49 protein-coding genes (2 of these 49 cut by a window edge) are annotated in these 57,671 nt (G+C 69.4%); 22 read left to right on the forward strand and 27 right to left on the reverse strand.

Annotated features, from left to right (window positions below; all coding sequences use genetic code 11):
- The 12 genes from ACFP2T_RS19200 to ACFP2T_RS19255 all read left to right on the forward strand — a co-directional run.
- On the forward strand, positions 1 to 1,919 hold the 3' portion of the coding sequence (locus tag ACFP2T_RS19200) for a DUF2264 domain-containing protein (RefSeq protein WP_377423643.1). Its footprint begins 88 nt before the window's first position; 1,919 of the gene's 2,007 nt are visible here — the last part of the coding sequence; its start codon lies beyond the left edge, outside the window; the stop codon is at positions 1,917 to 1,919.
- A gap of 41 nt (positions 1,920 to 1,960) precedes the next feature.
- Positions 1,961 to 3,262 (forward strand): ABC transporter substrate-binding protein, encoded by a 1,302-nt coding sequence (locus ACFP2T_RS19205; protein WP_377423645.1) that lies wholly within the window; start codon positions 1,961 to 1,963, stop codon positions 3,260 to 3,262.
- 75 nt (positions 3,263 to 3,337) lie between these two features.
- Positions 3,338 to 4,243, forward strand: coding sequence for a carbohydrate ABC transporter permease (locus ACFP2T_RS19210; protein WP_377423647.1), 906 nt, complete (start codon positions 3,338 to 3,340; stop codon positions 4,241 to 4,243).
- On the forward strand, positions 4,243 to 5,139 hold the full coding sequence (locus ACFP2T_RS19215; protein ID WP_377423649.1) for a carbohydrate ABC transporter permease: 897 nt from the start codon (positions 4,243 to 4,245) through the stop codon (positions 5,137 to 5,139). The genes ACFP2T_RS19210 and ACFP2T_RS19215 overlap by 1 nt, the downstream gene beginning before the upstream one ends.
- Positions 5,140 to 5,141: 2 nt before the next feature.
- Positions 5,142 to 5,828: a hypothetical protein gene (locus tag ACFP2T_RS19220; protein WP_377423651.1), complete on the forward strand. Its 687-nt coding sequence runs from the start codon at positions 5,142 to 5,144 to the stop codon at positions 5,826 to 5,828.
- A gap of 88 nt (positions 5,829 to 5,916) precedes the next feature.
- Complete coding sequence (locus ACFP2T_RS19225) at positions 5,917 to 7,101, forward strand: glycoside hydrolase family 88 protein (protein ID WP_377423654.1); 1,185 nt, start codon at positions 5,917 to 5,919, stop codon at positions 7,099 to 7,101.
- Positions 7,102 to 7,143: 42 nt separating this feature from the next.
- On the forward strand, positions 7,144 to 7,968 hold the full coding sequence (gene iolB, locus ACFP2T_RS19230; protein WP_377423657.1) for a 5-deoxy-glucuronate isomerase: 825 nt from the start codon (positions 7,144 to 7,146) through the stop codon (positions 7,966 to 7,968).
- 2 nt (positions 7,969 to 7,970) lie between these two features.
- Positions 7,971 to 8,735 carry a 2-dehydro-3-deoxy-D-gluconate 5-dehydrogenase KduD gene (kduD, locus tag ACFP2T_RS19235; RefSeq protein WP_377423660.1) on the forward strand — a complete coding sequence of 255 codons (765 nt, stop codon included), beginning with the start codon at positions 7,971 to 7,973 and terminating at the stop codon, positions 8,733 to 8,735.
- Positions 8,736 to 8,912: 177 nt separating this feature from the next.
- Positions 8,913 to 10,010, forward strand: a complete 1,098-nt coding sequence (locus tag ACFP2T_RS19240; protein ID WP_377423663.1) for a LacI family DNA-binding transcriptional regulator — start codon at positions 8,913 to 8,915, stop codon at positions 10,008 to 10,010.
- Between the two features lie 209 nt (positions 10,011 to 10,219).
- Positions 10,220 to 11,524 carry an RICIN domain-containing protein gene (locus ACFP2T_RS19245; protein ID WP_377423666.1) on the forward strand — a complete coding sequence of 435 codons (1,305 nt, stop codon included), beginning with the start codon at positions 10,220 to 10,222 and terminating at the stop codon, positions 11,522 to 11,524.
- A gap of 98 nt (positions 11,525 to 11,622) precedes the next feature.
- Positions 11,623 to 11,751, forward strand: a complete 129-nt coding sequence (locus ACFP2T_RS19250; RefSeq protein WP_377423669.1) for a hypothetical protein — start codon at positions 11,623 to 11,625, stop codon at positions 11,749 to 11,751.
- 407 nt (positions 11,752 to 12,158) lie between these two features.
- Positions 12,159 to 13,160 carry a glycoside hydrolase family 5 protein gene (locus tag ACFP2T_RS19255; protein ID WP_377423672.1) on the forward strand — a complete coding sequence of 334 codons (1,002 nt, stop codon included), beginning with the start codon at positions 12,159 to 12,161 and terminating at the stop codon, positions 13,158 to 13,160.
- Between the two features lie 270 nt (positions 13,161 to 13,430).
- Here the strand turns inward: ACFP2T_RS19255 and ACFP2T_RS19260 are convergent, their stop codons facing one another.
- From ACFP2T_RS19260 to ACFP2T_RS19275, 4 genes are all read right to left on the reverse strand, one after another.
- Positions 13,431 to 13,913, reverse strand: a complete 483-nt coding sequence (locus tag ACFP2T_RS19260; protein WP_377423675.1) for a MarR family winged helix-turn-helix transcriptional regulator — start codon at positions 13,911 to 13,913, stop codon at positions 13,431 to 13,433.
- Between the two features lie 17 nt (positions 13,914 to 13,930).
- Positions 13,931 to 14,794: an MBL fold metallo-hydrolase gene (locus ACFP2T_RS19265; protein WP_377423678.1), complete on the reverse strand. Its 864-nt coding sequence runs from the start codon at positions 14,792 to 14,794 to the stop codon at positions 13,931 to 13,933.
- 142 nt (positions 14,795 to 14,936) lie between these two features.
- On the reverse strand, positions 14,937 to 17,681 hold the full coding sequence (locus tag ACFP2T_RS19270) for a glycoside hydrolase family 30 protein (protein ID WP_377423680.1): 2,745 nt from the start codon (positions 17,679 to 17,681) through the stop codon (positions 14,937 to 14,939).
- Between the two features lie 35 nt (positions 17,682 to 17,716).
- On the reverse strand, positions 17,717 to 18,607 hold the full coding sequence (locus ACFP2T_RS19275) for a family 43 glycosylhydrolase (RefSeq protein ID WP_377423682.1): 891 nt from the start codon (positions 18,605 to 18,607) through the stop codon (positions 17,717 to 17,719).
- A gap of 790 nt (positions 18,608 to 19,397) precedes the next feature.
- Between ACFP2T_RS19275 and ACFP2T_RS19280 the strand changes: the two genes are divergently transcribed.
- The 4 genes from ACFP2T_RS19280 (at position 19,398) to ACFP2T_RS19295 (ending at position 24,812) form a co-directional block, all read left to right on the forward strand.
- Positions 19,398 to 20,453: a family 43 glycosylhydrolase gene (locus tag ACFP2T_RS19280; protein ID WP_377423683.1), complete on the forward strand. Its 1,056-nt coding sequence runs from the start codon at positions 19,398 to 19,400 to the stop codon at positions 20,451 to 20,453.
- 116 nt (positions 20,454 to 20,569) lie between these two features.
- A complete protein-coding gene (locus ACFP2T_RS19285; protein ID WP_377423685.1) occupies positions 20,570 to 21,637 on the forward strand; it encodes a glycoside hydrolase family 43 protein in 1,068 nt (355 codons plus the stop codon).
- 233 nt (positions 21,638 to 21,870) lie between these two features.
- The gene (locus ACFP2T_RS19290) at positions 21,871 to 23,274 is read left to right on the forward strand and encodes a glycoside hydrolase family 43 protein (protein ID WP_377423687.1); all 1,404 of its coding nucleotides are present in this window, start codon (positions 21,871 to 21,873) and stop codon (positions 23,272 to 23,274) included.
- An 83-nt stretch (positions 23,275 to 23,357) separates the two neighbouring features.
- The gene (locus tag ACFP2T_RS19295) at positions 23,358 to 24,812 is read left to right on the forward strand and encodes a family 43 glycosylhydrolase (protein WP_377423689.1); all 1,455 of its coding nucleotides are present in this window, start codon (positions 23,358 to 23,360) and stop codon (positions 24,810 to 24,812) included.
- Between the two features lie 56 nt (positions 24,813 to 24,868).
- On the opposite strand, the gene ACFP2T_RS19300 is transcribed toward ACFP2T_RS19295, so the two are convergent.
- Positions 24,869 to 28,696, reverse strand: a complete 3,828-nt coding sequence (locus ACFP2T_RS19300) for a rhamnogalacturonan lyase family protein (RefSeq protein ID WP_377423692.1) — start codon at positions 28,694 to 28,696, stop codon at positions 24,869 to 24,871.
- Positions 28,697 to 29,337: 641 nt separating this feature from the next.
- On the opposite strand from ACFP2T_RS19300, the gene ACFP2T_RS19305 reads away from it, so the two are divergent.
- Complete coding sequence (locus ACFP2T_RS19305; protein WP_377423694.1) at positions 29,338 to 30,798, forward strand: SDR family NAD(P)-dependent oxidoreductase; 1,461 nt, start codon at positions 29,338 to 29,340, stop codon at positions 30,796 to 30,798.
- A 412-nt stretch (positions 30,799 to 31,210) separates the two neighbouring features.
- Positions 31,211 to 31,942: a lytic polysaccharide monooxygenase auxiliary activity family 9 protein gene (locus ACFP2T_RS19310; RefSeq protein ID WP_377423697.1), complete on the forward strand. Its 732-nt coding sequence runs from the start codon at positions 31,211 to 31,213 to the stop codon at positions 31,940 to 31,942.
- 79 nt (positions 31,943 to 32,021) lie between these two features.
- Here the strand turns inward: ACFP2T_RS19310 and ACFP2T_RS19315 are convergent, their stop codons facing one another.
- From ACFP2T_RS19315 to ACFP2T_RS19360, 10 genes are all read right to left on the reverse strand, one after another.
- On the reverse strand, positions 32,022 to 33,257 hold the full coding sequence (locus ACFP2T_RS19315) for an iron-containing alcohol dehydrogenase family protein (protein WP_377423699.1): 1,236 nt from the start codon (positions 33,255 to 33,257) through the stop codon (positions 32,022 to 32,024).
- The gene (locus ACFP2T_RS19320; protein WP_377423702.1) at positions 33,257 to 34,096 is read right to left on the reverse strand and encodes an ABC transporter ATP-binding protein; all 840 of its coding nucleotides are present in this window, start codon (positions 34,094 to 34,096) and stop codon (positions 33,257 to 33,259) included. The genes ACFP2T_RS19315 and ACFP2T_RS19320 overlap by 1 nt, the downstream gene beginning before the upstream one ends.
- Positions 34,096 to 34,875 carry an ABC transporter ATP-binding protein gene (locus tag ACFP2T_RS19325; protein WP_377423704.1) on the reverse strand — a complete coding sequence of 260 codons (780 nt, stop codon included), beginning with the start codon at positions 34,873 to 34,875 and terminating at the stop codon, positions 34,096 to 34,098. The genes ACFP2T_RS19320 and ACFP2T_RS19325 overlap by 1 nt, the downstream gene beginning before the upstream one ends.
- Positions 34,872 to 35,909, reverse strand: a complete 1,038-nt coding sequence (locus ACFP2T_RS19330; protein ID WP_377423706.1) for a branched-chain amino acid ABC transporter permease — start codon at positions 35,907 to 35,909, stop codon at positions 34,872 to 34,874. Before ACFP2T_RS19330 ends, ACFP2T_RS19325 begins: the two co-directional genes overlap by 4 nt.
- Complete coding sequence (locus ACFP2T_RS19335; RefSeq protein WP_377423709.1) at positions 35,909 to 36,793, reverse strand: branched-chain amino acid ABC transporter permease; 885 nt, start codon at positions 36,791 to 36,793, stop codon at positions 35,909 to 35,911. Before ACFP2T_RS19335 ends, ACFP2T_RS19330 begins: the two co-directional genes overlap by 1 nt.
- Before the next feature lie 12 nt (positions 36,794 to 36,805).
- Positions 36,806 to 37,975: an ABC transporter substrate-binding protein gene (locus ACFP2T_RS19340; RefSeq protein ID WP_377423711.1), complete on the reverse strand. Its 1,170-nt coding sequence runs from the start codon at positions 37,973 to 37,975 to the stop codon at positions 36,806 to 36,808.
- Positions 37,976 to 38,106: 131 nt separating this feature from the next.
- Positions 38,107 to 39,588 (reverse strand): NAD-dependent succinate-semialdehyde dehydrogenase, encoded by a 1,482-nt coding sequence (locus tag ACFP2T_RS19345; protein WP_377423713.1) that lies wholly within the window; start codon positions 39,586 to 39,588, stop codon positions 38,107 to 38,109.
- A 5-nt stretch (positions 39,589 to 39,593) separates the two neighbouring features.
- Complete coding sequence (locus ACFP2T_RS19350; RefSeq protein WP_377423716.1) at positions 39,594 to 40,556, reverse strand: FAS1-like dehydratase domain-containing protein; 963 nt, start codon at positions 40,554 to 40,556, stop codon at positions 39,594 to 39,596.
- Positions 40,549 to 41,379, reverse strand: coding sequence for a citryl-CoA lyase (locus tag ACFP2T_RS19355; protein ID WP_377423718.1), 831 nt, complete (start codon positions 41,377 to 41,379; stop codon positions 40,549 to 40,551). Before ACFP2T_RS19355 ends, ACFP2T_RS19350 begins: the two co-directional genes overlap by 8 nt.
- Positions 41,376 to 43,493 (reverse strand): acetate--CoA ligase family protein, encoded by a 2,118-nt coding sequence (locus ACFP2T_RS19360; protein ID WP_377423720.1) that lies wholly within the window; start codon positions 43,491 to 43,493, stop codon positions 41,376 to 41,378. Before ACFP2T_RS19360 ends, ACFP2T_RS19355 begins: the two co-directional genes overlap by 4 nt.
- A 289-nt stretch (positions 43,494 to 43,782) precedes the next feature.
- On the opposite strand from ACFP2T_RS19360, the gene ACFP2T_RS19365 reads away from it, so the two are divergent.
- The gene (locus ACFP2T_RS19365; protein ID WP_377423722.1) at positions 43,783 to 44,298 is read left to right on the forward strand and encodes a MarR family winged helix-turn-helix transcriptional regulator; all 516 of its coding nucleotides are present in this window, start codon (positions 43,783 to 43,785) and stop codon (positions 44,296 to 44,298) included.
- Positions 44,299 to 44,433: 135 nt separating this feature from the next.
- Here the strand turns inward: ACFP2T_RS19365 and ACFP2T_RS19370 are convergent, their stop codons facing one another.
- Entirely contained in the window at positions 44,434 to 45,486 is a 1,053-nt protein-coding gene (locus ACFP2T_RS19370) for a right-handed parallel beta-helix repeat-containing protein (RefSeq protein WP_377423725.1), read from the reverse strand.
- A 227-nt stretch (positions 45,487 to 45,713) separates the two neighbouring features.
- On the opposite strand from ACFP2T_RS19370, the gene ACFP2T_RS19375 reads away from it, so the two are divergent.
- A complete protein-coding gene (locus tag ACFP2T_RS19375) occupies positions 45,714 to 46,547 on the forward strand; it encodes a patatin-like phospholipase family protein (protein ID WP_377423727.1) in 834 nt (277 codons plus the stop codon).
- Between the two features lie 173 nt (positions 46,548 to 46,720).
- Here the strand turns inward: ACFP2T_RS19375 and ACFP2T_RS19380 are convergent, their stop codons facing one another.
- Complete coding sequence (locus ACFP2T_RS19380) at positions 46,721 to 47,503, reverse strand: SDR family NAD(P)-dependent oxidoreductase (protein ID WP_377423729.1); 783 nt, start codon at positions 47,501 to 47,503, stop codon at positions 46,721 to 46,723.
- Positions 47,504 to 47,589: 86 nt separating this feature from the next.
- Between ACFP2T_RS19380 and ACFP2T_RS19385 the strand changes: the two genes are divergently transcribed.
- Complete coding sequence (locus ACFP2T_RS19385) at positions 47,590 to 48,441, forward strand: helix-turn-helix transcriptional regulator (protein WP_377423732.1); 852 nt, start codon at positions 47,590 to 47,592, stop codon at positions 48,439 to 48,441.
- 144 nt (positions 48,442 to 48,585) lie between these two features.
- Here the strand turns inward: ACFP2T_RS19385 and ACFP2T_RS19390 are convergent, their stop codons facing one another.
- The 10 genes from ACFP2T_RS19390 to ACFP2T_RS19435 all read right to left on the reverse strand — a co-directional run bounded on the left by ACFP2T_RS19390 (position 48,586) and on the right by ACFP2T_RS19435 (position 57,096).
- Complete coding sequence (locus tag ACFP2T_RS19390) at positions 48,586 to 49,275, reverse strand: TetR/AcrR family transcriptional regulator (protein ID WP_377423735.1); 690 nt, start codon at positions 49,273 to 49,275, stop codon at positions 48,586 to 48,588.
- 137 nt (positions 49,276 to 49,412) lie between these two features.
- Positions 49,413 to 50,552 (reverse strand): PQQ-dependent sugar dehydrogenase, encoded by a 1,140-nt coding sequence (locus ACFP2T_RS19395; protein ID WP_377423736.1) that lies wholly within the window; start codon positions 50,550 to 50,552, stop codon positions 49,413 to 49,415.
- 194 nt (positions 50,553 to 50,746) lie between these two features.
- Positions 50,747 to 51,292: a DUF1097 domain-containing protein gene (locus tag ACFP2T_RS19400; protein ID WP_377423738.1), complete on the reverse strand. Its 546-nt coding sequence runs from the start codon at positions 51,290 to 51,292 to the stop codon at positions 50,747 to 50,749.
- 54 nt (positions 51,293 to 51,346) lie between these two features.
- Positions 51,347 to 52,090, reverse strand: a complete 744-nt coding sequence (locus ACFP2T_RS19405; RefSeq protein WP_377423826.1) for an SDR family oxidoreductase — start codon at positions 52,088 to 52,090, stop codon at positions 51,347 to 51,349.
- 22 nt (positions 52,091 to 52,112) lie between these two features.
- Positions 52,113 to 53,000 carry an SDR family NAD(P)-dependent oxidoreductase gene (locus ACFP2T_RS19410; RefSeq protein ID WP_377423741.1) on the reverse strand — a complete coding sequence of 296 codons (888 nt, stop codon included), beginning with the start codon at positions 52,998 to 53,000 and terminating at the stop codon, positions 52,113 to 52,115.
- 309 nt (positions 53,001 to 53,309) lie between these two features.
- Positions 53,310 to 53,585 carry a hypothetical protein gene (locus tag ACFP2T_RS19415; protein WP_377423743.1) on the reverse strand — a complete coding sequence of 92 codons (276 nt, stop codon included), beginning with the start codon at positions 53,583 to 53,585 and terminating at the stop codon, positions 53,310 to 53,312.
- 136 nt (positions 53,586 to 53,721) lie between these two features.
- Positions 53,722 to 54,339, reverse strand: coding sequence for a DUF642 domain-containing protein (locus ACFP2T_RS19420; RefSeq protein ID WP_377423746.1), 618 nt, complete (start codon positions 54,337 to 54,339; stop codon positions 53,722 to 53,724).
- A gap of 371 nt (positions 54,340 to 54,710) precedes the next feature.
- Complete coding sequence (locus ACFP2T_RS19425) at positions 54,711 to 55,583, reverse strand: hypothetical protein (protein ID WP_377423749.1); 873 nt, start codon at positions 55,581 to 55,583, stop codon at positions 54,711 to 54,713.
- The gene (locus tag ACFP2T_RS19430) at positions 55,580 to 56,362 is read right to left on the reverse strand and encodes a hypothetical protein (protein ID WP_377423752.1); all 783 of its coding nucleotides are present in this window, start codon (positions 56,360 to 56,362) and stop codon (positions 55,580 to 55,582) included. The genes ACFP2T_RS19425 and ACFP2T_RS19430 overlap by 4 nt, the downstream gene beginning before the upstream one ends.
- A gap of 293 nt (positions 56,363 to 56,655) precedes the next feature.
- The gene (locus ACFP2T_RS19435; protein ID WP_377423755.1) at positions 56,656 to 57,096 is read right to left on the reverse strand and encodes a hypothetical protein; all 441 of its coding nucleotides are present in this window, start codon (positions 57,094 to 57,096) and stop codon (positions 56,656 to 56,658) included.
- A gap of 352 nt (positions 57,097 to 57,448) precedes the next feature.
- Between ACFP2T_RS19435 and ACFP2T_RS19440 the strand changes: the two genes are divergently transcribed.
- A protein-coding gene (locus tag ACFP2T_RS19440) for a GrpB family protein (protein ID WP_377423757.1) crosses the window boundary here: on the forward strand, positions 57,449 to 57,671 show its 5' end (the start). Its footprint extends 341 nt past the window's final position; only the first 223 of its 564 coding nucleotides appear in the window; the start codon lies at positions 57,449 to 57,451; its stop codon lies off the right edge, out of view.

Here is a 57,671-nt window from a genome sequence, read left to right on the forward strand (position 1 = left end):
CCCTCGCCGACCGGATACTCGCCGCCGCCCGGCCGTTCGCGTCCCCCGGGCACGCCCTCGTCACCTTTCCCGGACCGGAGGGCGGTTACGGGCGGGCCGTCGACGGCCTGGAGGGGTTCGCCCGCACGTTTCTGCTGGCCGGTTTCCGCATCGCGGGCGCGCGGGGAGTGGGCCTGGACGAGCTCGTCGACCGGTACGCGGCCGGCGTCGCCGCCGGCACCGACCCGAGCTCGCCGGACCGATGGGTGCGGTTGGACGAGCACCCCCAGGCGAAGGTGGAGGCCGCCTCCATCGCGCTGGTCCTGGACATGACCCGCCCGTGGATCTGGGACCGGCTGCCGTCCGCGGTGCGGGAGCGGGTGGTGGAGTACCTGCGCCCGGCGGTCGGCGACGACACGTACCCACGAATCAACTGGGTCTGGTTCCGGCTGGTCGTCCAGACGTTCCTGCGCTCGGTGGGCGGGCCACACTCGCTCGACGAGATGGCCGAGGACCTGGCCACGCACGACGGCTTCGCCCGCGCGGACGGCTGGATGTCCGACGGGCCGGAACGCGCCTACGACCACTATGTGGGCTGGGCGCTGCACGTGTACCCGACCCTGTGGGGCCGGATGGCGGGCGCCGCGGACCTGGCCACAGAGCGCCGCGCGCGGGACGTGGCCGGCCTCGACCGGTTCCTGCGTGACGCGGTCGCGCTCGTGGGCGCCGACGGATCGCCGCTGATCCAGGGGCGGAGCCTGGTCTACCGCTTCGCCGCGGCGGCGCCGTTCTGGGTCGGCGCCATCGCCGGCGTGCCCTCGGTCAGCCTCGGCCAGTTGCGCCGCGCGGCCACCCGCGTCGTGCGCCACTTCGTCACCCGCGGCGCCCCCGACGACCGGGGGCTGCTCACCCTCGGCTGGCACGGGCCGTGGCCGCGACTGGCGCAGGCGTACTCCGGACCGGGCTCGCCGTACTGGGCCAGCAAGGGCCTGCTCGGCGTCGCGCTGCCCGCCGACCACCCGGTCTGGGCGGCGCCGGAGGAGCCGCTGCCGGTCGAGGAGCGCGATGCGGTGCGGGCGGTACGCGCACCGGGGTGGCTGGTCTCGGGCACCCGTGCCGACGGCATCGTCCGCGTCGTCAACCACGGCACCGACCACGCCGTCGAGGGAGCCACCGTCGGCGACTCTCCGCTCTACGCCCGACTCGGTTACTCCACCGTCACCAGCCCCGTCCTCGACGAGAGCGGATGGCGGGATCCGCTGGACCAGTCGGTCGCCCTCGTCGACGACGCGGGCCGGGCCACTCACCGCGCCGGCATGCGCCTACTGACCGTGCACGTCGACACCGACGGCGTGGGCGTGGCCGGATCACGCACCCTGGCCCACTGGGTCGACCCGGAGCCGGGCCAGCGCGATCACGGCGGCGGCCGCGTGGGCCGGTACCGACCGGCCGGGCACCTCACCGTGTACTCGCTGGTCCGGGGCCCCTGGGAGCTACGCCTGACCCGCGTCGACGGCCTCGCCGACGGCGTCGAGGCGGCCGCGCTGCGGCTGAGGATCGGCGGCTGGGCCCTTGCCGGGGAAGCGACGGCGGCCTTCGGCGGCAGTGTGGCGGCCGTTACCGGAGCCGGCCTGACCAGCTGGCTCGAAAGCGTCCACGGCGAGGCAACGGCCGGCGCCACCGGCGTTCCCCACGGCGGGCCCCTGGCGGGCGGGCTGGTCGTGCCCTGGCTGCATTACGCGGTCCAGCCAGGCACCTGGATCGCCACCTTCACCGAGCTGTCCAGAGAGCCCGCAGCCACGTCCGGGCACGCGTGCCACGTCGTGGCGGACGAGGACGCCGACGGCCTCCACGTGGCGGTCGACTGGCCCGACCGGGTCAGCACGGCGACCCGGCTGGACACCAAGCATGCCGGGCTCCGCCGCCAGGCGGCCCGGTAGCAGTGCGGGCCCGCCCGGGCCCCTGACCTAAGGAGAAAGGGATGAAGCGTGTAATACCAGCCGTCATCGGCGCCGCGACGGCGCTGACACTGGTCCTTGCCGGTTGCGGCGGCGACGACGAGCCAGCCGACCCCAACGCCCCTGTGACGATCACCCTGGCCGGCTGGAGCCTGTCGTCCACGCCGGAGTTCAAGACGCTCGCCGACGGCTTCAAGACGACCCACCCGAACGTGACGGTGGAACTCAAGGAGTACGACACGGCCAACTACGACACGCAGATGACCGCGGACCTGGCCGCCGGCACCGCCCCGGACGTCTACGTGATGAAGAACCTCAAGAACTTCTATACATACCAGAGCGGCGGCCAACTGCTCGACGTCTCCGACGCCACCTCCGGCCTCGGCTCGGTCGCGGCACTTCCGTCGTACCAGGTCGACGGTAAGGCGTACGCGGTGCCGTACCGGCAGGACTCGTGGGTGCTGTTCTACAACAAGGACCTGTTCGCGAAGGCGAAGGTGACGCCGCCGGACGGGACCTGGACCTGGGACGACTACGTCGCCACCGCGAAGCAGCTCAGCACCGGGTTGAAGGCTGCGGGGTCCAATGCCACCGGCACCTACCAGCACATCTTCCAGTCGACCGTGCAGGGACTCGCGCTCGCCCAGACCCCGAACGCGGACCTGCTCAGTGGTGACTTCTCGTACCTGAAGCCGTACTACGAGCGGTCGCTGGACCTGCAGGCGGCCGGTGCGCAGCCGACCTTCGGCACCGCCAACACCAACAAGCTCACCTACCAGGCGCAGTTCGGCAAGCAGCAGTCGGCGATGCTGGTGATGGGCACCTGGTACGTGGCCACGCTGCTCAACCAGCGAAAGACCGGGGATGCCGACACGTTCCAGTGGGGGCTCGCGCCGGCGCCGCAGTTCGACAAGTCCACCACCGGAACCTCCGCCACACCGGTCACGTTCGGTGACCCGACCGGGCTGGGGATCAACCCGAAGATCGACAAGTCGAAGGTCGCCGCGGCCAAGGCGTTCCTCGGGTACGTCGCCGGTCAGGACGCCGGCAAGGCGCTGGCCGGGATCGGCACCACCCCGGCCCAGGTCACCGACGCGGTCACCGCGACGCTGTTCGGACTGGACGGCGTGCCGCAGGACGACCTGTCGAAGTTCGCGTACGCCAAGCACACCATCAAGCCGGAGAACCCGGTGTCGAAGCACACCGCCGGCCTGCAGAACATCCTCAACGAGACGCACTCCGTGATCCTGTCCAACAGCAAGGGTGTCGACGCGGCGCTGACCGAGGCACAGACCCGCGCCAAGAACGAGGTCCTCAACCAGTGAACTCGTGGCGGGTCCGGCACGTCCTCTGCCGTACGCCGGGCCCGCTTCCGAGCCGAACGCTTCCGGAGAGTCTCTATGGCAACGATGCCGCGTACGCGGCCCAGGTACCGGCCGCTGGTGTGGCGCAACACGCTCGCCGGATGGTCGTTCATCCTGCCGAACTTCGCCGGCTTCACCGTGCTCACCCTCGTACCCGTCGTGGTGCTGTTCTACCTCGCCTTCACGAACTGGAACGTCTTCGGGGTGGCCGAATGGACCGGCACCGCAAACTTCCGGCGGTTGTGGAGCGACGCGAGCTTCTGGACCGCACTCCGGAACACCGTCTACTACACGGTCTTCCACATCCCGCTGACCCTGGCCGCGTCGCTCGGGTTGGCGCTGCTACTCAACCGCAGGCTGCGCGGCGTGCGGTTCTTCCGCACCGTCGCGTTCTTCCCCTACGTCACCTCGATCGTGGCGATCGCGATGGTCTGGAACCAGCTGTTCAGCCCGGAGTACGGACCGGTCAACGCCTTCCTGAGCGCCATCGGGGTGGACAACCCGCCGGGCTGGACCACGTCGGCGGAATGGTCGATGCCGGCGGTCATCATCGTCGGCACCTGGCGGTACATGGGCTACTACATGCTGCTGTTCCTGGCCGGCCTGCAGACCATCCCGGCCCAGCTCTACGAGGCCGCCCAGATCGACGGCGCCACACCCTGGCAGCGGTTCGTGAACGTGACCATCCCCGGACTGCGGCACACCACCTTCTTCGTCACCGTGATGCTCACCATCGAAAGCTTCAAGGTCTTCGACCTCATCCTCGTGATGACCGACGGCGGCCCCGGTCAGTCCACTCTGGTCCTCTCGCAGTACATCTACCAGAAGGGCTTCGAGGAGAACCAGTTCGGCTACGCCTCTGCGGTCTCCGTCGTCCTGTTCGCCATCTGCTTCGGCATCACGGTCATCCAGTTCATGGTCAACAAGCGGAGGAACAGCTGATGACCGCGACCGACCTCGCCCCGCTCGCCCCGACCATCACCGTGCCCGGCAACCGCAGGCCGCCCGCCCGACGTGTCGCGTCCCGGGGCTGGCGGATCGTCGGGTACGCCGCCCTCGTGCTCGCGGCGGCCGGGCTGCTGCTGCCGTTCTACTGGATGGTGGTGGCGTCGTTGAAGACCAACAACGACGTGTTCACCATCCCGATCACGTGGCTCCCCGATCCGGTGGTGTGGCGCAACTACGTCGACATCTGGCAGCGCTCGGACATGACGACGTGGCTGTGGAACACGCTGCTGCTGTCGGTCGTCGTCACCTTCCTACAGGTGTTCACCGGCAGCTTCGCCGCGTACGGCTTCGCCCGGGTCCGCTTCCCCGGCCGCAACCTGCTGTTCCTGGCCTACGTCGGCACCATCGCGGTGCCCTGGCAGTCGTACATGATTCCGCAGTTCATCCTCTTTTCGAAGCTGCAGCTGTCGAACACGCTGTGGTCGATCGTCGCGCTGCAGGCGTTCGGCGCGTTCGGTGTGTTCCTGATGAAGCAGTTCTACGAGACGATCCCCGAGGAACTCAGCGAATCGGCGCGGGTCGACGGGCTCACCGAGTTCGGCATCTACCGACGGATCATGCTGCCGCTGTCCCGGCCGGCGCTCGCCAGCCTGACCCTGCTGACGTTCGTGACCACCTGGAACGACTACCTCGGCCCGCTGATCTACCTGCGCAGTCCGGAGCTGCGCACCATCCAGCTGGGGCTGAACACCTTCATCTCCCAGTACAACGCCGAGTACGCGCTGATCATGACGGGCTCCGTGCTGTCCGTGCTACCGGTCGCGGTCATCTTCCTACTCGGCCAGCGGTACTTCATCGAGGGCATCGCCACCACCGGACTGAAGGGCTGACGATGACCTCCGTGCGCCCGCGCCACGACACCATCAACGCCGTCTTCGACGGCGTATACCTCGCGCTCGCCAGCAACATGCTGCTGGTGGTCGGTTGCCTGCCGCTGGTGCTGCTCGCGTTCACCACCGACGCCACGCAGTCCTGGCCGCTGTACGCGATTGCCGCACCGCTGTGCGCACCCGGGCTGTGCGGCGTGTTCGGGGTCATGTCCGCATACTCGGCCGGACGGTCCACCACCGGGCTGCGCACCTTCGGCCGCACCTGGCTAGCCACCGCCCGACCGGCGATGCTCTGGGCCGCCGCGGCGACCGCCCTCCTGGTCGTCCTCGGTGTCGACGCCCGCGCCCTCTGGGGCCACCGGGCCGGCGCCCTCGCCCTGCCGGTACTGGCCACGCTGACCGTCCTGACCGTCGCCACCGCGCTGCTCGGACTGGTGGCCATCGCCGAGCGACCCGCCGCGCCGCTGCGCGACGTGGCCCGCGCGTGCCTGTACCTCGCGGTGCGCCGGTGGTACCTCACCGCCGGATCACTGCTGGTGCTCGCGCTGCTCGCCCAGCTCGTCACCGCCCGCCCCGCGCTCGGCCTCGGCCTCGCCGCCGCACCACTGCTGTACGTCGTGTGGGCCAACAGCCACTTCGCCCTGCGCCCCGCGCTGGACCCACCGACCGTGGCGCCCCAGACCACCTGACGTCGCCCCGGTCGTGCCCTGACGGCCCGCATCGGAGCGAACAGACCTGCCCGGCACCCGCCTGGACACACGAGGGAGAACACCGACCATGACGGCGATCGACGTCCGTCCCAGCACCGACGCCGAGGCGATGGCGGCCGCGGTGGCCGCCGCACTTCGCACCGTCGCGGCGAACATCGACACCTTCGGCGACCGGTATCCCGCGGACACCACCGCCGGCAACCGCTATCCGCTCAGGCCGCCGACCGACGGGCAGATGCGTGGCGCGAACGTGGGCTGGACCACCAGCTTCTGGCCCGGGATGCTGTGGCTCGCACACGACCTGACCGGCGACGAACGCTACCGGCGGCACGCCCTGTCCCACGTGGACAGCTTTGCCACCCGCGTCGCCGACGGCGTCGACCTGGACACCCACGACCTCGGTTTCCTCTACACCCTCGCCTGCGTCACCCCGGCCCGACGCACCGGCGACGCCCGCGCCCGGCAGACGGCCCTGGCCGCCGCCGACCACCTGATGACCCGCTTCCTGGAACCAGCGGGAATCATCCAGGCCTGGGGAAACCTCGAAGACCCCGGCCAGCGGGGCCGCACCATCATCGACAGCCTCATGAACACGCCGCTGCTGTTCTGGGCCAGCCACGCCACCGGCGACGAGCGCTACACCGCCGCAGCCCGCCGGCACACCGCTTCGCTGAGAGAACACATCCTGCGCCCGGACGGCACCACCTTCCACACCTTCTACTGGGACCCGGCCACCGGTGCCCCGCTGCGCGGCGAGACCGAGCAGGGCCGCGCGGACGACTCCTGCTGGGCCCGTGGGCAGGCCTGGGGCATCTACGGGTTCGGCATCAACTACCGGTACACCGGGGACGCATCGCTGCTCGCGGCGGCACAGACCTGCGCCGACTACTTCCTGACCCACCTGCCCGACGACCACGTCCCGTACTGGGACCTGGAATTCGCCGACGGCAGCGGCCAGGAGCGGGACAGCTCGGCCGCGGCCATCGCCGCCTGCGGCCTGGCCGAGCTGGCCGACCACCTCACCGACCCGGCACACGCCGACCGTTACCGCCAGGCCGCGACCCTGATCCTGCGTTCGCTCATCGACAACTACTCCACGGCCGGCCACCCGGTCTCGAACTCGCTGATCCTGCACGGCGTCTACGACAAGCCCAAGGGCATCGGCGTCGACGAGGGCAACCTGTGGGGCGACTACTTCTATCTGGAAGCCCTCACCCGAGCGACCACCCCCGGCTGGACCAACCCCTGGTAAGCCCGACCACATCCGTTCCGCGGCAGCACTCGAGAGGCGATCATGGACTACCGGTACCACTGCTACATCCCGGCCCGCGAGGGCCGGAACAAGCTGCCCTTCAACCCGTGCCGCCTGCTGGACCTCACACTGCTGAACCTGCCGGCGGGCCAGTCCTGGACAGGGGAGTCCGGCGACCGGGAGATCCTCGCGGTCGTCCTGGGCGGCACGGCGAGCTTCACCGTCGCCGGGCACCGCTTCGCCGAGGTCGGTGGACGCGCGGACGTGTTCTCCGGCAAGCCGCACTCGGTGTACATCCCGGCCGGGGCCACCGTCACCGTCGAGGCGCTCACCGCCGTGGCGATCGCGCTGCCCAGCGCCCCCAGCGACCTGGCCACCGACCCCTACGACATCCCCCCGGTACGGGTGGCCAGCGGTCGCTGGGGTGCGGCCAACTTCGGCCGCACCTACCACCAGATCCTCACCGAGATCGCCCAGCCGGACCTGCCGGCCCACCGGCTCGTCGTCGGCGAGACCTACACGCCGTCCGGCAACTGGAGCACCTATCCCCCGCACCGGCACAAGGTCGACGACCTGCCCGCAGAGGCCGCACACGAGGAGATGTACTACTTCCGGGTCGACCGGCCCGGCGGCTTCGGCATCTCCCGCGTCTACACCGACGAGGGGTACGAGGAGAACTTCACCGCCCGCGACCACGGTGTGCAGATGATGCCCGAGGGCTATCACACCGTGGTCAGCGCGCCCGGGTACACCACCTACTACCTGTGGGTGCTCGCCGGCAGCCAGCGTACCCAGGGCGCTCGCGAGGACGCCGACCTCGCCTGGGTCGGTCGGACCGTCCCGACCCTGCGTAGCGTGGGCCTGTAGCGATGGTGCTCGACAGCTTCCGGCTCGACGGCCGCGTCGCACTGGTCACCGGCGGCAGCCGCGGCATCGGCAGGGCGTTCGCGACCGCGCTGGCCCAGGCCGGCGCCGACGTCGCGCTGCTGGGCCGCACCAGTCCGGCCGAGACCGTTGCCCGGATCGAGGCGCTGGGCCGGCGCGCGTACGTCGTACCCGCCGACCTCGACAAGGCCGGGCCGGACGAGATCGCCGGCAGCGTCGAGTCCGTGGTCGCCGGGCTCGGCCGCCTCGACATCCTGGTCAACAACGCCGGCATCATCCGCCGGGCCGCCGCCGTCACGCACTCTCCCCAGGACTGGGACGCCGTGCTGCGCGTCGATCTCGACGCGGTCTTCCACCTGTGCCAGGCGGCTGGCCGGGTGATGCTCGGCCAGGGCCACGGGAAGATCGTCAACGTGGCGTCGATGCTGTCCTACCAGGGCGGCATCCAGGTGCCGTCGTACACCGCCGCCAAACACGCCGTCGTGGGCCTCACCCGCGCCCTGGCCAACGAATGGGCCGGCGGCGGCGTCAACGTCAACGCGATCGCCCCCGGCTACATCGCCACCGACAACACCGCGCCCCTGCGCGCCGACCCGGACCGGGAACGCGCCATCCGCGAGCGGATCCCGGCCGGCCGGTGGGGTCGGCCGGAGGATCTCGCGGGCGCCGTGGTGTTCCTCGCCTCCGACGCCGCCCGCTACGTACACGGCACCGTCCTACCGGTGGACGGAGGCTGGCTGGCGCGGTAGCCGCGACGCCACGGGACGACCATGCGCGTAGCCGGTCCGGCCCGATCGACCATGCAGACGGAATGAACGGACAAGGTCATGTGACATCAGCGAACCGGCGTCTTGGTCCGGATCCGGCCTCCCGGCCCGGTCGGGACCGCCGCCGGGTGTCGCGCAACAGCCCAGGTGAGGCAACTCGTGACGACACAGCGGCTGTTCGGCCCGCAGCGACAGGAACGACTGCTGGCCGAACTTCGAGGACATGGGGCCGTACGGGTACGCGACCTCGCACGCGAACTCGGCGTGAGCGAACTGACCATCCGCCGCGACATCACCGCACTGGCCGAACGTGGCCTCGTGTCGCGGGTGCACGGCGGCGCGACGTTACCCGCACACGGCACCGCCAGCGGTCAGCCCCGTAGGGCGGCGACCCGCTTCACCGTTGGCATGGTCGTACCGTCGCTCGACTTCTACTGGCCGCCGGTCACGGCCGGTGCCCGGGCCGCCGCGGCGGCGCTCGGGGTCAACCTCCAACTGCGCGGCTCGAGCTACGACCCGGACGAGGACCGCCGGCAGATCAGCCTCCTCGTCGAGTCCGGGCAGGTGCAGGGCCTGCTTCTGGCCCCGGCCCTGCACGGCGACCATGCCCACGAAACACTCGACTGGATCGGGCAGCTACCGCTCCCCGCCATCCTTGTCGAACGGCAGCCGCGCGGATGGACGCCGGCCAGCGGACAGATCGAATGGGTGCGCAGCGACCACTACCTGGGAATCCAGATCGCCGTGCACCACCTTCGACAGCAGGGGCACCGACGTATCGGGCTGGTCGTCGCTCCCGGCAGCCCCACCTCGGCGCATCTTCGGCGCGCCTGGCAGACGGCCGCGGCCGACCCCGGCATGCGCGACACCCTGGTCATGCCGGAAGCGGTCACCCTCGGCACCACCGGCGAGCGGGACACGATGCACCGGCTGCTGGGCGGATGCCTGCGCGCCGGGACCACCGCACTGGTGGTCCACAGCGACCCCGAGGCGATCGCCATCGCCCAGTTCTGTACCGAGCAGGGCGTCACGATCCCTGACGACCTGGCCATCGTGTCCTACGACGACGAGATCGCCCACCTGGGCGACCCCCCGCTCACCGCGGTTCGGCCGCCCAAGGGGCACGTCGGGCGCCTCGCCGTCGAACTCATGGTCTCCCGGCTGCTCGACGGGGGTCGCCGGCCGACGTACCGGGTCCTGCTCGCCCCCGAACTGGTGGTGCGCGGGTCGTCGATGTCGGTGTCGTCGTTGCGCTGACTGCCCGCCCTCGAAGGCCCGGGCTCTGAGCTGCGGCGGAGCGATTCCGACGGACGGCCTGTCGCGCATATTCCAATGATGTTCATATATGAATGCTTCTGGACGAGTCGGTTCGAAATGTGGCCCACCATGGCGAATGCGCCACGCCGGACGCAGCGGACGTCCAACGTTCGCCGCGACGGGTTTCCGCCTGACGAAAGGACGACGACGTGAGAACCAACCGAAGGCTTCTCTCGCTGGGCCTGTCGCTGGTGGTGACCGCAGCCGGGGTCCTGGCCACCGTGACGGTGGCGGCCCCGGCCGCGCATGCGGCCCCGGTCACCATCACCAACGGCACCCAGTTCACCGACACCAGCGGCAACGTGCTGCACGCCCACGGCGGCGGTGTCCTGAAGGTCGGCAACTACTACTACTGGTTCGGCGAGAACCGCAACCCGAACAACACGTTCCGGGCGGTCTCCGTCTACCGCTCCACCGACCTGCGCAACTGGGAGTTCCGCAACAACGTGCTGACCCAGTCGTCGGCCACCGAGCTCCAGGTCGCCAACATCGAACGACCGAAGGTCATCTACAACGCCAGCACCGGCCGGTACGTGATGTGGATGCACAAGGAGAACGGGTCCAACTACAGCGAGGCCCGCGCCGCGGTCGCCTCGTCTGCCACCGTGGACGGCAACTACACCTGGCACGGCAGCTTCCGGCCGCTCGGCCACATGTCCCGGGACATCACGCTCTACAACGACAACGGCACCGCGTACATGATCTCCGCTGCGGACGAGAACTACGACCTGCACATCTACCGGCTCACCTCGGACTATCGCGACGTGGCCAGCCTCGTCGGCAACTTCTGGAACGACGCGCACCGTGAGGCGCCCGCGCTGTTCAAGCGGGGCAGCACCTACTTCATGTTGACCTCGGCAGCGACCGGCTGGAGCCCGAACCAGGCAAAGTACGCCACCGCGGCGAGCATCTCCGGCCCGTGGAGCGGATGGACGAACGTCGGCGATTCGACGACCTTCCGCTCGCAGCCGACGTACGTGCTGCCGATCCAGGGCAGCTCCACCACGAGCTATCTCTACATGGGCGACCGCTGGGCCGGTGCCTGGGACGGACCGGTCGGCGACTCGCAGTACGTCTGGCTGCCGATCAGCTTCCCGTCGAGCACCAGCATGAGCCTGACCTGGTACCCCTCGATCACCATCGACACCGCCACGGGCACCGTCACCGGTAGCTCGCCCACCTACTACCGGATCACCAACCGCAACAGCGGCAACTGCCTCGACGTCGCCTCCGCCTCCACCGCCGACGGCGCCAACGTCATCCAGTACTCCTGCGGCAGCGCCCAGAACCAGCAGTGGCAGTGGGCCGCCACCGGCAGCTACTTCCAGATCCGGGGCCGCCACAGCGGCAAGTGCCTCGACATCGTCGGCTCCGGCACCGGCGACGGCGCCGACATCCAGCAGTACACCTGCGGAAGCGGCACCAACCAACAGTGGACCCGCACCCAGTCCTGAACACCTGGGTACCCACCGGCAGCGCGGCTCCCGGCTGCTGCCCGAGCTCGCGCGTCGGTGGCTCAGACTCGACCATCGACACTCCTCGGAGTGAGGTCATGACCATCAGCAGCCGAAACCTCCTGATCGCCGGCGGAGCCGGCCTCGCCGGCGTGACGCTCGGCGCGAGCCCGGCGGCCGCTGACGCATCACCCCTGGCCTGGGAGACCTACCGCGCCGACCGGTGACACCTATCACCACGCCCGCAACATCTACGTCGGCCGAAGCAACAACGGCTAGAAGTCGGTCGGCAGGGCCAGTGACCTGTCCTCGTCGAACGAGACGGTCGAGCTCGTGTCTGTTCGGTTCTGAACGTTCTTGCCCACTTCTGATCGACTCGTGGACATGTTTCGGGCCGTTAACCATATTGGGTTGAACATGTTAAGTCGCCTGGCGGCGAATGTTCATCCTTGCCGCCGTCAGGCATCCCGATCGAGGATCGCCGCGCACCAGACACAGTGGCGCGGCCCTCGAGCCAGGCTCAGGAGAGGCAAAAAACATGAAGGGAAGACCGCACAGGTCTCTCACCGCGGCGATCATGTCGTCTGATGGTCGGGTATCAGGACCATCGCGGAGCGCTCGGCCGGTGCACCGGTTGCTGACCGCCCTTGTGGTGACCGCGCTCAGCACGCTGGCCGGCGTCGTCGCCACCTCGGCACCCGCTCATGCCGCCACCAACCAGTTCCGGGGCATGAACTGGGCCGTGCTGGGGGACAACTTCAGCACGGGCCCGCTCGTCGTCCAGGGCCTGAGCCAGTCCGACAGCAACGCGACTGTGCGGGCCAAGGCCAATGCCCTCTATGACGACATGGCAGCCGTGGGGGTCAACACCGTCCGGCTGCCGATCAACACCCACACCGTCGGCACGACGTGGTGGAACAACTACCGGGGCGCCATCGACGCCGCCACCGCCCGCGGATTCAAGGTCATCCTTGCCTACTGGGAGGACGGCGCCGCCTCCGGCGGCAGGATCACGAACCTCGCCGCGTGGAACACGATGTGGTCCCGCGTGACCAGCACCTACGGCTCGAACACCAATGTCTACTTCGAGCCGATGAACGAGCCCCACGGCTACAGCTCGGCGGACTGGCGCAACGTCGCAGCGAACTGGCTCAGCTACCACTACTCGGCGGTGCCCGGCCGGGTGCTCATCGGCGGCACCGGCTACAGCCAGGACCTGCGGGACGTCTGCAACGACAGCCGCTTCAGTGGAACGTTGCTGTCCTTCCACCACTACGCCTTCTTCTACAGCGCGATGACGTACGACGCCTTCCGAAGCCACATTCAGACCCGCCTCGGGAACTGCGCCTCCCGCGCGGTCGTGACCGAGTACGGCGCACCGATGTCCACCGGCCTCAACTACGGCGACGCGAACAGCACCGACAACTTCGTACGTCACATTCGCGCCGTCACACAGGTCATGCGGGACAACCAGATGGGCGGCACCTACTGGCCCGCCCTCGGCGGCAAGCCCACCGGAAGCCTCGGCTACGACCACTACTCGATGTTCGCCTTCAGCGGGAGCGGCACCAATCTCAACCTGACCGCCCGCAATGCCTCCGGCCGCGACCGTGTTCGGTATGGCTGGGGCCTGTAGATCGGCTCCACGTCGTACGGTCGTCTCCACCTGATCGTGGATCCCCGGCGGGACGCGCCCCCGGCACCGAGCCTCGTGCTCGGGGCCGGGGGCTTCGTCGTTCCGACACGAGCGCGGCTTCCGAACACCGCGGCCGTCGGTGAACGAAGAGAGGTCGCCGGACTGCATCTGGCCCAGTTCCGGGACGGCTGACTCCTGATCACGGACCACTGCCACCGCCCGGACCGAGGCATGGCCCTCGTCAGGGGCTGCGGTGTTTCTCCTGGTGGGTCATAGGCACGATCCCCGGTCCTCGGCGTCGCCGATGATCGTGAAGAGCATCCGGCGCAGGGCCTGGACCTGGTCCTGGCCGAAGCTGTTCAGGACCGAGGCCTCCACGGCGGCGCAGGCGTCGGCCACTCTCGCGCGCACGGCCTCGCCGTCCTCGGTGATCACGGGGATGCGCAGGCGGCGGTCGCTGGGGTCGCTGTGCCGCACGACGAGGCCCCTGCGCTCGAGCCGGTCCAGCTGGCTCATCAAAGTGGTCTTGTCCAGCCCGAGGGATTTGCCGAGTTCGCCCTGGGTGAGGCCGGGCATCTTATCGAGGGCGCTCAGCACGATGTAGTCGCGCAGCGCGAGTCCGTGCTGCTCGGCCACTTCACCGGTCGCGACGCGCAGGCGCTGAGCCGCCCGGTGTAGCAGCCAGGTGATCTCGGATTCGATGGAGGGGCCCGGGCCGACGACCTCGGGCGCCGACGATGGCAGGCTCTGCATCCGGGAACCGTACGTCTTCAGCGGAGCCGCGCCGCGGCCTCGGGCGTCAGCCGAGGGATGCCGTCGTAGGAGCTGAGGTCATGCGCGGGGACGATCCGCATCAGGCCGTCCAGAGCGATCATGCGGAGCAGGTCCTGACGCAGCTGGTCGGGATCGCTGTCGGCGAGTTTACTCAGCAGCCTCGGCCGTTCGACCCGCCGACGGATGCCGTCGATCTGCCAGGTCAGGTCGCCGATGAAGGCGTACCGCTCGCCCGACGGCACGGTCACGAAGACGATCACCGAGCCAGCCGTGTGGCCTCCCGCGAGGACGACGACCACCGAGCCGTCGCCGTACGCGTCGTGGCTCGACGGGAACCCGAGGTACGACCGGCTGTCGAACCCGTACTCGTGTATCTCGTGCCCCGGGGACACGTGGCGGAAGACCTTCCCGTCGGAGTCCTCGGCGGCGTACCGCCGCTCGTCCGCGTTCAACCAGACCCGCGTGCCCCACAGGCTGTCGAGGCCGCTCGCGTGGTCCCAGTGCGAGTGGGTCAGCAGCACGCCGAGCAGTCTGCTGCGGTCGTAGCCGGCGGCGTCGAGTTGCTCGCCGGCCGTCCGGCCCACCCGATAGGGAGCGCGCATGAACCGGGGAAGCATCGCGACGTGCGCCGCGACGTCGGCGCCGAAGCCCGCGTCGATCAGCAGATCTCCGTCCGGGTGCCGCACCAGGACCGCGGACGCGGCGAAGTGGCGCTTGTCCCGGAACGATCCGCCGCGGAAGGCGAGGGCCGCCCGGGTTTCGTACGTGCCGGTGGGCAGGTGGTAGATGGCCATGTCCGCGGGCGGACGAGCCTCGGGCAGAGGTTCCGTCCAGCCCGCGGGCTTGGCGAGAGGTGACATGTCGAGATCGTATGAGCCGAGAAAGTCTGAGACAAGACTTTCTTCGTGCTTGACTTCCTCGTCGGGACGACCACGGCAAGCGTCGATGCCAAGACCGGCACGCTGGGAGGACCGGCTCCTCGTCAACTACCTGGGCACGTGCTCAACGGGCCGTCAGGACATCGATGCCATCGAGCGTGAACGTTCCGCTGACGACGCGCACCGTGACGTTGTGGTGGCGTTGCGGCAGGCCCCGCAGCCAGTACGAGGTCTGCCTCGTGCCGACTGTCCCGACCTGCTCGGTGCGGGGCGTCCGGTCGTCGACACGCACCTCCAGCGTCGCCGGCCCGGTCGCCCCGAACAGGTTCAGCCCGGTGCCGGTGAAATCGAGCGCCAGCGACTGGCCGGAAGCCAGCACGTGCTGCGTGCGGTTGAAGTGCGCGAATCCGGCCTGGACGAAGGAAAAGCCGTCAGGGTAGGCGACGCGGGGGTCGGAGTCGTCGATTGTCGTCGACTTCCAGGCCCGGCCCTTGATCGGCGTAACCGCGAGATTGTCGTACTGGGTGTTGTAGTACCCGCTCACCAGGGCCACCCGGCCGGCCAGCACCGGGTTGACCGACGTGTCGGCGTACGAGGCGAGCCGGGCACCGTCGAGCGTCGCCGTGATGACGTTCTCGCGAGCCGCGACGGACAACGTGTGCCACGCTCCGGTGTCCATCCCGGCCACGGTGCCCGATGCGACTACGGCGTCGAGCTTGCGCAGCTCCCATCGGCCATCTTCGTGGACGCGGACGGCGTAGGTGGCCTGGTCGCCGCCGCGGGCGTAGAGCTGCCGGACCCCCAGGCCGGCGAAGTTCGCCAGCGTCGGATCCCGGTCGACGGGGTCGAGCCGGAAGTCGACGGTCGCGGTGTAGTCGGCCCACCGATGGTCGCCGAGCACGGTCGACGGTGCGGCCGTGGACGGCACGTTCTGCCGGCCGTCGCCCCACACGTTCCACACGTAGCCCCGGTTGTCGGCGTGGTTCTGCTGCTGCAACACGCGGCGGCGACGGCGCTCGTCGGTCGCGACCACCTCGAACGCGCCGTCCTGGTCGGCCGTGTACCGCGGGGTGCCGCCGCGGCGCTCGAGGTACGTCATCTCGCGGCCGCCGACGACGGTGACCGGGTAGTCGTCGTACTCGAAGTTGTCCCGGTACGGCAAGCCGAGGATCTCGTCCTGCGCCTGCGGCGCAAAGTCGCCGGGCCGGTACTCCACCGTGCTGCCATGGACGCCATGCGGAAGCGTGGACAGGGTGACGATCGCGTACGCCGGCACCCGCACCCGGTACACGTCGTACTCGACGCCGTCGATCACCTCACTGCGTACGGGCGCGTAGTAGCCGATGTTCTGGAAGTAGTTGGCGTCGTACGACTCCCCCGCGTCCGGGCCGCGCGTCTGCCAGGCGTGCAGCGGACGGCCCCGCTCGCCCAGGCCCGCCACCTTGACCTCGAAGTACCGATCCGTCCGGGTGTTGTTGGCGTGTACCTGCGTCCACTCCGGAGAGCCGCCGGCATTCGCGGGCGTACGCGCCGTGAGAACGGTACGGGTGGAGGTGTCGACGTTGGTGCCGCCGTCGCCCTTGGTGCCGTCGCCGCCGGTGGCGCCTTCGATGTACTCCCAGCCGTCGGCGACGAACTGGTGGAAGTGGCGCACGGTGACGATCCCGACATCGCCCTCCCAGTACCCTGACCACGGGTCGGAGGCGCGGACGAGGTGCTTGGGGGAGTACTGGGTGCCTTCGTACATGGCGCTGACGGCGGGCTGGAAGAGGAAGGTCGTCATGTGCGCCGGGTTGCTCTCCGCCCCACTCCAGCGGTAGGCGTTGATGAACCGGTCGGCGATGTCGGCGGCCGACACGGTGCCGCCGACGCCACCCCGGGCCGGATCGGCGGCGAGGCGGTACTGTGGGTCGATCATCGGGGCGACACCCTCGGAGTACAGGATCGGCAGACCGTACTCCTTGTTCAGCCGGGTGACGTTCGGGCCACCCTCGATGTCGTAGTGGAAGCCGAGGGCGTCGACGTTCGCCAGTGCTTCCGGATTGGCGAGGATCCGCCCGGCGACATTGTTGCCGTCCCGGTAGGAGTCGAGCGCGACGATCCTGGTCCGTGAGTAGTCGTAACGCGCATCCGGCGCGGCAGCGTCACGCGCGAGCCACTTGGCGAACTGGATCGTCCAGTTGAGCTCGGACACCTGGTAGTCGACGTGCCGGACCTCGTTCTGAGCCGGGCTGATCCAGTCGAACTCGACGCCGAACATGTCGTAGGCGGCGTCGATCGTCTCCTTGTACCACTGGTACCGCTTGGTCCAGTCGTTGCCAGTCCACGAGGGCTCGCCCCAGCGCAGGGCCTCCACCTCGATGTCGGGATTGATCGTCAGGGCGTCGGCGATGACGTGGAACCCGGCGCCACGCAGCACGTTCGCCGGTTCGTCGGCGCTGCGCTTCGTCGCCGGCTCGGCACCGGACGAGCTGTTGCTGTCCGAGCCGAGCTCGACCTTGATGTGCGTGAGCCCTGCGCCGCCTACCGGGTCGAAGAGCATCCGCATGATCTCCCAGTAGGCGTCCGGGTTTTCCTCCTTGTAGTCGAGGAGCAGGTTGGACGTGTTGTTGCACGAAACCGAACCGAATCCGCCAAACACGTTGTACGCCGCGCCGTCCGGTCGGCGCTCGACATCGCCGCCGTCGACGACGATCTCCCGCCAGTTGATCGACGGGTCGTCCAGCCGCAGCTCGGGCAGCCCAGCTTCCGGCGTCGTCGCCCAGACCGTCTGCTCCGCGGGCCGCACCGCCGCGGCGGACGGCGCCAGCAGCCCGACGGTCGCGAGGGACAGCACCGCGACGGTCGAGGCATGTCTTACCAGATGCATCAGATCAGGGGCGTGCGATGCCACGTCACGCCGAGTCATCTGCGGGCGACCGTGCCGTGCCGGCACCCGGAACAGGCCGCTCTGGTGATGCCGGACCAGGTGTTCAGGTCCCGGCTCGTCGCGGTCCAGATCCCGCCGTTGGTGTAGCGGTCGATGTAGATCCGCCACGTGCCATCGTCCATCCGGATCACGGACGGCCCCTCGTGTCCTGCGGTCCACAGCCCGGCCCGCTGCACCCACCCACTGGTCAGGCTCGCAGTGGTCGTCCAGTGTTCGATGTACTTGGACGTCTCGTCCTTGACGAACGCGTGATAGGTGCCACCGTCCCGGACCACGAACGTATCGATGTGATTCGTGCCGAGACCCCACATCTGCGCCGGGCCGCTCCACGCGGTCAGCGCACTGTTCTGAGCCGTGTAGACGTACGGCCGGAAGCAGGCCGAGCAGGTCGTCTGCGCGACGCTGGCGATGATCCGGACAGTGCCACCCTCGACGAAGAACTCCGGCGCCCAGACGAATCTGGTGTTGGAAATACCCGAAGCCACGCTCGCGACGTGTGTCCAGGACGTCAGGTTGGTGCTCGTCGCGATATTGAAGTGGGTCGAGTTCGTGGTCCACGACTGGACCGTGTAGGCGATGTAGTACCGGCCGTTGTGCGCGATGATGCTCGGGTCACGCAGCACACCGCTCGGCCCGCGGTAGTTGGTGTCCGCGAGGACGCTGAAGTTCGTGCCGTCCGTCGACTGGTAGACCCACAGCTCCTGATCGGCGGCACCGTCGCCCTTGAACGTCGTGTACACGTACGTGCTGGCGGCACTGGCCGGCCCGGCCGGGACGGCGAGGACGCCGGCCACGATCACAAGCAGACCGGCCAGACCGGCCCGCCATCGATCGCGCCTGGATACGGCGATTGCGCTGGCTGCCATGTCGGGCTACCTCCTAGGGTTTTCGTCGACAGCTGGGATCGCTGAAGGCGGCGAGTCGGCCCAGGTTTGTCGTCGCTGCCTGGCCTGTTCGAGATGCGAACCAGCAATGTGAGCGCTCACCGTCCCCGGCCCCGTTTCCGGGACGTTCGACCGAGAGGTGGCATGGGACGGATACGCGCAGAGGCCACCCTGAGCTACTTCAACCGCTTGGGGCTGGGCCTGTCGGCGTCGCCACGTGCTGGTCGCCTGTCTACAACGTGTTACGGATGAGTGTTAGCGATAACATCAGCGACTGTCAACCCTCGAGATCCGCCGAACTTGTTCGTTTCGGATCGTTCACGAACGATTCGGATCGGACTGTGGCGTCGGGCTGTACGTCGGCCTATAGATGTAACCCAAGTGACACGTCGCGGTGCTTGACCGCAAGCACACCGAGATGAACCCGGCCGGCCAAGATGACGTGTCCGCACCGGGTGGCACGACTACGCGCAGGGACGCACGCTCCGGGAGCGCCGCGACCCGCGCGCCGGTCAGCACGCCGCCGAGCCATGGCCAGCAGGAAGGTCGCAGACATCGATAGTCTTGACATCATCCATGTTAGCGTTAACATCTATCTCCGACACACCTGGATACGGGGCGGTCTCTGCCGACCGCGGGTTTGCGATGTGAGCTGGATCCTCGGCCTCTCGGGCGTCGGCGGTACGGGCATCTGTCCGGACGTTCCGACGGCGGGTCGCCGCGAGGTTCCGCCCCCAGGTGACCACTCCCCCATCCCAGAGGAGGCCATGTCATGAGCAGTGAATCACCCACTGCCTCGGGCCTGTCGACGCACGGCGGGACCAGTGCCGGATCCGTCCGAACAGCCGCGTCCGCACCACCCCGGGCCCCGCGTCGCCTGCCCATCACGCGTCGGCGCGCCGGCGCGTACCTGCTGACGACGACTCTCGCGGCGACGGTCGCACTCGTCGCCGGGCCGGTGGCGCCGGCACTGGCCGCGAACCCGATCGTGAACAGGTTCGCCGCCGACCCGTCGGTGCTCGTCGCCAACAACCGCATGTACATCTATGCCACCGACGACCAGAGCAACAGCGGCACCTACTGGGACTCCAACGCCTGGCGGGTGTACTCGTCCAGCAACCTGGTGTCCTGGACCGACCACGGCGCACCGTTCTCGGTACAGGGATTCTCCTGGGCGACGCAGTACGCGTGGGCACCGTCCGCGGTGCAACGCAACGGCTACTACTACCTGTACCTCCCGGTCGACCGCACGAAGATCGGCGTCGCCCGGAGCACGTCCCCCACCGGCGGGTTCAGCGATCCGCGCGGCAACCCGCTGATCGAGCGGGGGCGCGACGCCAACACCGGCAACGAGCCCATCGACCCGGCGGCTTTCGTCGACGACAACGGCCAGGCATACCTGTACTTCGGCGGCGCCCGTGCCCCGAAGGTGGTCCGGCTCAACGCGAACATGACCGCGACGTCGGGCGCCATCCAGAACGTGACCATCAACGGCGGCAGCGCCTTCGCCGAGGCCGGCTACCTGCACAAGCGTAACGGCACCTACTACTTCTCGTACTCCACCGGCTGGCCCGGCCAGATCGCCTACGCCACCGCCAGCAGCCCACTCGGGCCGTTCACCTACCGCGGCGTCATCCTCGACGCCGTCAACGTCAACACCAACCACCACTCGATCGCCCAGTACAACGGCCGTTGGTACATCGCCTACCACCGCAACGCCCGCTCCGGCGGCGGCAACTACAAACGGTCGCTGGCGATGGAGTACCTGGACTACAACTCCGACGGCACGATCCGCCGAGTCACCCAGACCAGCACCGGAGTTGGCTGACACGTGTCCATCCGGCACCGATGTCCCCTTGCTCGGTGCCGGGTCACCCCTACCCGGACCGATCCCCGACCGGCGGCGCAGTCGTCCCACGGCGCGGCCCCAAGGAAGGAATCCCGATGTTCGTGCAACAGAGACTGACAACGGCGCGGCGGCTGCTCACCGTCACCGTCGCTGTCGTGCTCGCCTCGGTCCTGGGCGCAACCACTCCCGCCCCGCCCGCGCTCGCGGCGCCCGGACCGTCGTTCACCAACCCCCTCGTCGGCACGCCCAACAGCGCGGACCCCTCGATCGCCTACTACAACGGCAACTGGTACTACGTGGCCACGACGTGGTCCTCGAGAATCGTCATGCGCACGTCGTCCACGATGGCCGGCCTGAAGACCGCGGCGGAGCGGACGGTGTTCACCCTGGGCGCCGGCCCCGGCTGCTGCACCATGTGGGCACCGGACATCCAGTTCATCAACAACCGGTGGTACCTCTACTTCTCCGCGGCGGCGTCGCCGGGCCAGGGTGAGCGCCGGACCGGCGTGCTGGAGAGTTCCGGCACGGACCCGCTCGGGCCGTACACCTACCGGGGCATCCTCAACCTGCAGCCCAACGGCGGGTGGGCGATCGACGGCAGCGTGGTCCGGCTGAGCGGTCGGGGGAACTACTTCGCGTACTCCGCGTTCGGCAGCGATGGGTTGCAGTCCTTGTTCATCGCCCCGATGTCGTCGCCGACCCAGGTCTCGCGGAACGGTGTGCGGATCTCGTCGCCGACGCTGTCGTGGGAGCGGCAGGGCCAGCCGGTCAACGAGGGCCCGTACGCCGTATACAACGGTGGGCAGACGTACCTGACGTACTCGGCGAGTTTCTGCGGCACGCCCGACTACAAGCTCGGCATGTTGACCTGGACCGGTGGCGACCCGCTGCTGGCCAGCTCGTGGACGAAGAAGTCCACGCCCATCTTCCAGCGCAGTGACGCCAACGGCGTCTACGGGCCGGGTCACGCCTCCTTCGTCAGATCGCCCGACAACGCCGAAACGTGGGTCGTCTACCACGCGAACTCGTCCGCCAGCCAGGGCTGCGGCACCACCCGCACCACGCGGGCACAGAAGATCAGCTGGAACTCGGACGGTTCGCCCAATCTCGGCGTGCCGGTCCGGACCGGGACCTCGATCGCGGGTCCCTCCGGCGACTCGTAGCCACCCCATGGTCCGGTGGGACGCCTGCTTCACAGGCGTCCGGCCGACCCGCCCCGGCCGCGCTGCGACCTGTCGACACGTCGTTCGGCCGCCGCAGCCACGCGGACAGACTCGGATCGTTGGCCCGGTCCGCCGGTCCACCGGTCCGCCTCCCGGCCCAACCCCTGTCCCCGAAGGGAATGATCGTGTTCCTACGTCGACCAGCACTCAGCCTCCTCACGGTCCTGGCTGTCGTGACGGGTACCTGCGCGATCAGCGTGGCGCCCGCGGCAGCGGCGGATCCGACCACCGCATACCTGATGGCGCATTTCACCGGAGAAAGCGCCAATGGTGAGCAGATCTACTTCGCGACCAGTACCGATGGGTTGCGGTGGACCGATCTCAACAACTCCCAGCCGGCGCTCACGTCCACCGTCGGTGAACGCGGCGTGCGGGATCCGAGCATCGTCCGGTCACCGAACGGGGACCGGTTCTGGCTGATCGCCACCGACCTGCGCATCGCCAGCGGCAAGGGCTGGGACACGGCCCAGAACGCCGGCAGCAAGTCCCTGGTCGTATGGGAATCCACGGACCTGGTGAACTGGTCCGCACCCCGGCTGGTCAACGTCGCCGGAAGCATCTCCGGCGCCGGCAACGCCTGGGCACCCGAGGCCATCTACGACCCGGCATCCGGCGACTATGTCGTGTACTGGGCGACGAAGGCGCCCCTCGACGGCGTCACGAAGCATCGGATCTACTACACCCGGACCCGCGACTTCCGCACCTTCAGCGCCGCGCGGGTGTACATCGACCGCCCCGGCACACAGGGCATCATCGACACCCAGATCATCGAGGTCGCCGGCAACGTCGGTGGCTACCGCTACGTCCGGGCCTCCGGCGACGGGCAGATCAGCATCGAGGGCAGCAACTCCATCCTGGGTTCCTGGACCCGGTTGGGTAACCTGTCCGGCCAGGGCCTACCCGGCTCCCAGGTCGAAGGCCCCATGTGGCAGAAGTTCAACGACCGCAACGAGTGGGGCCTCTGGGTCGACCAGTACGCTACCGGCCGCGGCTACCTGCCCCTGACCACCACCAACCTGGCCAACCCCAGCGGTTATCGGATCCGATCCAGCTCGGAGTACTCACTGGGCTCCAGCCGCAAGCGACACGGGTTCATCCTGCCCATCACCGCGGCCCAGCACACCGCGCTGCGCAACAGGTGGGGCGGATCGACCTCCACCGGGCCAGTCAACCGGTTGCAGTCGTACAACTTCTCCGACCGGTACGTGCGGCACGTCGACTACGACGTACGGATCGACCCCAACGTGAGCCCGGCACAGGACGCACAATGGCGGCTGGTAGCCGGGCTGTCGAACTCGGCCAGCGGCTACGTGTCGATCGAGTCGGTCAACCACCCCGGCTACTACCTCCGGCACTTCGACTACGACCTCTCGCTGGTGCAGAACGACGGCAGCACCCAATTCGCCGCCGACGCGACGTTCCGCCGGGTGGCCGGCTTGGCGGACCCGTCCGCGGCGTCGTTCCAGTCGGTCAACTTCACCGACCGGTACATCCGCCACTCCGACTACCTACTCCGACTGGACCCCATCAGCGCAGATACCGACCGGGCCGACGCCACCTTCCGAGTCACCGGCTGAGCTGCCCCCACAACGTGTCCAGACCGCTCGCCATGGAATCGACCCACGCCGACCATCACCGTCCGTTCCGGAAGTGAAGGCAGATGACACCATTCCCCCGCACCGGTCGGCACGACCGCGACCACCGCGTCCCCATCGTTCGTATCCGGTCGGTAGCCGACCGCAGGTTCGTCACCTGCCTGGCTCTAGTCACCTTGGGCGCTTCTCTGCTGACTGTCGCCGCAGCGCAGCCCGCGTTCGCCGCGGAGATCCCCGCCGGTGCGCAATCCCTGCAATCGGTGAACGTGTCCGGGTCGTACCTGCGGCACGCCGATTATCTCGGCAGTATCGCCGCGGTCAGCTCAGCCAGCTCCGCGCAGGCGAAAAGTGACGCCACCTTCACCGTCACCCCCGGCCTCGCCGGCGGCACCGGCTGCGTTTCCTTCCAGGCCGCCAACGGCATGTGGCTACGCCACCGCGACAACCGCATCCGGCTGGAATCCAACGCCGGCACCGCCCTGTTCCTCGCCGACGCCACCTTCTGCGTCCGCGACGGCTCGGTCAGCGGATCGGTACGCCTGGAATCGTCCAATCTCCCCGGCCGGTTCATCCGACACCGCAACAGTGAGCTGTGGCTCGACCCCTCCACCACCAACGCCAGCACGTTCGCCGCGGACAGCTCCTTCCGCGTCACCGCCCCGTGGGTAGCGGGCCGCCGCAGCCCGGTCGTCAAGGGCCTGTACGGCGACCCGAACATCGCCTACCTCAACGGCCGTTACTACATCTACCCCACCACCGACGGCTACAGCGGCTGGGCCGGTAGCCGGTTCAAGGCGTTCTCCTCCACCGACCTGGTCAACTGGACCGACCACGGCACTATCCTCGATCTCGCCACCCAGGTCTCCTGGGCCGACGACCGGGCCTGGGCGCCGACCATCGCCTTCAGGAACAACCGCTACTACTTCTACTTCAGCGGTGACACGAACATCGGCGTCGTCACCTCGAGCAGCCCCACCGGCCCGTTCACCGATCCACTGGGCCGGCCCCTGATCGCCGCCGGGTTCCGCAGCGGCCAGATGATCGACCCGGCCGCTTTCACCGACACCGACGGCACGTCCTATCTGTACTGGGGCAACGGGTCGGCCTACGCCGTCCGGCTGAACTCCGACATGATCTCGTTCGACTCGGCCCAGGTCCGCACCTTCAGCCTGCCCAACTTCCGCGAGGCCCCGTTCGTGTTCAAGCGCAACAACACGTACTACCTGACGTACTCCGTCGACGACACCCGCTCGGAGAACTACCACGTCGAGTACGCCACCAGCACCGACCCCCTCGGCCCGTGGACCCACCGCGGCACCATCCTGTCGAAGAACCTGAACCTCGGCATCAAGGGACCCGCACACCAATCCGTGGTCAAGGCACCTAACAGCGACACCTGGTACATCGCCTACCACCGGTTCGCGATTCCCGCCGGCAACGGCACCAACCGCGAGGTCACCATCGACCAGCTGCGCTTCAACGCCGACGGCACGATCCAACCCGTCACCCCTACCCTCTGACTGGACACACGGGGAGGGCCGGCCCTTGCGGACCGACCCTCCCCTGGCGCCAGTTGTCAGTACGTGCCGAGGTCCTGCCACGGGCCGTTGGGATCGCCCGGCTGCTGGTTCCGGGTCCACCACTTGGCCTTCCAGGTGTGGCCGTCGTGCGCCACCGTCTCGCCGCCGGTGTAGATCCAGGACGCCGTCCAGGCCCGAACACCGGCCCCGGCCGCCGGGACGAGGACGCCCTGCTCTATCCACGAGCCGGTCGTAGTGCTACCCGGCTTCTCGTTCTGCGTCCACCACTGGGCGATGTAGATCGCCCCGTTGTAGGACACCTGGTCCCCGTTCTTGTACGCCTTCTTCGAGTCCCAGGCCGGAACGGCTGGCTTCGGCTCGACCAGCGTGAAGGTCACGGTCGTGACGTTGCCCGCCACGTCGTACACCTTCAGTTCGTTCGCCCCGAGCACCGCCCCGAACACACCGGGCTTCACCCCGTTGAGATCGGAGTAGGCGTTGTCGGCCAGGTCCTTCCCGACCCCGTTCAGGGTGAGCTTGTCGACCTTGCCGGCGTCGAACAGCTTGAACGACACCAGCTCGTACCCGGCTGCGGCCGAGCCGACCGTCTCGGTGGCGCCGTCCTTCACCGTCACCGTCGGGCCCGTGACATCCAGCACGAAGGTCAGCGTCGTGACATTGCCTGCCACGTCGTACACCTTCAGCTCGTTGCTACCGACCTTGCCGCCGAACACACCGGGCTTCACCCCGTTGAGATCGGAGTAGGCGTTGTCAACCAGGTCCTTCCCGACCCCGTTCAGGGTGAGCTTGTCGACCTTGCCGGCGTCGAACAGCTTGAAGGAGACATTGCTGTAGACCCCGTCCCTACCCTTCGACTCCGGCTTCACCGTGACCGTCGGAGCGGTCCTGTCGGGCGCGGCCGGGACAGCGATGTCGGTCCGCATCGCCGGCAGCTTGGCCTCGTCCCCGAGGTAGAAGCTGGCGAAGCCGATCTGGTCGTAGCCGGTGTTCTTGTTGGCCACGCCGTTGCGGTACATCGGGTCGTGCATCAGCGTACGGATGCCGTACTGGGTCGGCGACAGGGTCGTGACGATGGCCAGGCGGTTGTCGGAGGCGCGGAGAACGAGTTCCTCGCGCCAGTCGCCCAACAGGTCGGCCTTGAGCGTGGGAGTGCTCTTGTTGCCGGTCGACGTGAGGCCGGTCGAAAGGTACGGGGAGGCCGCGAAGGTCAGGTCGTCGATGCTGTTGATCGTGGCGCCGTTGACCCCCATGTGCGTCAGGCCGCCACCGAACCAGATCGCGTTCTGGCCCTGTGCGATGCCGCGAGCGCTGGCCGTGGTCGCCAGCACCTCGCCGGTGACCATGCTCCGGACATCTCTCGACGCGCCCGCCGAGCCGCCCTGCGCGCCCGGCCAGCGGTTGGAGTAGTTGCCGGCCACGCTTCCCTCGTCGTCGCTGCCGGCGTAGACGCCGTAGATGAGCGAGTTCTCGTAGACGACCTGGCCCTGCTCGTTGCGGCGCTTGCCCTTCATCGGGTCGTAGCCCGCCGGACCGGGGATCCAGCCGCTGTGCACGCCGGTACGAATGTCGTCCAGCAGGTGCTCCTCCATGCCGGACCACTCGCGGATGTTGTTGTCCTTGTCGACCGGAAGCAGCGCGCTGCGGTCGCCGTGACGGAACGGAGCCCAGACGTTCTTCGGGTTGTTCCGGATCGCCTCGGTCGCGAACTCGAAGGTGCCGGCCACCGGCGGGACGCTGTTCTGCCCCTCGATCGTGGGCATGACGTCGCCGTTGAGGACCTTCGGCAGGATCTTGGTCTTGTCGGCGTTCAGGCCGAGGACCATGGCCTTCAGCACCACCTCGTCCCAGCCGTCGCCGTCGAGGTCGGCGGACGTGGTGAAGTGGTTGCCGCGGTTCTGGTAGTCGTAGGCGCTGCCGCCGAGCGACCAGTACTGCGGGTCGGCCGAGTCGAAGTTGGCCTGGAGGTGCACCTGGCCGTCCACGATGTTGAAGGCGGCCAGGGTCGTCCGGTGGTAGTAGCCACGCTGGGAGACGGCGTACTTGTTGACTCCGTCGAGGGCTGCCACGACACCGACGTAGCGGTTGGGGCGGTTGCCCTGCGCGTCACCGTACGAGGCCGCCTTCCAGGGGTGCTCGAGCCAGTAGACCTCCGACTGGGCCATGATCTGCGCCTTGTAGTCGTCCGTCGAGGTTCCGGCACCGGGCCCGGGGAAGGCCAGGTACGAGTAGTTGCCGCGCTGGGACGCGGGCGTCATGGCCCAGTTCTCCCCGTCGACGCTGGCCTCGTACGGGAACGGATACCGCTCGCTGTCCAACAGCTCGCCCTTGCCCGCGTCGGCGTTCCACTCGAAGGCCGAGAAGAACTCCTGGTCGTCCTTTGCGGGGCCGATCGGGCCGACGTGGTAGGTCTTGATCCACCGCTTCACGGCCGGATCGTTCGGTCCGTCGTTGCCGCCGCCGACCGTCGGGCTGCGGTAGGAGATGCTGAAGCTGTTCAGCAGCGACCAGTAGGTGTCGAGGGCCTGCTCGTTGCCGGTGGCGAAGTACTCCTTGAACTTGTCCGTGGTCGCCTTCAGGCCGTCCTCGCCGCCCACGACGGTACCGAGGGTGTCGGGGTACACAACGGACTGCGACGCTTCGTCCCAGTTGCCGATGCGGGTTCCCAGCGCGGTCTTGAGCATCAGCTCGGCCTTACCGTCACCGTCGAAGTCCTCGGCGAACAGGGTGGTCTCGTGGTCGTTGGCCGCCCTGACGTTGTAGCCCATGTCGACCCGGAACAGCATGGTGCCGTCGAGCTTGTACACGTCGATGTACTCCGGGGCGGTAGTGGTGTTGCTGCCACCGAAGATCGGCTCGGAATACATGGGGTCCTGCTGGTTGCTGCGCCATTTGACGACGATCTCGTACTCGCCGTCGCCGTCGAAATCGCCCACCGTCATGTCATGCGTGGAGTAGGCGCTGCTCTGCGACGTGTGAATCGCGCCGGTGCTGGTCTTCGCGTAGGGAAGCGTCGTGCCGGCGTCCAGATTCTCTACGTACTTGATGAACTCGGCTTCCAGCTCGTCGTACAGCGCCTTCGTGATCTTGCCGTTCACGAGAGCGTTCGTCAGCGGCCGAGGGGTGGTGTAGGTCGCGACGCCCAGAGCGTTGGGGGTCATGTTGCGCTCGTTGAGCCTGGCGACCCAACCGTCGAGCTGCTCCTGGGTCACGGTCGCCTGATCGTCGTACGCCACACGGAAGCCGCGCAGCAGATCCATGTCGACGACGTACCAGTTCTGGTTTCCGGTACCCGGAACGACCATGTCGGCCGCGTTCATATTGGTGCCCGGGCCGAACCGCTGGCCGCGGTAGGTGAAGTGCACGAGCGGCACGGGAGCCGGCGCGGGCTTGAGCGGGATGTACGTCGCCGCACCCCGGCCTGCCTGGCCTGCCTGGCCGGCCAGGGCTGACAGCATCGGCACGCTCATGCCCTGCCGCTCACCCTCGACGCCGCCGACGACCGGCGCGACCTCATAGATGGAGGTGAGGACGCCGTCCGGGTCGGTGTAGTTGGACGGGGTAACATCTTCCTTCACGATGCCGGGATTCGTGTCGTAGTCGCTCTCGGGCTGGACGTCCCTGGGCGCGATCGTGCTGATCTTCAGGAAGTCCGCATCGCCGTCTTTGCGGTAGACGTTCCAGGAGATGCCGTCAGGTTCGTTGCCCAGAAAACGCCAACTCAGGAATATGCCGTCCGGGGTCTGGGCGGCGACCAGGCCGCGGGTCAGGTACTCCATCTGCCGCAAACTGGACGCGGGGACAGCGCTCGCAGCCGGAGAGCCGACGCCGAACAGGGACAGGCTCACGGCCAGCGACAGGGGCAAGGGTACGAGTTTACGTAGTGTATTTCGCACTTTTTGTTCTCCATCTCGCATCGCCCTCCATTGGGCAAGCGCTTTCCAGCATCCTCCCGCCTCCCGCTCCGTGGCGCAAGATCCAAGATTCACTTCGCGATCAGCACCTCGCCTCCGCCGCCCAGCAGGTCAACGCGCTCCTCGCCAAGCCCGTACCGAAGCCGAGCACCAGCCGACGGGACTCAGGGCTGTGACGATGAGCGGCCACCGGAGGTGCCCGCGCCAAAGAACTCGTCGGGATGGGTGATCCTGTGTGGATCGGCGATCGGCGCGGGTAGCGAGCGGAGCGGACGGGCGTCCGCCACACCCTCGTGAGGCCGGTGTCCGTTGTAGAGCTGATCGATCTCGCGCAGGGCGTGGAGCAGGTGACGCTGGGGCGCCCAGGATCCGGATCCGGCGACCGCCGTGCTAGATCATCGCGAGCGCGGGCCCCCTCGGCGGGCCGCCACACCACATCGGCGTAGACCTGGCCGAAGGCGGCCGGGGCGGTCCTCGGACCAGCGAACAGACGCGGGATGCCTCGGAGGCCGCGCGGTGCGTACAGTTCCGGGTCGGAGTTGGGGTGGGCCGGGTAGATCCGGCACAGGAGAACGGGACGAGACAGCGACCGCATGACGGCAGACAACATTACGGAAACCGGTCATCAGGGCATTGACCGGAGCCAGCTAGAGACCTGTCTCAGCGTCTTTGAGGCGTTGGAGAACCTACCTCCCGATCACCCCGACGTGGTGCGGGTGCAGCGGGCCACCGCGAAGCTCTACAAGGTGATCAAGCAGCGACGACGCGAGGAACGGCGTGAGGCCATCGCCGCGGCCGACCGCGCGGTGACGGCGGCCACCGCAACCGGCGCCCCGGGCCGGATCGACGACGAGACCCAGGGCATCCCGCTCGCCTCCCCCACCATGAGCGCCACGGCCGGCTTCCTGCACAATCCGCGCGGCTGCTACGTCTGCAAGCAGCGCTACCGCGAGGTGGACGCCTTCTACCATCAGCTCTGCCCGCCCTGTGCCACGCTCAACCGGGAGCGCCGGAACGCCCGCACCGACCTGACCGGCCGGCGCGCGCTGCTCACCGGTGGCCGGGCGAAGATCGGCATGTACATCGCGCTGCGGCTGCTGCGCGACGGCGCGCACACCACCGTGACCACGCGGTTTCCCCACGACGCGGTCCGCCGCTTCGCGGCGATGCCGGACAGCGGGGACTGGCTGCACCGCCTGCGGATCGTCGGGATCGACCTGCGCGACCCCGCCCAGGTGATCGCTCTCGCTGACTCGGTCCGCGCCCAGGGGCCACTCGACATCCTGATCAACAACGCGGCGCAGACCGTCCGCCGTACGCCCGGCGCGTACGCGCAGCTCGTCGCCGCGGAGGCGGCGGCCCTGCCGGACGGCCCGCTGCCGGAGATGATCACGTTCGCCAAACCGGACGGCTGGGGCGTCCCGGCGGGCAGCCTGACCACCTCGCCGACGGCACCCGCGATCGCCCCGCACGCGCTCACCGCGCTGGCGCTGACCAGCGGCTCCGCCTCACCAGAACGGATCGCGGCAGCCACCGCCATCGACGCCGGTGGTCTGGTGCCGGACCTCGACCCGGTCAACAGCTGGGTGCAACGGGTACACGAGGTGAACCCGGTCGAGCTGCTCGAAGTGCAACTGTGCAACGTGACCGCGCCGTTCGTGCTGGTCAGCCGGCTGCGACCGGCGATGGCCGCGGCGACCGCCCGCCGCAAGTACGTGGTGAACGTGTCGGCGATGGAGGGCCAGTTCGGCCGCGGCTACAAGGGGCCGGGGCACCCGCACACCAACATGGCCAAGGCCGCGCTGAATATGCTGACCCGAACCAGTGCTCAGGAGATGCTGGCTGACGGCATCCTCATGACCAGCGTCGACACCGGCTGGATCACCGACGAGCGGCCTCACCCGACGAAGACGCGGCTGGCGGAAGCCGGCTTCCACGCCCCGCTGGACCTGGTCGACGGCGCGGCCCGGGTGTACGACCCGATCGTCCGCGGCGAACAGGGCGAAGATCTTTACGGCTGCTTCCTGAAGGACTACGCACCCTGCGCCTGGTGATCGGCGTGCCGGCCCCGCCGTCGGCCGCCCGGGGACGGACCGACACGGTCGGCACCGTCGCCCCGTCCACCAAGGGCCCCGGGCCGGTGTCGGCGATCCGGCCAGGGTATTCCGCCCGGGTTCGCTCGCGGCCCGGGCGGAACTCGACGACCACGGCCACGCCGCGGGCGTCGCGACCGGCCGTGGCGGGGCCGACGTGTCTACCGACTTGAGAGCGCAAAGCACCGCGCCGGCTCTCCGCCGCCGGTCGTGGGCGCTATCCAGTTTGTTGGGTTCCCAAACTATTGACAAGCGGCATTCATCGGTGTGAATCTCTGTTGCAGGGCACCGCCGCCGGAGCCGGGTGGTCGGTGCGGGAGCGCCGGGCAGCCTCCCGCGTACTCGCTCGTGCAATCGACGTCTGGGGATCCCCATGTCTTCTCTCGCTCAACATCTCAATCCGGCCCGACACCGCGCCGCGATGGTCCTGCGGATCCTCGCTCTCGCGATGGCCGGGGCCGTCGCGCTCACCGTGGCCCTGGTGGTCACGCAGGACACCGCGAGCGCCCACGGTTCGACGATCAATCCGGCATCGCGCAACTACGGTTGCTGGAAGCGTTGGGGCAACGACTTCCAGAACCCGAACATGGCGACGCAGGACCCGATGTGCTGGCAGGCCTGGCAGGCCGACCCGAACGCGATGTGGAACTGGAACGGCCTCTACCGCGAGGGAGTGGCCGGGAACCACCAGGGTCACGTTCCGAGCGGACAACTGTGCAGCGCCGGGCAGACCGGCGGCGTCCGGTACGCCGCGCTGGACAACCCGGGTAACTGGCGGGCCACGAACGTCGGCGCCAACTTCGGCGTCAAGATCCACGATCAGGCCCTGCACGGCGCGGACTATTTCCTGATCTACGTCACCCGACAGGGGTTCAACCCGCTCACCCAACGGCTGGGCTGGAACAACCTCGAACTGGTCAAGGAAACCGGCCGGTACGCGCCCGGCGCGGGCACCCGGGAGACCGGCGATCCGGTGCTCAACGGCGTCTCCAACACGATCAACGTCAGTGCACCGGGACGTAGCGGCCGGCACATCGTCTACACGATCTGGAAGGCGAGCCACTCCGACCAGAACTACTACTGGTGCGCCGACGTCAACTTCTGAGCCAGGAACCGTAGCCGAGACGCCTCCCGGGCCGGGGCCACGTCACGCGTGGACCCGGCCCGGGAGGTGGTAGATCGCCCTAGGCGAGCTTCAACCGCGATCCCACCGTCGCCGTCCCGGTCGACGACGCCTCGAACGCCGCGCCGAGATCGCCGGTACGCATCGACGGCACGAGCCGCCGCAGGGCGTCGACGGTCATCGGCGTCGGGTTGTTCGCACGCGGATACTCCGCAGCGCACCGCTGTGCGATCCGCTCGTCGGCGTCCTCGCCGATACCCAGCTCCGCGAGCGTGGTCGGAAGTTCCAACCGCCCGAGCAGTGCCTGTACCGCGTTCGCCGCATCGACGAGGTCGTCGCCGCCGCCCGAGGTGAGGGCCCGGCCGAGGGTACGGGCGCAGTCCGGCTCCAGCCCGCTCGCGTTGAACGCGATGCAGTACGGCAGCGCCAGCCCCGACGACACGCCGTGCGGTACGGACCGCTCGTGCGCGACACAGTAGGCGAGCGAGTGCCCCAGCAGCACACCCGCGTTGAGCGCCTGGCCCGACAGGTGCGACGCCCACAGGCACGCGGCGCGGGCCTCGACGTCACCGCGGGAGGCCGCCTCCAGATTGCCGACCAGCAGGGCGATCGCCGTCCTGGCGTGGTGCACGGTCATCGGCGAGCGGTCGGTGGACATCAGCGACTCGGCGGCATGTGACAGCGCGTCCATGCCGGTGATCGCGACGATCCGTCCGGGCAGCCCGTCGAGCAGGGCCGGATCGAGCACGACCGCCGTGGCGACGTACCCGGCGGTGGCCGAGATGCGTTTCGCCCCGGCCACCGTCACCATCGCCGCCCGGGTCGCTTCGGAGCCTGTGCCGCAGGTCGTGGGCACCATGACGAGCGGGGCGACGCCGCCGGGCGGTGCGACCGGGCCGAGCCAGTCGGCGGCGCCGCCGGTGTTCTCCAGCAGCAGCGCGATCATCTTGGCGGCGTCCATCACGGACCCACCGCCGACCCCGACGACGACATCCGCCCGGACCTCCCGGGCGCGCGTCGCCGCCCGGTCGATGCGGGTGTCGTCCGGTTCGGCGCCGAACCCGCCGACGACCGTCACCCGGTACGCCGCACCCAGCGCGTCGAGCATCGGCGCGAGTAGTCCGGCGCCCTCGACGGCATCGTCGACGGCGACGAACACCGAGGCGTCGTCGGGCAGGCGCAGCCGGGACGACAGCACCCGGGCGATCAGTCCGGCGCTGCCCCGGCCGCTGACGACCGTGGCCGGCGAGATGAACTCGGCCGTCGAGCCGCTTCCCGGTAAGAACATCGTCTCCATCAGGTCCCCTCCGGTTCTCCGGACCGGGCCGGCACGGCCCGGTCCGTCTCAGGCGGTACGCGAGGTTCCCGCACCCGACCCGGCGTCGCGGGAGCCGGCGGCTGCGGCCGACCGGCTCCCGAGTACAGGTCGCCGATGCTGTCCCGGTCGATGCCGGTCGTCGGGCCGTGCCAGACGATGCCCCCGCCGTTCAACACGTGGATGTACGAGCAGGTGCGCTCGACGACCGAGAAGTTCTGCTCGACGAGAAGGACGGTGATGCCGCGCTCGTTCAGCGTGCGGATCGCGTCCACCAGTTCGGAGATCAGCTTCGGCGACAGGCCGGCCGTGGGTTCGTCGAGCAGCAGCACGTCACAGGTCGCCATGAGGCCGCGGGACACCGCCAGCATCTGACGTTGGCCGCCGGAGAGGTTTCCGGCCGGATCACCGAGCCGGCCGGCCAGTGCCGGGAAGATGTCCAGCGCCGACGTCCGTGCCTCCTCGTACGGGGTGGCCCGCCGGCCGGTGAGCCAGGACAGCCGCAGGTTCTCGGCGACCGACAGCTCCAGCACGGCGGCCCGCTCCTGCGGCACCATCGCCAGGCCGAGCCGGCGCCGCCTGGCCGGGGAGAGCCGGTCGGCGACCTGCCCACCGATCGACACCCCGCCCGTGGTCCGGACGAAACCGGCCACGGCCAGCAGCAGCGTCGACTTCCCCGCGCCGTTCGGCCCCAGCACACCCACCGCGCTGCCCCGCTCGACCCGGAGCGAGACGTCCTTCGCCGCGGCCACGGAACCGTGGTAGGCGGAGAACCCGGTCAACTCCAGTGCCGCCGGCGGCCGCGTCGGATCGTCGCTCATCACGCCACCTCACCCAGGTACCGTTCGCGGACCTCGTGCGAGTCCAGGACCGTGGCCGCGTCCCCACGGGCGAACTCCGCCCCCTGGTCCATCGCGACCACGGTGTCGGCCAGCGACCGGACCAGTTCGAGGTTGTGCTCCACCAGCAGCGCGGCGACCGAGGCCGCCCTCAGTTTGTCGATCTCGGCCGCCAGTCGCCGCTGCTCGACCGACGACAGCCCGGCGAACGGCTCGTCGAGCAGCAGCACCCGGGCGCCGGACACCATCGCCCGAGCGATCTCGACCAGGCGCTGCTCCCCGAGACTGAGTTCGCCCGGGTTGTCCTGGGCGAGCCGGTCGAGCCCGAGCGCCGCGAGTGCCGTGACCGCGCGGTCGCGCCGGTCCCGGGCGCCCCGCGACAGCCCCGGCCCGCCGAGTATCTCGAACCACCGGCGGCGCACGTCGCCGGCGATCGAGCCCATGGCGACGTTCTGCCACACCGTCAGTTCCGGGATCAGCCGCGGCGTCTGGAAGGTACGCACGATGCCGAGCCGGCTGCGCTGCGGGGGCGACAGCGGGGCGAGGTCGATGACGTCGTCGCCGAACCGCACGGACATGCTCGCCACCGTGACCGGCACGAACCCGGACAGCCCGTTGATCGCGGTGCTCTTGCCCGCGCCGTTCGGCCCGATCAGGGCCAGGATCTCGCCGCCGGTGACGTCGAGGCTGAGCTGTGCGACCGCGACGACGCCGCCGAACCGCACGGTCATCTCGCGTACGGAGAGTTGAACGGTACTCATCCGGTGCTTCCTCTCACCGCGTGGATCCGCCCGCTGGCCCAGGTCACGACCTGGTTGAGCCCGCGTGGCATGAACAGCGCCACGAAGGCGAGCGCGACGCCGTAGAACACCAGCCGGTACTCGGCGAGTGGCCGGAGCAGCTCGGGCAGGGTCACCACGACCACCGCACCGAGCACCGGTGCCCAGCGCCAACCCCGACCGCCGATGATGGCGATGGCGATCAGCCGGATAGAGGTCTCCAGCGACATCTGGTCCGGCCCGATGTAGTGGACGAGTTGGGCGAGGAACGCTCCCGCGATCGTGACCGGCACGGAGCTGATCATGAAGGCGAGCAGCCGTATCCAGGCCACCGACAGGCCGAGTGACTGGGACGCCGGCACGTCGAACCGGGTGGCCAGCATCGCGGCGCCGAGCGGCGACTCCCGCAGGCTGCTCTGCAGGTAGTACGCCACGGCGAGCACCAGGCCGGACATCACCAGGACCTGCCCCGGGCCGGCGAACCCCGGCACGGCGATCTGCTGGATCCCGCTGATTCCGGCGTACCCGCCGGTGATCGGGGTCGCGTTCTGCACCACGACCACCGAGAGGAGGCCGATGGCCAGGGTCGTGATGCCGAAGTAGTAGCCGACGACGCGCAACGTGACCAGCACGATGAGCGCCGCCACCAGCAGCGAGACGAGGATCGGGAGCACCAGCGCCAACCCGACCCCGCCGGACTCGGTCATCCTCGCCCAGCCGTACGCGCCGATGGCGAAGAAGACGACGTGGCCGAGCGAGACCAGTCCGGTGTACCCGACGAGGATGTTCAGTCCGACGCCGGCCAGCGCGAAGATCGCGGTCATCGCGGCGATCTGGGCCTCGTGCGGGCCCAGCACCGCCGCGAGCGCGATCGCTCCGGCGGCGATCGCCGCCGCCTCCCCGAGGTGCACGCCCTGCCGGGTCGCCCGGGTCGCCCGGGTCGCCCGGGTTGCCCGGGTCGCCAGGGTTGCCGGGGTTGCCTGGGTTGCCTCGGGAGCACCCTGTGCCGTCGTCATCAGACCACCCTCGCCTTGATGCCGCGACCGGCCAGGATGCCCTGCGGCAGCACCAGCAGCACGGCCATGATGATGAGCGGCGCGATCGCCTGCCGGGTGGCGGTGTTGAGGTAGCCCGCCGCGTAGTTCTCGGCGAGACCGATGATCACGCCGCCCACGACCGCGCCGTACGGGTGCCGCAGCCCACCGATCATCGCGGCGGCGAAACCGCTGATCGTCAATGCCACGCCCATGCTGGCGCTGACCAGCAGCACGGTGCCCAGCAGTACGCCGGCGAACACCCCGACGATGCCCGCGAACACCCAGCCGACCACCGTCAGCCGGGCGATCTGCACGCCCGACAGCCGCGCGGCGTCCACGTCGGCGGACATCGCCCGCATCTGCAGCCCGATGTCGGTCTTCTTGTAGAAGACGAAGAACGCGGCCATCAGCAGCCCGGCGGCCAGCAGGATCGCGAAGTAGTCGAACGAGATGCTGAACGACTCCAGTCTGATCGCCTGCGCGGTGACCGGACTCGTCAGCCGGTACGTCTCGGACCCCAGCACGTTGTTCGCGAGGTTCGCCAGCACCGTCGAGACGCCGATCGTGCCGACAATGATCAGGTCGATGTCCCGGCGCCGGGCCAGCGCCGGCCGGACGAAGAGCAGGCCCAGCAGCACGCTGGCGACCAGGACGATCGCGACCGCCTCCAGGAACCCGGCGAGGTACCCGCCGCCCGCGGTGGTGCGGACGGCCACGAACAGCGCCGCGACCATGACGACGTCACCCTGGGCGAAGTTGAGCACACCGGTACCGTTGAACAGCGTCGAGATGCCGAGTGCCACCAGTGCGTAGCCGCAGCCGATACAGAGCCCGATGATCGTGAAATAAAGTAGCTCAGTCATCTCCGGGTGCGGTCAGACAGCGACCGTCTCTCCTGTCTTCCAGAGCCGGAACGCGAGGTCGTCAGCCTTGATCGGCGCACGCTCGGTCAGGTTCCACGGCGACTTGCCGCAGGCGAGACCCTCGATCGCGGTGGCCTTGGACAGCCAGTCCTGCACGGCCTGCCGGCTGGTGCCGCCCTCTTTGAACGCCCGGATCAGCACCGTCATGGCGTCGTACGCGGTCGCGCCCTCGAAGGTCAGCGGGTCCTCCGGGTACGCCTTCGCCCAGTTCTCGGCGAGGGTACGGCTGGCCGGCGAGTCGTCGCCCAGCGGCGTCATGAAGTAGAGCCCGTCGGCGTCCTTGCCGGCGATCTCGCCGACCGCGATGTCACCGGCGGCCACGTTGCCGACGATCGGCACCTTCCACCCGATCTCGGCCTTGCCCTTGACCACCGCCGCGTACGGGGTGCCGAAGCTGAACATCGCGACGAAGTCGGGGTTCTTGCGCCGCAGCGACACGAGCTGCGGGGTGAGGTTCGAGGCGGTCGGCTCGAACGTCTCGGATCCGACGATCTCCAGGTCGGACTCGCCGAGGATGGCGTCGAGCTGCTGCTTGGCCGAGGTGCCGTACGCACCGGTGTCGGTGAAGATGCCGACCCGGCGGAAGTTGTTGCGGGCGGCGAAGGTGATGACGTTCTTGATCTGCTCCGAGTCCCGGGCGTTCACCTGGTACTGGAACGGGTTCTTGATCGAGTTGCTCGCCCCGAACACGAACTCGGGCAGCCCGGCCGCCTCGACGGCGTTCGCCTGGGCGAGCGCGACCGGCGACGAGTGGGCACCGAACATGGCGACCGCGCCGGCCTGGGCGAACCGGGTCACCAGCGGTACGGCCTCGCTGGGGTTGTTCGCGTCGTCCTGGAAGTCGACCTTGACGGAGACGTCGCCGAGTTCGCCCGACTCCTCGGCCTGCTTGAGGCGCAGCTCGATGCCCTTGCGGTACAGGTTGCCGGTCCGCGACACCGCACCGGAGAACGGCAGCGCCACGCCGACCAGTACCTCACCGGACGCCGACTCCTCGTCGTCTGCGGTGACGCTGCCGGAGTCGAGGGTGCAGGCCGTCAGCGCGGTGGCGGCGAGCACCAGGGCCAGGCTGGTACGCGTTGTCGCGGAAATCCATCGTGGGGGTCGCCTGCGGTGGAACATCAGGTCTCCTATTCCGGCCAGCCGGTATGGCGGCTGACCTCTACGCCCGAACCGGGCGGTTGGTGGAATCGCAATCTCCGTGCGGCACCGTGTGCGCGGTGCCGGCGCTCATCCCCAGGAGCCGGACGTCGTCATCGCTTGATCGCGATGGCCTTCGTCTCGACGTAGTCCTCGATGCCCTCGGTGCCGCCCTCGCGGCCCTGGCCGCTGTTCTTGAAGCCGCCGAAGGGCAGCTCCGGACGGTTCGGCATGGCGTCGTTGACTCCGATGACGCCGAATTCGAGTCGCTCCATGGCGTCCCAGAGCCGGTTGAAGTCCGAGCCGAACACGTACGCCGCGAGGCCGTACGTCGTGTCGTTCGCCCGCGCGACCACGTCGTCGCCGTCGTCGAACGGGTAGACGGGGAGCACCGGCCCGAAGGTCTCCTCGCGGGCGATCTCCATCCCCTCGTGCACGTCGGTCAGCAGCGTCGGCTCGTGGAAGGCGCCCTTGAGCCGAGGGTCGTCCGGCGTCCAACGGTTGCCGCCGACGAGCACGGTCGCGCCCTTGGCGACCGCGTCCTCGACGTGCCGTTCCACCTTGGCGAGGCCGGCGAAGTCGATCAGCGGACCGGTCGTCACCCCGGTGCTGAGCCCGCGCCCGAGGCGCAGCGCGGCGATCCGCTCGGCGAGCCGGCCGGTCAGCTCGGCCACCAGGGAGCGGTGCACGAACAGCCGGTTGATCGAGATGCAGCTCTGGCCCGCGTTGGGGAACTTCGCGAACATCAGGTTGTCGACGGTGCTGTCGAGGTCCGCGTCGGGGAAGACGATGGCCGGCGAGTGGCCGCCCATCTCCAGGGAGACGCGCCGCAGCACGGCACCGGGACGGCGGGCCAGGCTCAGCCCCACCTCGGTGGAGCCGGTGAAACTCACCTTGCGGATCCGGGGATCGTCCATGATCGCGTTGACGACCTCGGCGGGACGCGAGGTGGTGAGGACGTTCAGCACGCCGGGCGGAAGCTGCTCGTTGATCAGCCTGGTCACGGCGACCGCGATCAGCGGGGTCTGCTCGGCCGGCTTGGCCACCACGGGCGAGCCGGCCGACAGCGACAGCCCGATCTTGCGCATCAGCATGCTCGCCGGGAAGTTCCACGGGGTGATCAGCAGCGCCGGACCGACCGGGGAGGTGAGCACGAGACCGCGGCCGTTTGCCGAGGACGGGGTGATCCGGCCGTACGCCCGGCGCCCCTCCTCGACACCCCACTCGAGCATGGCGGCGCCCCGGAGGATCTCGCCGTGCGCCTCGGCGTACGGCTTGCCGTTCTCGACCGACATCAGCCGGGCCAGGCCCTCGGCGTGCGCCCGGACGGCCGCCACGGCGGCCCGCAGCCGCGCGGCCCGGGACTCTGCGGCCTCGGCACGCCACCCGGCGTACGCGGCCACCGCCGCCTCGGTCGCGGCCCGGGCCTCCGGCTCGCCGGCGTCGGCGGCCCGCCCGACGACCTCCAACGTCGCCGGGTCGAGTACGTCGAACGTCGTCTCGGCCGTCGTCCACTCCCCGGCGATCAGCAGGGTCCGGCCGGGCTCGCCGGGCAGCAGGTCGGCATCGAATTCGGCGGTGGTGGGTTGACCCACGACACTCACTCCTCTTCCTGTGTCTGAGATCGCGTCTGCGTACGCGCGCAGTCCGGGTCCGCCCCGGCTGCGATGGATGTCGGATCGGTCGACGCCGGTTCGAGCACGGCCGCGCCGACCGTGGAGACCGCACCCCCCTGAGACTGCCCGTACAGCTGGAGCCGCGTTCCGCCGTCGCCCGCGCCGGCCGGCTCGGGTACGACCCATACCGTGAAGTCGTCCCTGACCAGGTCCAGCCCGCGGTACGAGGCCGACAGCTCCCGCAGCACGCTGCCGGTGCCGGCGTACTCCAGTGCGCCGCGGGCCAGCCAGGCCATCTTCAACAGGCCGTGCACGATGGTCCCGGGCAGGCCGCTGGACCGCGCGTAGGACTCGTCGTAGTGCGCCTCGTAGAGGTCCTCGGTGGCGACCGCGTACCGGACGACGTCGCGCGGGGACACGCCGGTCGAGAAGACCCGGACCGCGCCCGGGGGCAGATCCGCCCCGCTCGGCCGGCCAGCCGTGCTCGGCCGCGATCCGGTCGCCGCCGGAGGCGCTCCGGTCGCCGACTCCGGGAACCGCCGGATCGCGGTGTACCGGAGTTCCGCCACCTCGGCCAGGGAGTCGGTCCGCCGGTACACCGTCTCGACGGTGTACAGCTCCAGCCGCCCGGTCCGGCCGTTCTTGACCTCGGCGTCGACCACCGTGGAGTTGCGTTCGAGCGCGTCGCCGACCCGTACCCCGGCCCGCCAGCGGCACGAGTTCCCGCCGTTGAGCCGGGCGGGTGCGTCCGGGATGCCCAGGGCGAAGGCGTCCACGTACTGCGCGCTCAGGAAGGACGGTGGGACCAGCTCGGCCCGGCCGTCCACCGGCAGGTAGGGGTGCTGGGCCAGTCCGGACACCTCTCGGACCCGCTCGGCCCGCCAGCGCTCACAGTGGAACGGCGCCCAACCGGTGCTGTTGCCGACGATCGCCGAGGGGTCATGCATCGGAGCCTCCCGCCGGGCGGCGGTCCTCCGGCAGCCAACTGGCCTCGCGCAGCGCGTTGCGTACCTGCGGGGCGATCGGCTGGTCGAGTTCCTCGTTGATGTGTGCGAGCAGTCCGGCGGTGCGGCTGACGATCGCCATTCCGCGGTGCAGGTGCCAGGGGATGCCGACGCCGAGCAGGATCGCCGCCGCCGCGCCGGTGGCGTTCACCACGAGCCGGCGACCGACCCGCCGCTCGATCGCGGTGCCGACCGCGGTCAGCCAACCGGTCTCGTCGGCCGCGACGTCCAGCTCGGTCGCGACCTGGAGCAGCCGGATCGCCCGGGGATCACCGCTGCGGTGCAGCCCGTGCCCGAACCCGGGCACCCGCCGGCCGTCGTCGAGGATCCGCGCGACCGCCCGCTCGGCCGCGCCTCGGGCATCGGTGCCGGCCCGTACCTCGGCGCCGATGCCGGCCAACAGCTTGCCGGCCTGTTCCATCGAGCCGAGCAGTGAGCTGCCCGCGCCCAGCACGCCGGCGGCCAGCGCGCCCTGGAGCGCGTCCGGCGCCGCCGAGTAGGTCAGCCGGGCGGCCAGGGCGCTCGGCTGCATCCCGTGGTCGACCAGGCTGACCAGGACGGCGTCCACGGCGCGGACCTGCGCGCCCGACGGCCGCCGGCCGGTCACGGTGAGCAGCAGGGTCTCGGTGTACGAGGTGTGCCCGATCAGCTCGTCGACCAGGTCGTACCGGCGCAGTTCTATCCGCTGGGCGTTCGCGTGTCCGACGTTTGTGGAGATGCCCAGGCCAGGGCGGTGCACCACCGGCTCGGACGCCGTCTCGCTCATCGGCCGGCCTCGGTGGTGAAGGCCAGCGCGTCGAGCACCACGGTCCCACCGTCGACCACCCGGATCGGGTTGCACTCGATCTCCCCGATCCCGACCGCGCTGTCCCGGACGACGGCGTCGAGCCGGGTCAGCACGGCGGAGAGGTCCTCGGCCAGCCCCGGCACGTCGACCGGCGGCCGGGTCTCGAACTGTGCCGCCAGCTTGAGCCGCCGCAACTCGTGCGCGACGTACGCCGGCTCGTAGGGCGGCACCAGGGTGCGTACGTCGTCGATCTCGTTCGCCCAGATTCCGCCGCTGCCGAGTACGGCGCGGCTGCCGAAGGTGGCGTCGGCGAGTACCCCGACGATCAGCTCCGGTCCGGCCGGGACCTGCTCGACGACCAGCGCCTTCGTCATGCCGAACTGCCCGGCCATCCGCTGGTACGCCGCCGCCAACCGGTCCGGGCCGTCGAGCCCGACCTCGACCGCGCCCTGCCGCGCCCGATGGGCCAGGAAGGGCTCGACGAGCTTGAGCACGCACGGGTAGCCGACCTGCTCGGCCGCCGCCAGCGCGTCCTCCGCGCCGCCGACCTCGACCCGGCGCGGCGTGCGTACGCCCAGCCGGTCCAGCAGCTCCATCGCCCGCGCCTCGTCGAGGCCCTGCCGCTGGCCGGTCCCGAGCCCGGTCAGGCCGTCGCCGATCGCCCCGCCGAGGTCGACCGCCGGCGCCGGGCCGGTCCGGCCCGGCGCCTGCCGCTGGCCCTGTCGACCGGCCCGGACGAGTCCCATCCCGCGCAACGCCCGGGCCGGGTCGGCGCCGACCACCAGGCCAGCCTCGGCGGCCGCCAGGCGGACTCGGTCACTCACGCCGAGCCAGGACAGCACGAGGGGGTTGCGCAGCTCGGCACGCGTCCGGACGAGGATGTCGATCAGCTTCTCCCCGAGGTACTCCATGCTGCCGAGGAAGACCAGCAACGTGTCGACCGAGGGGTCGCGGTCGAGGATCCGCAGGGTGTTCGCCATCAGGTCGACGTCGTTGATCACCTGGGCGGTGAAGTCGATCGGGTTCGTCAGCCCGGCGAACGCCGGCAGCGCCGCCCGCAGGTCCCGCATCGTGTCGTCGGACAGGTCGGTCAGCGGTACGCCGAACCGGTCGCACGCGTCCGACAGGTACGCGGCGGCGCCGCCGGAGTTGGTCGCCACCGCCAGCCCGTCGACCGGCGTGTCGATGGTCAGGGCGCGGGCGATGTCGACCGCGTCGTCCATTCCACGCAGCCGGACCGCGCCGAACCGGTCGAAGACGGCGTCGAAGGCACTGTCCACACCGGAAAACTGCGCGGTGTGCGAGGCCACCGACCTGCTCCCCCGCTCGGACGCGCCGGACTTCAGCAGGAAGACCGGCTTGCCCGCGGACCGCAACTCGCCGAGAGCGACCGCCAACTGCTCGCCGCTCGCGACGCCCTCGACGTACCCGATCACGGCCGAGGTGGCGGGATCGGTGGCAAGGTAGCGGAGGTAGTCGGGGAACGTCACACCCGCCTCGTTGCCGGTGGCGATGACGTGTGAGAAGCGCCCGCCCGCCCAGTACGCCTCGGTCAGGAGGTTGAAGGCGGTGCCGCCGCTCTGCGAGACGAGAGCCACCCCGCCCGCCTCGATCGCCGGCATGGTTTCCAGGGTCGTCGCGAACGTCGCGAAGGAGCGGTGGGCAAACGACGCGAGTCCCAGGCTGTTCGGTCCGGCAAGCGCGATTCCGGCCGATTCGGCGATACGGGACAACCGATCCTGTAGCGCCTTTCCATCGGCGCCGGTCTCGGCGAATCCGCCGCCGAACACCACGGCCGCCCGCGCACCACGCTCGGCCGCCTCTTCCAGCGCGGCAACCGCCGCCTCCGCCGGAATGCAGATGACGAACAGCTCGACGTCGGCCGGCAGCGAGGCGATGTCCGGATAGCAGCGCATGCCCTGCACCGACTCGTACTTGGGGTTGACCGGGTAGATCGACCCGCGGTAGCCACGGTCGGCGAGTATGCGCAGCGGGCGGCCCCCGATCCGGTCCGGACGGTCCGACGCGCCGACGACAGCGATGCTCGACGGCCGCAACAGGTAGCGGATCGACTCGTACCGCAGAGTCTGCATGGGTTCTCCGTTCCGAGAGCTCACCGCCCGCAGCCAGGACGAACGGGGCCACGGCCGACGTTGATGATCGCAGAGTATGTGTACCGGGTGTTGTGATTGTCAACAGTCTGGTGCGACGTCGGTCGTCGGCGGGTCGACCGCGACAACGGCACGAACCACGTTCGATCCCGGACACCGACACGCCCACCCGCGCCGACGCCACGAACATCGACCGGAACCCCCGGCCGGACCGGCGCGGCGGCACGGCCGGCCCGGGGTGGTCCGGATCCGGCGTGGCAAACTTGCGCGCATGGTGGAAGCGACCGCAGGCGGGGAGACGCTGGCGACGGATATGGTGATAACCGAACTGCTCTCATTTCGGCTACACCGGGTGGTCAACGCATTCGAGCGCAGCGCGGCCCTGCTCTTCCGTCGGGAATTCGACGTCAGCCTGGGTGAATGGCGGGCCCTGGCGCTACTCGGAGGCGGAGTGGCGAGCACCACGAATCGCATTGCCCGACTCGCGGGCATAGACCCCGCTCAAATGAGCCGTATCGTCACGAAGCTCGTCGACCGCGGTTTCGTCGTCCGCTCCAGCGGCCCCGGCAACAGTTCGCCCATCTCCCTGACTCCGGCCGGCCGGCGCACCTACAGAGGGCTGATCGCCGCGGCGCGGATCCGGAACACCGCCTTCCTCTCCGCCCTCACCGAGGACGAGATCGTCCACCTCAACAGCGCACTGGAAAAGCTGGCGACCCTCGCGATCGGTATGGAACGGGCCGGGCCGGGCGACGAGGGCGGCGCGGCCGCCGACATCACCCGGTGATCTCGTCTCCGACGTAGCGCTTTGCGGTCGGTCGAAGACGGCACCGATGCGCGTTGGCAGTCACCGCACCGGGCTCTCCCTCCTGAGTTCCCGCGCGGCCCTGCCCCACGCCCCCGGGCCCGGGGCAGGGACGTCCTACCAGGGCTTGCTGGTCACGTAGACGTTGTTCCCGCCGAAGCTGACCGGGTCGCTGGAGCAGCCGTACAGGTTGGCGTTGGTCGCCGCGTCGTGCCCCCAGAGTCGGACCCGGACCGGGTTGATGCTGCCCTGCGCGTCCTCGTTCCACCTGTCGTTGTTGTACGAGGTGGTGCCGACCTGGTTCCGGTCGAACAAGCCGTTCGTGCTGCATCCCTCGCTGTCGAACCGCCAGTCGCTGAAGATCGCGTACGCGCCGGTACGCCAGAACTTGTTGAGGTCGACGGTGGTGTTGTCCGCCCGGTTCCGGGTCCGCACCGGGTCGCCCGAAATCAGCTCGAACCGATTGTTGTAGATCACGGTGTCGCTCGCGTAGTTGGCGACGTAGACCCCGTGCATCGCGGCGGGGCTCTCGGTGTTTTCCAGGTTCTGGAAGAGGTTGTCCTCGACGTTGAGCCCGGTCGTGTACGTGGCGTGCACCGCGCCGTACCCGTTGCCGGGTCCACTTTGGTACTTGCCGCCGAGCCGCCGGAACGTGTTGCCGGTGACGGTCAACCCGTCGAGCCGGTTCGCCGAGGTACCCGCGGCACGGATTCCACCGTTGCGGCAGTTCTGGAAGACGTAGTTGGAGACGGTGACGTTGTCGGCGGTGACCGTCATCCCGTACTCGGTGTTGGCGCTGCTGTCCTCGAAGGTGCCACAGTCGATGGTCACCGCCGCTGCGCCGACCGTGCCGAGGGTGATCCGTCCACCCGGTGGCGACCAGGTCACCTGGATGGTCGACGCCGGCCGGTAGGTGCCGGCGGGCAGGAGCACCGTCGCGTTCCTTACGTTCCGGCCACGCAGGACGTCCTGCGCCTCCTCGATCGAGGCCACGGCGGTGTCGAGTGTCCGGCCGGTACGGCGCTCCGGCGCTCCGGCGCCGGTGTCAGCCGCCGGATTCACGTACACGGTCACCTGGTCGACGGGCGCGGCCGTCGCGGGCAGCCCCGGCAGTACGCCCGCGAGTGCGACGCACACCGTACCGGCCGCCGCGAGGGAGGTTCTGCGCATGTCCAGCTCCTTCGGAATCGCTTTCGATCACCGACCCGACGAGTCGGCGAGACCACGATGACCATTGACCTACCCACTCGGCAAGGTAATCGCAACCGATCTCGGCCGACAGGTATGTCCGGCGTAGCCGCAGCGCTGCTCGGAGACTACGACGCCGTCCGTAACGGGCTCACCTCGGTTGGAACGCTCAGCACGAGCCCGGCGTGGCGCCGTGCGAGGATGCGTAGATGCCGACCGATGGATGGGCCCTGGTTCTGGGCGGCGGTGGCGTGACCGGCGTCGCGTGGGAGATCGGCCTGCTGTACGGCCTCGCCGAGTGCGGTGTCGATCTATCCGTCGCGGACACCGTCATCGGCACCTCCGCGGGCGCGTCGGTCGCCGCGCAACTCACCGGCACAACTCCCCTCGCGGACATCTACGCCGCCCAGACAAACAATCAGTCCGGCGAACTCCCCGCCCGGATCGGCATGGGACCTGTCCTCCACTATCTCGTCGCGGCCGCGTGGCCCGGCGACCGACGGCACGGCCGAGCCTGGCTGGGCCGAGCCGCCCTACGGGCGAAAACCATCTCCGAAGCCGAGCGGCGAGCGGTCATCGAACGACGAGTACCCGACCGGCTCTGGCCCGACCGCCGGCTTCTGTTGACCGCCGTCGACACCCAGACCGGCGCGGACATCGTCTTCCACGCCGACAGCGGCGTGCCCCTGATCGACGCGGTCGCGGCCAGTTGCGCCGTCCCGCTGATCTGGCCACCCGTCACCATCAACGGAAGGCGGTACATGGACGGCGGCGTACGCTCGATCGCCAACGTGGACCTGGCCACCGGTCACAGCCAGGTGATCGTGATCGCACCCAGCACCGCGGCCCTGCGCCGCTCCGATCGGCCCCAGGTCCAAGCAGCGGCCCTCGGGGTACCGCACGTCGTCGTGACACCGAACGCCGCGGCCCGCGACGCGATCGGTAACAACATGCTCGACCCCACGCGACGCCGGGCGGCAGCCCGCGCCGGACTCGACCAAGCCGCATCGATCGCGGACCGCATCCGCGCGGTCGCGCCATAACGGACGGGCCGAGTCCGGAAGCACCCGTGACACCTGGGTTGTCCGAGCGTCACCCTCCCCGAGGGCCGCACGGCTGGAACAGCCCGTCCGGGCGTCTGAACACGCACCGCAGACAGAATCAGCCGGCTGCGGCCAGGGCGCGCGGTGCCGCCACGCCTTGCCCGGGCTCCCGTTCAGGCGCCGGCGCCGCCGTCGACCGGCACGATCGCGCCGGTCACCATCGAGGCACGGTCGCTGAGCAGCCACGCGGCCACCTCGGCCACCTCGCGGGGCTCGGCCATCCGGCCGAGTGGGGTCACCGCAATGTTGCGCTCGATGATGCCCGGGGATACCGCCTCCCACGCGTCGATCATCGCCGTGGCGGTGCCGCCGGGGGTGATGCCGTTCACCCGGATGCCCTGACGGCCCCAGGTCACGGCCGCGGTCTCGGTGATGCTGTTGAGCGCGCGCTTCATGGCGCCGTATGCGGGGAGGGCGGGGTTCGCGCGGCGGCTGCCGATGCTCGAGGTGTTGACGATCGCCCCGGCACCGTTCCGCCGCATGAGTGCGGCCTCGGCGGTCATGGCGGTCCAGTGTGAGCGGAAGTTCACGGCGAACTGCTCGTCGATGTCCTCGTCGCTCGTGGTGTCGAGCGGGCCGGGCTGCTGGATCGCCGCGGCGTTGTTGAAGGCGCCGTCGAGCCGTCCGTGCAGTTCCTCGACGCGGTCGATCGCCACCCGGATGCTCGCACGGTCGGCGAGGTCCAAGGTGACGGCGTCGGCGACGCCGCCGTCGGCGCGGACCTCGGCGACGATGTGGTCGAGGGCATCCGTGCTGCGGGCGGCGAGCACGACGGCGGCACCCTCGGAGGCGAAGAGCCGGGCCGCGGCCGCCCCGATGCCGCGGCTGGCGCCGGTGATGAACACAACCTTGCCGCTGAGCAGGCCGATGGGTGCGATGTCGATGGTGTTCGTCATGACGACAGTGTCAGGCTGGCCTCCAGGCCGGATACAGGCACAGGCGGTACCAGGATCCGTGGCCGCGCCACGTGCAGACTTGGGGTATGAACAAGAAGGAGCTCGGGGCGTTCCTCCGTAGCCGTCGCGAGCGGCTCCGGCCGGAGGACGTCGGCCTCCCCTCCGGACCGCGGCGTCGGACACCGGGTCTACGCCGTGAGGAGGCCGCGGTCCTCGCGCACATCTCCACGGAGTACTACGTCCGGCTCGAGCAGGGCAGGGCGCCGCGGCCGTCGGGCGAGGTCCTCGCCGGGATCGCAGGCGCGCTGCGGCTCACCGACGCCGAGTCCGACCACCTCCACGTCCTGGCGGGTACCGCGCCGACCCGTACCCGGCTGCACCGGCGCGACGTCCGCCCGAGCATCCTGGCGCTCCTCGAACGGCTGCCGCGGACGGCCGCTCTGGTCGTGTCCGCCGCGTTCGAGGTGCTCGCGTGGAACGACCTTGCGGCCGCGCTCATGGAGGACTTTGCCGGGCTCGCCCCAAAGGACCGCAATCTCGCGCGCCGGGCATTCCTCGGGCCGGCGCGACCTGACACGACGCTTTACGGGATCTCCGACGCCGCCGAGTTCCGGCATCACGTCGTCCTGGAGCTCCGGGCCACCCTCGCCCGCTACCCGACGGATCCCGCAGTGACCGGCCTCGTCGACGAGCTCCGCGACGCCAGCCCCGACTTCGCCCGGCTCTGGGAGCGGCACGACGTACAGGCCGCGCCGACACTCACGAAGACTTTCCGCCACCCGGTCGTCGGGGAGGTCACCGTCGACTGCGACTCGCTCACGCTCACGGACCGCGACCAGCACCTCGTGCTCTACAGCGCGCCGCCGGGATCCCCTGGCGCCGAGGCTCTGGCGCTGCTGAATGTACTTGGAGCCGAGGCTGGTGACTATCTGCGGTAGCGCCGCAGCCGACCACGGCGAACACCGTCGCCGGCAGGGGTGACCTGCCAATCCGGTCGGCCGTGCTTGCCCAGCCCAGCACCGCCCCCACCGGGGAGTCCGCGCCGAACTCGGCAGCGCCTTCCTGGCCGCGTCGCGCCAGCCTCAGTGCTTGCCTATGCGGTGCAACCACTCGCCGAGCAACACGCGTTCCCCTTCGGTGAGGACGGTGGCCTCGTCGAGGTGGGCCTGTAACGAGACTGCGGCGTTGAGCAGACCGGTGGTGGCGGCCCCGGTGACGGTGTCGGTGGTGATGGCGGCCAGGATCGACTCGCGGGCGATCGTGGAAAGAGCCAGGTCGCGTTTCTCCGGTGGGGTGGCGATGAGCGTGAGCGTCACGCCTTTGCCGGTGGAGTGGACGAGTTGGGCGGCGCGTTCCTCGGTGACGCGAAGCCGGCCGGCCTGGGCGATGCGATTGACCCGATGGGCGAGGATGGCGGCGGCTTGTCCTGCGGCCGGGGATTCGTGGCCGGGACGCACGTCGCCGAAGATGAGGGTGTAGAACGCCGGCCGAGCGAGGCCGAATTCGACGTGGAGATCCCATCCGGTGCGTAGATCCTCGACGGGATCGTCGCTGTCCTCGATCGCGGTCTTCTGGGCCAGGTAGCTGGCGAGACCGAAGCTGCCGGCGGCGTCGAGCAGGCCTTGCATGTCGCCGAACAGCCGGTAGATGGCCGGCGCCTGCACTCCGGCCGCCGCGCAGACGGTGCGCGTGGAGACGGCGTCGCGTCCGCCCTCGGCAAGTAGCGTCGCCGTGGCCTCGATGATGCGTTCGCGGGGGGCCTTGGCGGGCATGGCCGTAATGTACATCGGCCCTTACCTCCTCACGTCGACGAGCTGCGGAGCGCCGCCGGGATTGTTGTGTTTCACACCGGTGGAGGTTGGTTCGTCACCGACCGACACCGCTGGTCCTGTGGGCTGAGTGCACGTGCTCAGCGTGGTCGCACCTCGACGCGCAGGATGCGGTCGTCACCCGGACGCGCATCGGTTCCGCCCCAGGTGGCGCGGTCGGTGTTGGAGGTGACCAGCCAAAGCGCCCCGTCGGGGGCCACTTCGACGGTACGGATGCGTCCGTGGTCGCCCTCGAAGTGCTCGACGGCGTCCCCGGTCGCGCCGTTGCCGGCGACCGGTAGTTGCCACAGACGTTGACCGCCGAGCGCGCCGATCCAGAGTGATCCGGCGGCGTAGGCGACACCCGAGGGCGAGGCGTCGTCGGGGTGCACGGTGAAGATCGGCGGCACTCCGGTGCTGCCTTGCACACCCTCGGTTTCCGGCCAGCCGTAGTCCTGCCCCGACCGGAGCACGTTGACCTCGTCCCAGGTGCGGTGGCCCAGTTCGGAACCGTATGCCGTGCCGTCGGGCCCGAAGGCGATCCCCTGGACGTTGCGGTGCCCGGAGGAGTAGATCGGGGAGTCGGGCGAGGGGTTGTCTCGCGGGATGGAGCCGTCCGGGCGGATCCGCAGGATCTTGCCGTTGAGCGTGGTGTCGTCGGCGGCGTTCTCCGGCTCGAACGCGTCGCCGGTGCCGATCCACAGGTTGCCGTCCGGGCCGATCACGATGCGTCCGCCGTGGTGGCGGTCGGCGGTCTGGATGCCGTCGAGCAGCACCCGGTCCTGCCGCAGCGATCGGAAGTCGTCGGCGACGCGCAGGGCGACGATGGCATTCTCCTGGGCACCGGAGACCGAGGCGTAGACCGTGTGATCGGTGGCGAAGTCGCGCGAGGCGGCGATGCCGAGCAGGCCCCCCTCGGAGCTGGCCACCACACCGGGTACCGCGCCGACCGTCTGCGGCGTGCCGCCGTCAGCCGGGACGCGGACGATGTCACCGCTGATCCGCTGCGACACCAGCGCGGATCCGTCGGGCAGGAAGGTCAACCCCCACGGCGCGTTGAGGCCGTTGGCGATCTCGGTGGGTTCGCCGAGCGTCGCGACCGGGCCGTCACCGCGCGTGGCGCTCGGCTGCCCGTCGCCGGGGTTGATCATCGGCTGATGATCGGGCGAGCAGGCCGTCAGGGCGAGCGCGGCGATCAGGCTCGGGCCCGTCGCGGCGCGTCGCAGCGGTCGATGGAACATGGCTTTCTCCTTCGAAAGGGTCTTGTCGCCCGACTCGCCGCGCGAGCGGCAGCGCGGCTCATTGCCAGATCCAGGCACCTGACCCGCACCCCTGGCCGGTCGTAGCTGTTGTGGTGGGCGATCGAGCCGGCACCGCGTCACCGGGCCGGGTTGCACCGGCCTGTCGAACTGCAGTGCCGGCTCCTCTGCGCCACTCAGGCGGCGAATCGGTGCTGTAGGCGCTGGCAGGCGTAGCCGGCGCCCGCGCCGACGGCGCTGGCCGCGATCAACGTGAACAGCCCGGTCAGTATGTTCTCGGGGTGTAGAGCGAAGAACGCAACGAGGCCGACGAACCAGGCGAGCATGTTGTCCAGCACGGGTGTGGTACGCATGCCGACGGCGACGCAGGCGAGCACGAACACCGCGACGGGCAGCGCCGCCACCCCGATCGACGGGGACAGGAAGGCGACGATGAGGTGCCCGGCCACGGCCAGCAGCATTCCCGCCCACAGGCAGATGACGGCGTGGACGCCGTGCAGAGCCGAGGCCGGGCGGGTGAACCAGGCCACCCAGCCGACGAACATCGCCCAGGCGTGTAGCCCGACTGTCTCGCTGAGGAACGCCGCGGCCGCGGCGATGACGGCTGCGATGAGAGTGAAGCGTACGAATTGGCCAGAGGATGATGCTGTGGCGTGCACGGCAGGCGTGGCCGGGGTGGCCGGCGTCGGTGCGGTTGCGGAACCGTGGATCTGCTGAGCCATCTGTCTTCTCCTCCTCGTGCCGCCGAGGGCGGCTAACTGGGTGGTCTGCCTTCGTCAGGCGGCGCCGCCGTTGACGAAGATGGTCTGCCCGTTGATCCATCGGCCGTTGCCGGCGAGCAGGGACACCACTTCGGCAATGTCGTCCGGGCGGCCGAGCCGTTCCATCGGGTTCTGCTTCGCGATGTGCTGGATGAGGTCGTCGCTCTTGCCCTCGAGGAACAGGGCGGTGGCCGTGGGTCCAGGAGCCACGGCGTTGACCGTGATGTCCCGGCCGCGCGCCTCCTTGGCCAGGATCGGGCTGAGGGCTTCCACCGCTGCCTTGCTCGCGGCGTACGCGGCGTAGCTGGGCAGGTTGAGGCGGGTGACCGAGGTGGAGAAGTTGATGATCGCGCCGCCCGCACGCAGACGACCGATCGCTTCGCGGGCGACGACGAAGGTGCCGCGGAGGTTGGTGCGGTGCATCCGGTCGAACTCGTCGAGGTCCAACTGGACGACCGGTTTGAGGATCATGACGCCCGCGGCGTTCACGACAACGTCCACGCCGCCGAACGACCGCTCGGCGGCGTCGAACAGTGCCCTGACGCCGTTCTCGTCGGCCACGTCCACCTGCACCGCTACGGCGCGACCCCCGGTGGTCTCGATCGCCTCGACGGTGGATTTCGCCTCAGTTTCGTTGTCGACGTAGCCGACGACCACGTCCTGGCCGTCGACGGCGAGCCTCAGCGCGACGGCGCGGCCGATCCCGCGGGATCCGCCGGTCACGACGGCAGCCCGGCTCTGGTTGGAGGGCACAGTGATCTCCTTCTCTGATAGCGGTAGGTCAGGAACGGGCCGGAGCGAGCAGCTCGGGGTAACCCAACCGCCGAACGAAGTCGGCGCGGGTCTGGTATGCGACGTCGTTGACGTGTTCCACGCCGGCGTGGGCGTCGTCGATCACGGTCCGAAACGGCTTCTCGCCGAAGGGCAGGTCCAGGACGCGCACGATTTCCTCGGCGACGCCGGCCGCACCCATCAGCGGGTGCGTGAGCAGCGCGGCAGTGGCGCGTTCATTGCGTTCGACGAGCCGATCGAGCCCGGCGTAGGCCGCCGTGACGTCCCGGTCGCTCGCCCGGCTCGCGTTCGGAAAATGCTCGGTGCCTTCGGTGATGGCGCCCGGCATGACGATGACCGTCTCGATGCCGAACGCGTTGGCCTCGTAGGCGGTCGTCACGGCGAGCGCGTCCATGGCGGCCTTGCTCACCACGTACGGGCCGAGGAACGGCGGGGTCGTGACGGGGATGGTGCTGCCCACGTACATCAGCACCCCGGCTCGCCGCCGTCGGAAGTGCGGCAGGACCGCACGGTTGACACGGTGCGCGCCGACGGCATTGACGTCGATCAGACGCGTGACGTCCTGGTCGGTGAACGCCTCGACGTAGCCGACGTACAGGTGCCCGGCGTTGTTGATCACCACATCGAGGCCGCCGTGCCGTTCGCTGACACTGCGCACGGCGGCGTCGGCGGAGTCCTGCGACGTGACGTCCAGTTCGAGGACGTGCAGGTCGGCGCCGGACTCCCGGGCGTGTGCCCGCATCTCGGCCGCATGCGCGGCATTACCACCGCCGACATCCCGCATGCTCGCGTAGACGGTGTGACCGGCGCCGGCCAGGGCGCGGGCGGCCAGGTTGCCGATCCCGGTGGCGGCTCCGGTGATGAGGACGACAGACATCGAGCAGCGCTCCTTTACATTGCGGTAGCGGTGATACCACCATATGAGGTAACGCTGATGCCGTCAAGGTGCTATCAGTCCTGCGTTAGTTTCGCTACCACACGGGCCGCTGTCAGGGACGGCGCAGACCGGACCTTTCGACGGCGGACGGGGTGCCGTCGGTGAGAGCGGCGAAGGTGCCGCCAGAGCCCCAGGTACAGGCGGGCGGAGACCAGCCTGGCGCCGGGCACCACCGTCCAGGTTGGCGTTGCCGCACATGTCGTTCGCCGCTCGAAACCGCGACAGCGACTGGTGAAATCCGTGCCGACATCAGCGCCAAGGACGTCCCGGGAAGGCCCTCCAGGCCAGCAGTTCGCGCATGTGTTTCGCGTACGGCACCTCGTCGACGAACGGATTCCCGTCGACCCACCTCGACAGGCGCACCGGCTGGCCGTTGACGACGTCGTCGGCGCGGAAGTACTCCTCGCGCAGCACCGAGTAGTTCGCGGTGTTCGCGACGAAGCCGTGCACATTCGCCACCGCCCGTCGACCACGCGCCAAGCGCAGACGTGCGCGAGGGGTCAGGGCGGCGTCAGCGTGGGACACGAAGGCCTCCTGTTGTCGGAGCGGTTCCTAGACAGCTCCGCTCCGCAACCGGAGGCCTTCACCTACCTACCTGCGACATCAGATCGTGTCGTCACCCAATCTCGACCAACCTCCCTGGGCGGTACATCTAGGCGACTCAGACGGCCGTGGCCGTGCCAGCAGGGCAGATGACGAGCAGGCAGCTCTCGACCCGTACGTCGTCGATGACCGGGCCGAAGGCGCCCGCCGTGGTGCTGGCAAACTGCAGGACCGTAGCGGCGGACAAAACGTTGGTGAAATAGAACGTCCGGTACACGTACCCCATGTCGGATGGCGTGTGGCCGGCGGTGTCGAAGGTGAAACTGTCGACGGTCCGGCCGTTGGCCGTGACGTTGCCCGCCGTGATGATGGGGCCGTTGTCGGGGTTGCCGGCGAGGGCGTAGCTCACTCGATAGGTGGTGAGCAGCTTCGTGGGCAGCGTACGGGCGACCGCACCCGGACTGAACCCGTTGAGGTCGAGTGACTGGTTACCTTCCGCGGCCTGCCAGTCGCGGGTGAGGCCGACGGTGCCGGTCGTGACGGTCCACGGGCCGAACTGCTGGCCGGCGACAAACTCGGTGAAGTCATTGCCGATGGCGGGGCTCTCGAAACCGTCGGCGAAGACGGGGGCCGCGGCGGCTGGACTCGCCGTCAGGAGGGCCAGTAGGGCGGACAGCGCCGCCACCAGCGTGACTTCGATTGCCGTGCGATGGGTGCGCGGACGCGTCGTTGCCATGCTTGTCCTTCCGACATAGGTGCTGGCCGGGCTGGTGCCGGGACTCCAGGTCGCGGACCGGCCACCGGAGACCAAAAGATCGATGTCTGTCAGTGACGTTACGGTGACGCGATAAAGACCGGCAAGGTCGCTCGATCCCCAACAGTCGGCCAGAATTTGACAGCGATTGAGCATCGGGGAGTCTTGACACCTACCTGCCCCGGCGGCGGCTACACACCGACTCCGACCCACGGGTCTTTCAGAGCTGGTGCACCGACCCAGGATCTGGACCACCTCCAGTTCGAAGCCCTGACCAGCTCCTGTCCGGAGTCGTGCTGCGGCGGGCCTCCCCGCGCTCGCCAGGGAGCCCGCCGCCAGCTCGGATCGTTCGGCTAGGACCGAAGTTGCGCCAGGCCCGCGTCGATCATCCCGGACAGCGATCGCTGCGCGAGCTCGTTCCGAAGCTCCTGGTAGTGCGGGTAATAGGTCAACATCTGACCTGGGTTGGCCGGGTCGGGGAACCCGGCGAGTACGCCCCAGCGCCACCACGCCCACTCATGCCGCGTCACCGAGGAGTAACCACCCCACTCCGCGCACGAGAAGTGGCCGGGGATGTACAGCTCGGGGTAGACCTGCCACACGGTCTCCTCGTCCGGGATGGGCAGGTACCAGCGGTCGAAGTGTTCGCCGCACCCCACCTGGAACGAAGTCTTCAACTTCGTGAGGGCGGTGATCAGGTACTGCTCCAGTTGTGCGGTCTGCAGGTTGGCCTGCGCCCGCGCCGCCAAGGCGACCGGCCCCAGCGAGGTGAGCAGGATGCCGAGGTCGTGCATTGCCGCCTGGTTGAAGTTCTGTGCGACTACGTCGTAACGGACGTTGATGGCCGTGATGCAGGCGGTGGTGTCCTGCGCGAACCGCTGTCTGAGGCTCAGCGGGAAGTCCGGGCTCTCGACGAACTCCAGCATGGCGTGCTCGGTGCAGCCCCGGACCTCGGCGACGGTCAGTGCGTCCATGTGGTTCCTGATCGCCTCCTCGGACCGGCGGACCGCGCTGATCATCATGCCGACCGCCTGGTCCAGGGTGAGTCCACCGCTCCGCGAGCTGTTGTAGGCGGAGTACGCGGCGAAGGCGAACTGCGCCACTGCGGCGATCGTGGCCGGCTCCACGGCCGCTGCGGGCCGCGGGGCGGCCGGCACCGCTATCCCGGTGACCGCCACCGCCGCGACCATTCCCCGGATCGCCGTCTCCCTCAGTCGGGCCCTCATGCGCGGTGCCCTCCCTCGTCCAACCGTCGCAGGGTGTCCCTGGCCAGTGCCCAGCTCGTGGTGGCGCCGGCTGCGGCCTTGAGTGTCTCCTCGGTCCAGGGTCCTTGCTGCCAGTCGCCGTTGACCTGGTAGTCCTGGAAGGTGCGGGGGCCGTTGGGCGTGGTGCAGGTGTGCACCACGTGATAGATCGACGGGTGGTAGTCCATGTCGCCCTCCCGGGAGGTGCATCGCGGCTCCAGCCGGTTGATGATCGCCTCCATCGCCGCCCGGTAGCTCGGCAGGTAGGTGGTCATGCCGATGCCGGCCGCGACCCGCGCCTCGAGCCCGACCGCGAAGAGCGCGTAGATGGCGAAGCCGAGGTGGTCCGCCTCGGCGTCGGATTCGACGGCCTCGAAGACCTGCTTGGCCTGACGCGCGTGCAGGGCGACCCGCAGCGCGAACTCCTGCAACGTGTCCTCGCTGAGGTTGGGCAGGCTCGGGACCTCCAGGATCGCGTGCTCCGCGGCGCCGACCCACTCGGCCGCGGCGACCGCGTCCAGATGCGACATGATCGCATTCTCGGCCGCGCCTACCGCTCCGACGAACTCCTGCAACGCCTGGACGAGCTGCTGCTCGGTCAACTCTCCCGAGCGGGAGCTCAGGAACAGGCTGAAGGCCAGGTCACCTACCCTCTTGATTGTGTCGGGGTTGGTGGCCTGCGCCGGGGTGGCCGCACCAGGTAACGCCACCACCACCGCTAGTGCCGCTGCGGCGACGCCGCGCAACAGTCTGGCTCGCAACTCGAGTCTCCCTCCGCTGTGGCCGCGAAGGGTCGAGCCCGTTGCCGCGGCGCCGATTGCCGGGCAAGCCTGCCAAGCGCGACTGGATTCTGACTGGACGCAACACTGCGGAGGCCAGGACCAGGGCCGAAGCGGGCGCACCAGCTCAGGCTGCTCACCGTGCTGCCACTCGGCGACGGCGTCTTCCGCATACTGGCCGCCGGCCCGGTTCGACCACGGCGACCGCTGCCTGGGGCGGCGGCCCGCCGACCGGGGCCACCGGTCAGCGGCGGCCCGCCGACCAGGGCCAACGGTCAGCGGCGGCCGGTGGCCAGGGCGACGAGGTACTGTCCGCCGCCTGCGTCGACGCTTGCGGTCACCGGCAGTCCGGGCACCAGCCGGGTGAACCGGTCGACCAGCCAGTCCGCCGCCTCCTGGGCGTCCTTCTTGCTCGGACAGCGCGCAACCAGCTCGCGGCCGCCCTTGCGTTCGAGTCGCTCGGCGACGGTGATCAACGGCGCGGGCTCCACCACGTTCAGCCGGTCCGGCCAGGCGATGACCACCTTGACCGCACCCTTGCGGCTGTTGCAGGCGCGGTGCGCAAGTCGCTCGGCGACCTTGGCCTTCTTGTCGGCGGTGCGGCTGTCGACGCTGGGACCACGCGGGTCGTTCACCGACATGTCGGCGTCGACCGGCTCGTCGCACACCCAGCATCGCCAACTGTCACGCCTCGCGACGTCATCGAGGAGACTCATCGGAGCAAACTAGCCTGTCAGCCCCCGGCCAACGACAGCCCCTGCCGCGGCGAGGCCGCCAGTCCGAAAAGCGTGCAAGGGAATCGCTCTCCTGCGCCGTCCGCCTTGACTCGCGGTGCGATATCCGCACCGCCGGTGGCAGCTGTGACTCCGGTAGGGCAGTTTCAGCGGCCGCACTCACCTCTCATTCCGCCCAAAGGGCGTTGGCATCGACCATGAGTCCGGTGACGTGCGACCTCAAGGAACCGGGTCACCGCCGCGCTGTTCCGCAATGACTGGACGGCCCCCTGCAACCGCAACACCTGCCAGCGCAGGACCTCCTGCTCAAGGAGATGCGCCGTAACCTAGGCAGGTGGCGGCGGATCCAGGTTTTGACGAGGGACCTCAACGACGAGATCCGATCAAGATCCTTCCCTACGACGCACACTGGCCGACCAGCTTCGCCTACGAGCGGACCCGGGTCGAGGCGGCGCTCCAGAACTACCTCGTCGGTCGCGTCGAGCACGTGGGTAGCACCGCGATCCCCGGCCTTGCCGCCAAGCCGATCATTGACATGCTCGCCCTGGTCAGAGATT

Source organism: Plantactinospora solaniradicis, assembly GCF_042658085.1.
GTDB classification, from domain to species: domain Bacteria; phylum Actinomycetota; class Actinomycetes; order Mycobacteriales; family Micromonosporaceae; genus Plantactinospora; species Plantactinospora solaniradicis.

Coding starts and splice junctions, on each gene's coding strand:
- ACFP2T_RS19205 (WP_377423645.1), top strand. CDS start 1,961: ATGAAGCGTGTAATACCAGCCGTCATCGGCGCCGCGACGGCGCTGACA.
- ACFP2T_RS19210 (WP_377423647.1), top strand. CDS start 3,338: ATGGCAACGATGCCGCGTACGCGGCCCAGGTACCGGCCGCTGGTGTGG.
- ACFP2T_RS19215 (WP_377423649.1), top strand. CDS start 4,243: ATGACCGCGACCGACCTCGCCCCGCTCGCCCCGACCATCACCGTGCCC.
- ACFP2T_RS19220 (WP_377423651.1), top strand. CDS start 5,142: ATGACCTCCGTGCGCCCGCGCCACGACACCATCAACGCCGTCTTCGAC.
- ACFP2T_RS19225 (WP_377423654.1), top strand. CDS start 5,917: ATGACGGCGATCGACGTCCGTCCCAGCACCGACGCCGAGGCGATGGCG.
- iolB (WP_377423657.1), top strand. CDS start 7,144: ATGGACTACCGGTACCACTGCTACATCCCGGCCCGCGAGGGCCGGAAC.
- kduD (WP_377423660.1), top strand. CDS start 7,971: ATGGTGCTCGACAGCTTCCGGCTCGACGGCCGCGTCGCACTGGTCACC.
- ACFP2T_RS19250 (WP_377423669.1), top strand. CDS start 11,623: ATGACCATCAGCAGCCGAAACCTCCTGATCGCCGGCGGAGCCGGCCTC.
- ACFP2T_RS19260 (WP_377423675.1), bottom strand. CDS start 13,913: ATGCAGAGCCTGCCATCGTCGGCGCCCGAGGTCGTCGGCCCGGGCCCC.
- ACFP2T_RS19265 (WP_377423678.1), bottom strand. CDS start 14,794: ATGTCACCTCTCGCCAAGCCCGCGGGCTGGACGGAACCTCTGCCCGAG.
- ACFP2T_RS19270 (WP_377423680.1), bottom strand. CDS start 17,681: ATGCATCTGGTAAGACATGCCTCGACCGTCGCGGTGCTGTCCCTCGCG.
- ACFP2T_RS19275 (WP_377423682.1), bottom strand. CDS start 18,607: ATGGCAGCCAGCGCAATCGCCGTATCCAGGCGCGATCGATGGCGGGCC.
- ACFP2T_RS19280 (WP_377423683.1), top strand. CDS start 19,398: ATGAGCAGTGAATCACCCACTGCCTCGGGCCTGTCGACGCACGGCGGG.
- ACFP2T_RS19285 (WP_377423685.1), top strand. CDS start 20,570: ATGTTCGTGCAACAGAGACTGACAACGGCGCGGCGGCTGCTCACCGTC.
- ACFP2T_RS19295 (WP_377423689.1), top strand. CDS start 23,358: ATGACACCATTCCCCCGCACCGGTCGGCACGACCGCGACCACCGCGTC.
- ACFP2T_RS19305 (WP_377423694.1), top strand. CDS start 29,338: ATGACGGCAGACAACATTACGGAAACCGGTCATCAGGGCATTGACCGG.
- ACFP2T_RS19310 (WP_377423697.1), top strand. CDS start 31,211: ATGTCTTCTCTCGCTCAACATCTCAATCCGGCCCGACACCGCGCCGCG.
- ACFP2T_RS19315 (WP_377423699.1), bottom strand. CDS start 33,257: ATGGAGACGATGTTCTTACCGGGAAGCGGCTCGACGGCCGAGTTCATC.
- ACFP2T_RS19320 (WP_377423702.1), bottom strand. CDS start 34,096: ATGAGCGACGATCCGACGCGGCCGCCGGCGGCACTGGAGTTGACCGGG.
- ACFP2T_RS19325 (WP_377423704.1), bottom strand. CDS start 34,875: ATGAGTACCGTTCAACTCTCCGTACGCGAGATGACCGTGCGGTTCGGC.
- ACFP2T_RS19330 (WP_377423706.1), bottom strand. CDS start 35,909: ATGACGACGGCACAGGGTGCTCCCGAGGCAACCCAGGCAACCCCGGCA.
- ACFP2T_RS19335 (WP_377423709.1), bottom strand. CDS start 36,793: ATGACTGAGCTACTTTATTTCACGATCATCGGGCTCTGTATCGGCTGC.
- ACFP2T_RS19340 (WP_377423711.1), bottom strand. CDS start 37,975: ATGTTCCACCGCAGGCGACCCCCACGATGGATTTCCGCGACAACGCGT.
- ACFP2T_RS19350 (WP_377423716.1), bottom strand. CDS start 40,556: ATGCATGACCCCTCGGCGATCGTCGGCAACAGCACCGGTTGGGCGCCG.
- ACFP2T_RS19355 (WP_377423718.1), bottom strand. CDS start 41,379: ATGAGCGAGACGGCGTCCGAGCCGGTGGTGCACCGCCCTGGCCTGGGC.
- ACFP2T_RS19360 (WP_377423720.1), bottom strand. CDS start 43,493: ATGCAGACTCTGCGGTACGAGTCGATCCGCTACCTGTTGCGGCCGTCG.
- ACFP2T_RS19365 (WP_377423722.1), top strand. CDS start 43,783: ATGGTGGAAGCGACCGCAGGCGGGGAGACGCTGGCGACGGATATGGTG.
- ACFP2T_RS19370 (WP_377423725.1), bottom strand. CDS start 45,486: ATGCGCAGAACCTCCCTCGCGGCGGCCGGTACGGTGTGCGTCGCACTC.
- ACFP2T_RS19375 (WP_377423727.1), top strand. CDS start 45,714: ATGCCGACCGATGGATGGGCCCTGGTTCTGGGCGGCGGTGGCGTGACC.
- ACFP2T_RS19380 (WP_377423729.1), bottom strand. CDS start 47,503: ATGACGAACACCATCGACATCGCACCCATCGGCCTGCTCAGCGGCAAG.
- ACFP2T_RS19385 (WP_377423732.1), top strand. CDS start 47,590: ATGAACAAGAAGGAGCTCGGGGCGTTCCTCCGTAGCCGTCGCGAGCGG.
- ACFP2T_RS19390 (WP_377423735.1), bottom strand. CDS start 49,275: ATGCCCGCCAAGGCCCCCCGCGAACGCATCATCGAGGCCACGGCGACG.
- ACFP2T_RS19395 (WP_377423736.1), bottom strand. CDS start 50,552: ATGTTCCATCGACCGCTGCGACGCGCCGCGACGGGCCCGAGCCTGATC.
- ACFP2T_RS19400 (WP_377423738.1), bottom strand. CDS start 51,292: ATGGCTCAGCAGATCCACGGTTCCGCAACCGCACCGACGCCGGCCACC.
- ACFP2T_RS19410 (WP_377423741.1), bottom strand. CDS start 53,000: ATGTCTGTCGTCCTCATCACCGGAGCCGCCACCGGGATCGGCAACCTG.
- ACFP2T_RS19420 (WP_377423746.1), bottom strand. CDS start 54,339: ATGGCAACGACGCGTCCGCGCACCCATCGCACGGCAATCGAAGTCACG.
- ACFP2T_RS19425 (WP_377423749.1), bottom strand. CDS start 55,583: ATGAGGGCCCGACTGAGGGAGACGGCGATCCGGGGAATGGTCGCGGCG.
- ACFP2T_RS19435 (WP_377423755.1), bottom strand. CDS start 57,096: ATGAGTCTCCTCGATGACGTCGCGAGGCGTGACAGTTGGCGATGCTGG.